Annotated in this window: 53 protein-coding genes and 1 tRNA gene (2 of these 54 only partly in view); 51 read left to right on the top strand and 3 right to left on the bottom strand. The window is 44.7% G+C overall.

What is annotated here, in order from left to right:
* The 11 genes in view from AC5SXE_RS07880 to AC5SXE_RS07830 are tightly spaced (at most 35 nt apart) and all read left to right on the top strand, a layout consistent with a single transcriptional unit that may run on beyond the window.
* Positions 1–978 carry the 3' portion of an MlaD family protein gene (locus tag AC5SXE_RS07880; protein WP_493917107.1) on the top strand. The gene continues 90 nt to the left of window position 1, outside the view, so the window shows 978 of its 1068 coding nt (coding positions 91–1068); its start codon lies beyond the left edge, outside the window; the stop codon is at positions 976–978.
* A 2-nt stretch (positions 979–980) separates the two neighbouring features.
* A complete protein-coding gene (gene tmk / locus AC5SXE_RS07875) occupies positions 981–1595 on the top strand; it encodes a dTMP kinase (RefSeq protein WP_493917106.1) in 615 nt (204 codons plus the stop codon).
* Positions 1585–2022, top strand: a complete 438-nt coding sequence (locus AC5SXE_RS07870) for a DUF327 family protein (RefSeq protein WP_493917105.1) — start codon at positions 1585–1587, stop codon at positions 2020–2022. The genes tmk and AC5SXE_RS07870 overlap by 11 nt, the downstream gene beginning before the upstream one ends.
* Positions 1998–2762 carry a DNA polymerase III delta subunit-related protein gene (locus AC5SXE_RS07865; RefSeq protein ID WP_493917104.1) on the top strand — a complete coding sequence of 255 codons (765 nt, stop codon included), beginning with the start codon at positions 1998–2000 and terminating at the stop codon, positions 2760–2762. The genes AC5SXE_RS07870 and AC5SXE_RS07865 overlap by 25 nt, the downstream gene beginning before the upstream one ends.
* Positions 2737–3810 (top strand): PSP1 domain-containing protein, encoded by a 1074-nt coding sequence (locus AC5SXE_RS07860; RefSeq protein ID WP_493917103.1) that lies wholly within the window; start codon positions 2737–2739, stop codon positions 3808–3810. Before AC5SXE_RS07865 ends, AC5SXE_RS07860 begins: the two co-directional genes overlap by 26 nt.
* An 18-nt stretch (positions 3811–3828) precedes the next feature.
* Positions 3829–4743: a signal recognition particle-docking protein FtsY gene (gene ftsY / locus AC5SXE_RS07855; protein ID WP_323721065.1), complete on the top strand. Its 915-nt coding sequence runs from the start codon at positions 3829–3831 to the stop codon at positions 4741–4743.
* A gap of 25 nt (positions 4744–4768) precedes the next feature.
* Positions 4769–5440 carry a hypothetical protein gene (locus tag AC5SXE_RS07850; protein WP_493917102.1) on the top strand — a complete coding sequence of 224 codons (672 nt, stop codon included), beginning with the start codon at positions 4769–4771 and terminating at the stop codon, positions 5438–5440.
* Positions 5418–5942 (top strand): DUF4416 family protein, encoded by a 525-nt coding sequence (locus AC5SXE_RS07845; protein WP_493917101.1) that lies wholly within the window; start codon positions 5418–5420, stop codon positions 5940–5942. The genes AC5SXE_RS07850 and AC5SXE_RS07845 overlap by 23 nt, the downstream gene beginning before the upstream one ends.
* Entirely contained in the window at positions 5939–7228 is a 1290-nt protein-coding gene (purB, locus tag AC5SXE_RS07840; RefSeq protein ID WP_323721068.1) for an adenylosuccinate lyase, read from the top strand. The genes AC5SXE_RS07845 and purB overlap by 4 nt, the downstream gene beginning before the upstream one ends.
* 15 nt (positions 7229–7243) lie before the next feature.
* Complete coding sequence (glpX, locus tag AC5SXE_RS07835) at positions 7244–8245, top strand: class II fructose-bisphosphatase (protein ID WP_493917100.1); 1002 nt, start codon at positions 7244–7246, stop codon at positions 8243–8245.
* Positions 8246–8280: 35 nt separating this feature from the next.
* Positions 8281–9948, top strand: coding sequence for a formate--tetrahydrofolate ligase (locus AC5SXE_RS07830; RefSeq protein ID WP_493917099.1), 1668 nt, complete (start codon positions 8281–8283; stop codon positions 9946–9948).
* A 122-nt stretch (positions 9949–10070) separates the two neighbouring features.
* Here AC5SXE_RS07830 and AC5SXE_RS07825 read toward each other — a convergent pair whose 3' ends face one another.
* Positions 10071–11036: a TAXI family TRAP transporter solute-binding subunit gene (locus AC5SXE_RS07825; RefSeq protein ID WP_493917098.1), complete on the bottom strand. Its 966-nt coding sequence runs from the start codon at positions 11034–11036 to the stop codon at positions 10071–10073.
* 147 nt (positions 11037–11183) lie between these two features.
* On the opposite strand from AC5SXE_RS07825, the gene AC5SXE_RS07820 reads away from it, so the two are divergent.
* The 21 genes from AC5SXE_RS07820 to galU all read left to right on the top strand — a co-directional run bounded on the left by AC5SXE_RS07820 (position 11184) and on the right by galU (position 33751).
* Positions 11184–11699 carry a HutP family protein gene (locus tag AC5SXE_RS07820; protein WP_323721072.1) on the top strand — a complete coding sequence of 172 codons (516 nt, stop codon included), beginning with the start codon at positions 11184–11186 and terminating at the stop codon, positions 11697–11699.
* A gap of 125 nt (positions 11700–11824) precedes the next feature.
* Positions 11825–12055, top strand: coding sequence for a 50S ribosomal protein L31 (gene rpmE / locus AC5SXE_RS07815; RefSeq protein WP_493917097.1), 231 nt, complete (start codon positions 11825–11827; stop codon positions 12053–12055).
* Positions 12045–12746, top strand: coding sequence for an FAD-dependent thymidylate synthase (gene thyX / locus AC5SXE_RS07810; protein WP_493917096.1), 702 nt, complete (start codon positions 12045–12047; stop codon positions 12744–12746). The genes rpmE and thyX overlap by 11 nt, the downstream gene beginning before the upstream one ends.
* A gap of 37 nt (positions 12747–12783) precedes the next feature.
* Entirely contained in the window at positions 12784–13860 is a 1077-nt protein-coding gene (prfA, locus tag AC5SXE_RS07805) for a peptide chain release factor 1 (protein ID WP_493917095.1), read from the top strand.
* A gap of 6 nt (positions 13861–13866) precedes the next feature.
* The gene (prmC, locus tag AC5SXE_RS07800; RefSeq protein ID WP_493917094.1) at positions 13867–14721 is read left to right on the top strand and encodes a peptide chain release factor N(5)-glutamine methyltransferase; all 855 of its coding nucleotides are present in this window, start codon (positions 13867–13869) and stop codon (positions 14719–14721) included.
* 27 nt (positions 14722–14748) lie between these two features.
* Positions 14749–15924, top strand: coding sequence for a thioredoxin-disulfide reductase (trxB, locus tag AC5SXE_RS07795; RefSeq protein ID WP_493917093.1), 1176 nt, complete (start codon positions 14749–14751; stop codon positions 15922–15924).
* An 82-nt stretch (positions 15925–16006) separates the two neighbouring features.
* Entirely contained in the window at positions 16007–16957 is a 951-nt protein-coding gene (locus AC5SXE_RS07790) for a 1-phosphofructokinase family hexose kinase (protein WP_323721077.1), read from the top strand.
* Positions 16958–17082: 125 nt separating this feature from the next.
* Positions 17083–17643 (top strand): arsenate reductase/protein-tyrosine-phosphatase family protein, encoded by a 561-nt coding sequence (locus AC5SXE_RS07785; RefSeq protein WP_493917092.1) that lies wholly within the window; start codon positions 17083–17085, stop codon positions 17641–17643.
* Positions 17644–17705: 62 nt separating this feature from the next.
* A complete protein-coding gene (fliS, locus tag AC5SXE_RS07780) occupies positions 17706–18158 on the top strand; it encodes a flagellar export chaperone FliS (protein WP_493917091.1) in 453 nt (150 codons plus the stop codon).
* Positions 18115–18591, top strand: coding sequence for a flagellar biosynthesis protein FlgN (locus AC5SXE_RS07775; RefSeq protein ID WP_303883138.1), 477 nt, complete (start codon positions 18115–18117; stop codon positions 18589–18591). Before fliS ends, AC5SXE_RS07775 begins: the two co-directional genes overlap by 44 nt.
* A gap of 61 nt (positions 18592–18652) precedes the next feature.
* Positions 18653–19723, top strand: a complete 1071-nt coding sequence (locus AC5SXE_RS07770) for a M48 family metallopeptidase (RefSeq protein ID WP_493917090.1) — start codon at positions 18653–18655, stop codon at positions 19721–19723.
* A gap of 69 nt (positions 19724–19792) precedes the next feature.
* The gene (gene dnaX / locus AC5SXE_RS07765) at positions 19793–21502 is read left to right on the top strand and encodes a DNA polymerase III subunit gamma/tau (RefSeq protein ID WP_493917089.1); all 1710 of its coding nucleotides are present in this window, start codon (positions 19793–19795) and stop codon (positions 21500–21502) included.
* Entirely contained in the window at positions 21495–24908 is a 3414-nt protein-coding gene (locus tag AC5SXE_RS07760; protein WP_323721082.1) for a DNA polymerase III subunit alpha, read from the top strand. Before dnaX ends, AC5SXE_RS07760 begins: the two co-directional genes overlap by 8 nt.
* A 91-nt stretch (positions 24909–24999) precedes the next feature.
* On the top strand, positions 25000–26751 hold the full coding sequence (gene pyk, locus AC5SXE_RS07755) for a pyruvate kinase (RefSeq protein WP_493917088.1): 1752 nt from the start codon (positions 25000–25002) through the stop codon (positions 26749–26751).
* A gap of 34 nt (positions 26752–26785) precedes the next feature.
* The gene (locus AC5SXE_RS07750) at positions 26786–27475 is read left to right on the top strand and encodes an NUDIX hydrolase (protein ID WP_493917087.1); all 690 of its coding nucleotides are present in this window, start codon (positions 26786–26788) and stop codon (positions 27473–27475) included.
* Positions 27466–28308, top strand: coding sequence for a deoxyribonuclease IV (locus tag AC5SXE_RS07745; protein ID WP_493917086.1), 843 nt, complete (start codon positions 27466–27468; stop codon positions 28306–28308). The genes AC5SXE_RS07750 and AC5SXE_RS07745 overlap by 10 nt, the downstream gene beginning before the upstream one ends.
* Positions 28309–28329: 21 nt before the next feature.
* Positions 28330–29412, top strand: a complete 1083-nt coding sequence (locus tag AC5SXE_RS07740; RefSeq protein ID WP_493917085.1) for an alanine/ornithine racemase family PLP-dependent enzyme — start codon at positions 28330–28332, stop codon at positions 29410–29412.
* Positions 29409–30245 carry a diadenylate cyclase CdaA gene (gene cdaA, locus AC5SXE_RS07735; protein ID WP_323721087.1) on the top strand — a complete coding sequence of 279 codons (837 nt, stop codon included), beginning with the start codon at positions 29409–29411 and terminating at the stop codon, positions 30243–30245. Before AC5SXE_RS07740 ends, cdaA begins: the two co-directional genes overlap by 4 nt.
* Positions 30226–31434, top strand: coding sequence for a CdaR family protein (locus AC5SXE_RS07730; protein ID WP_493917084.1), 1209 nt, complete (start codon positions 30226–30228; stop codon positions 31432–31434). The genes cdaA and AC5SXE_RS07730 overlap by 20 nt, the downstream gene beginning before the upstream one ends.
* Before the next feature lie 52 nt (positions 31435–31486).
* A complete protein-coding gene (glmM, locus tag AC5SXE_RS07725; RefSeq protein ID WP_493917083.1) occupies positions 31487–32866 on the top strand; it encodes a phosphoglucosamine mutase in 1380 nt (459 codons plus the stop codon).
* A 15-nt stretch (positions 32867–32881) separates the two neighbouring features.
* On the top strand, positions 32882–33751 hold the full coding sequence (galU, locus tag AC5SXE_RS07720; protein WP_310850015.1) for a UTP--glucose-1-phosphate uridylyltransferase GalU: 870 nt from the start codon (positions 32882–32884) through the stop codon (positions 33749–33751).
* A 334-nt stretch (positions 33752–34085) separates the two neighbouring features.
* Here galU and AC5SXE_RS07715 read toward each other — a convergent pair whose 3' ends face one another.
* The gene (locus AC5SXE_RS07715; RefSeq protein ID WP_303883121.1) at positions 34086–34502 is read right to left on the bottom strand and encodes a Fur family transcriptional regulator; all 417 of its coding nucleotides are present in this window, start codon (positions 34500–34502) and stop codon (positions 34086–34088) included.
* Between the two features lie 161 nt (positions 34503–34663).
* On the opposite strand from AC5SXE_RS07715, the gene AC5SXE_RS07710 reads away from it, so the two are divergent.
* The 18 genes from AC5SXE_RS07710 (at position 34664) to AC5SXE_RS07625 (ending at position 54825) form a co-directional block, all read left to right on the top strand.
* A tRNA-Gln gene (locus AC5SXE_RS07710) sits at positions 34664–34739 on the top strand.
* Between the two features lie 67 nt (positions 34740–34806).
* Complete coding sequence (gene glmU, locus AC5SXE_RS07705; RefSeq protein WP_493917082.1) at positions 34807–36210, top strand: bifunctional UDP-N-acetylglucosamine diphosphorylase/glucosamine-1-phosphate N-acetyltransferase GlmU; 1404 nt, start codon at positions 34807–34809, stop codon at positions 36208–36210.
* Positions 36210–37178 carry a ribose-phosphate diphosphokinase gene (locus AC5SXE_RS07700; protein WP_303883119.1) on the top strand — a complete coding sequence of 323 codons (969 nt, stop codon included), beginning with the start codon at positions 36210–36212 and terminating at the stop codon, positions 37176–37178. The genes glmU and AC5SXE_RS07700 overlap by 1 nt, the downstream gene beginning before the upstream one ends.
* A 158-nt stretch (positions 37179–37336) precedes the next feature.
* The gene (locus tag AC5SXE_RS07695) at positions 37337–38017 is read left to right on the top strand and encodes a 50S ribosomal protein L25 (RefSeq protein ID WP_303883118.1); all 681 of its coding nucleotides are present in this window, start codon (positions 37337–37339) and stop codon (positions 38015–38017) included.
* Positions 38018–38026: 9 nt separating this feature from the next.
* Positions 38027–38605: an aminoacyl-tRNA hydrolase gene (gene pth / locus AC5SXE_RS07690; protein WP_332636144.1), complete on the top strand. Its 579-nt coding sequence runs from the start codon at positions 38027–38029 to the stop codon at positions 38603–38605.
* A 6-nt stretch (positions 38606–38611) separates the two neighbouring features.
* Positions 38612–41761, top strand: coding sequence for a transcription-repair coupling factor (mfd, locus tag AC5SXE_RS07685; RefSeq protein WP_433912438.1), 3150 nt, complete (start codon positions 38612–38614; stop codon positions 41759–41761).
* A complete protein-coding gene (mazG, locus tag AC5SXE_RS07680) occupies positions 41740–42558 on the top strand; it encodes a nucleoside triphosphate pyrophosphohydrolase (protein WP_303883115.1) in 819 nt (272 codons plus the stop codon). Before mfd ends, mazG begins: the two co-directional genes overlap by 22 nt.
* 6 nt (positions 42559–42564) lie before the next feature.
* Positions 42565–44016 carry a pyruvate carboxylase subunit B gene (locus AC5SXE_RS07675; RefSeq protein WP_303883114.1) on the top strand — a complete coding sequence of 484 codons (1452 nt, stop codon included), beginning with the start codon at positions 42565–42567 and terminating at the stop codon, positions 44014–44016.
* Between the two features lie 34 nt (positions 44017–44050).
* The gene (locus AC5SXE_RS07670) at positions 44051–44293 is read left to right on the top strand and encodes a NifU family protein (protein ID WP_493917081.1); all 243 of its coding nucleotides are present in this window, start codon (positions 44051–44053) and stop codon (positions 44291–44293) included.
* Positions 44294–44319: 26 nt separating this feature from the next.
* Positions 44320–45348 (top strand): PhoH family protein, encoded by a 1029-nt coding sequence (locus tag AC5SXE_RS07665; RefSeq protein WP_493917080.1) that lies wholly within the window; start codon positions 44320–44322, stop codon positions 45346–45348.
* A complete protein-coding gene (locus AC5SXE_RS07660) occupies positions 45311–47335 on the top strand; it encodes an HD family phosphohydrolase (protein WP_493917079.1) in 2025 nt (674 codons plus the stop codon). The genes AC5SXE_RS07665 and AC5SXE_RS07660 overlap by 38 nt, the downstream gene beginning before the upstream one ends.
* Before the next feature lie 22 nt (positions 47336–47357).
* Positions 47358–47855, top strand: coding sequence for an rRNA maturation RNase YbeY (ybeY, locus tag AC5SXE_RS07655; RefSeq protein ID WP_493917078.1), 498 nt, complete (start codon positions 47358–47360; stop codon positions 47853–47855).
* Positions 47856–47860: 5 nt separating this feature from the next.
* Positions 47861–49168, top strand: a complete 1308-nt coding sequence (locus tag AC5SXE_RS07650) for a hemolysin family protein (protein ID WP_323721102.1) — start codon at positions 47861–47863, stop codon at positions 49166–49168.
* A 61-nt stretch (positions 49169–49229) separates the two neighbouring features.
* Positions 49230–49910, top strand: a complete 681-nt coding sequence (recO, locus tag AC5SXE_RS07645) for a DNA repair protein RecO (RefSeq protein ID WP_493917077.1) — start codon at positions 49230–49232, stop codon at positions 49908–49910.
* Positions 49911–49953: 43 nt separating this feature from the next.
* Positions 49954–50835: a glycine--tRNA ligase subunit alpha gene (glyQ, locus tag AC5SXE_RS07640; RefSeq protein WP_323721104.1), complete on the top strand. Its 882-nt coding sequence runs from the start codon at positions 49954–49956 to the stop codon at positions 50833–50835.
* A 28-nt stretch (positions 50836–50863) separates the two neighbouring features.
* Positions 50864–52933 carry a glycine--tRNA ligase subunit beta gene (glyS, locus tag AC5SXE_RS07635; protein WP_493917076.1) on the top strand — a complete coding sequence of 690 codons (2070 nt, stop codon included), beginning with the start codon at positions 50864–50866 and terminating at the stop codon, positions 52931–52933.
* A gap of 14 nt (positions 52934–52947) precedes the next feature.
* Entirely contained in the window at positions 52948–53748 is an 801-nt protein-coding gene (locus AC5SXE_RS07630) for a pyruvate, water dikinase regulatory protein (RefSeq protein WP_310849999.1), read from the top strand.
* Positions 53749–53760: 12 nt separating this feature from the next.
* Positions 53761–54825 (top strand): deoxyguanosinetriphosphate triphosphohydrolase, encoded by a 1065-nt coding sequence (locus tag AC5SXE_RS07625; RefSeq protein ID WP_493917075.1) that lies wholly within the window; start codon positions 53761–53763, stop codon positions 54823–54825.
* Here AC5SXE_RS07625 and AC5SXE_RS07620 read toward each other — a convergent pair.
* Complete coding sequence (locus AC5SXE_RS07620; protein ID WP_493917074.1) at positions 54800–57070, bottom strand: transglycosylase domain-containing protein; 2271 nt, start codon at positions 57068–57070, stop codon at positions 54800–54802. The two genes, AC5SXE_RS07625 and AC5SXE_RS07620, sit on opposite strands and share 26 nt — an antisense overlap.
* A 267-nt stretch (positions 57071–57337) precedes the next feature.
* On the opposite strand from AC5SXE_RS07620, the gene AC5SXE_RS07615 reads away from it, so the two are divergent.
* On the top strand, positions 57338–57671 hold the 5' portion of the coding sequence (locus AC5SXE_RS07615; RefSeq protein ID WP_303883844.1) for a pyruvoyl-dependent arginine decarboxylase. Its footprint extends 152 nt past the window's final position; the window shows 334 of its 486 coding nt (coding positions 1–334); the start codon lies at positions 57338–57340; its stop codon lies off the right edge, out of view.

Here is a 57671-nt window from a genome sequence, read left to right as displayed (position 1 = left end):
GTGTGGAGCGTGCTCGAGGAGGTGGAGCAGAATCTGAGCTCCCTTCGTTCCTTTTTAGATAACATCAGCGGAATCATTGGAGATGAAGAGATCGAAGATCTTAAAGAAGCAATAAAGGAAATCCCTTCCTTTTTAAAAGAGGCAAAGGAAGCTTCCTTTCGCATAGGAAAATTGGCAGATGATGGAAGCGCCTTTTTGACCGATACAGGCAAACGCATGGATGCTTTTTTTAATAATGCTAACGAGCTGATCTTGAACGCGAATGAAATAATGGCAGAAAACAAACAAGACCTCCGGGAAACTGTGGCGTCCACGAAGAACCTCGTCTCTAAATTAAGCGCAATAGTTGAACAGCTTGACGAAGATAGTCCCTTTGCCATGGACATAAAACAGCTAGTAAAAAGCGTTCAGGATGCGGCAGTCTCCGTTGAGCGATTTGTAAATGAGCTTGATGCAACTTTTTTTGGTGAAAACGAGGTTGAAAGTAAAAAGGGAAACCTCCCTGAATTGTTGCAAGATGTGAGGGAAACCCAGGAAGTTGCTAAAAAGGCTTTAAAGACCATGCAGGAAATCGAGATCAAAGGAGATGTCTCTTTAAGGGGGAAGACCTTCGGCAGTGGGGATGATGCCTATATGGACGTTAACGTAGTGGTTGGCATGAAAGATAGGCCTAACTTTTTGCTCTTTGGCGTCGATGACATTGGCGATGGCAGCGATTTTTCCTTAAGTTACGGCTACAGATGGCGTTGGATTTCTCTTTGGGGAGGACTGGTCAGGGATGACCTTGGCGTGGGGTTTAAGTGGGGCGATCCGGAGACCTTTCCCCTGCAATTGATAGGTAAGTGGTGGGATGACGGATCAGGCGCATGGTCTCTGGAAGGACGCCTCGGGCTGGATGATCGATATGGTTTGCTTTTCCGCCATGACGAACTTGATGATGAGAGGCGCGAATCAGTTGGCGTATACTATAATTTCTGAAGGTGATAGGGTTGTTTATTACTTTTGAGGGAATAGATGGCTCCGGAAAGTCTACGCATGCGGTAAAATTATATGAGCATTTTTCACATAAATTTGGCAGAAATGGTGTTCTTTTGACATGGGAGCCCGGGGGGTGGAGCGGGGGCGATTTAATGCGCGAACTTTTGCTTCATCACGAATGGCGCCCGTGGAGCGAATTCTTCCTTTTTATGGCAGACAGGTACGAACACGTTTCCGAAGAGATTCAACCGGCCTTATCGGAAGGTCGAATTGTAATATGTGAGCGTTACACCGATTCTACTTTGGCTTATCAGGGATGGGGCAAGGGGCTGCCCATAGAGGAAATGGAAAGGCTTTTTTCGCTTCTAGCGTTACCTCAGCCAGACTTAACGATATGGTTGGATGTGCCGGTTGAAAAAGCTATGGAGCGAATAAAATCCAGGAAGGTCTTGGATCGTCTCGAAGAGGAAAATTTTCTTTACAAGGTTCGCAATGGATATGAAGAGCTTTTCCTGACAAACCCTGAGAGGATAAATCGTGTTTCTTCCGAGGTCAGCGAGGAAGAAGTTTTCTTGGAAATTTTAAAAGTGGTGGGGGTCTTCATGGATGAAAGTTGAAAGTGGCGATGTTAAGGAAAGACGCTACAGGATAACTCCATCGCTGAATGGCATTACCGCTTTCGATCATAAAGCCGATATCGAAAAAGATAGTTCTTTTAGAGAGTGTTACGACAGAGAAGCAATTAGCACGTTGCTCAGGGAGTTAGATGAAGTTGGCATCGCGTTATCGAGGTACCCTTCAAAGGGATTGATAAATAAATATAAATCTTTGGTTCGTCAAGTCATAGGGATGATCTTGGAAAATATGCGAGTAAAAAAGGAGTTTGCCTTTTCTTTGCACAGCAATAAAATGTATACGATAATCGAAGGGACGGAAAAATCCATTGCAGAGCTCGAGGAAGCTTTGGACAAAGAACGGGAGAAGATTGTAATATTAAATATAGTCGAGGAGATAAAGGGATGTCTGATCTCGTTGCTGCTATAAAGGAAAGCGAAGCCTACGAATGCATTATCGCAGCTTTCGCTTCCTCGCGTGTGCCTCATGCCCTTTTGATCGAAGCTCCTTCTTTGTTTCATGGGTCAATTGCAGTTGAGGTTGCGCGACTTTATCTTTGCGAAAACGGGCTTGGAGACGATGGATGCGCTTCTTGTCGCAGTTGGAAATATGACGAACATCCAGATCTCGTAAGGCCGATTACGTTGGATCAGCCCCCGGGAATAAGCGATTGCCGCAAATTAATGGCGGAATTGTATTTAGCCCCGGTGGTGGCGCCAAGGCGCTTTTTGGTAATACCACAAGCGGGGAGGCTTTCGCTGCCAGCGGCGAATAGTTTGCTGAAAATCACTGAAGAGCCCCCTTCGTGGGCGGCGATTTTACTCCTTTGCGAAGGAAGCGGTGTGCCGCCAACGCTTAAAAGCAGGACATGGAATTTAACTTTTAACCTAAAAGAAGAATTCAGTCCTTTAGCCCTACCTGAAACAAAGGATGAATGGCTGTCGGCCATTGTTCGCGCGTCTAAGATGACATCACAAGAGGCCCTCGCGATGCTTGAAGGATGGATTAACTGGTGTTTAGGTAATGGCGAACTGGGTAAGGCTGCCAAGTTGGAAAAAATTAGATTGATTTCTGAGAAGGGGCATTTACCTGTTTATATGGTTTTTGATCTCCTTTATGGTTTTTTGGAGGAGGATTTGTCCGATGAACTATTTGGTCATTTTCGGTAAGCCCCGTTTTTTGGGATTGCTGACCGATTTAGAACAAGAAATAGATAGGGGCACAAATGTAGTCATCGAAAGTGCCAGAGGGCTTGAAATTGCCGATGTAGTTGGAATTTTAAGCGAAGAGCAGTTGTATAAGTATAAAGAAAGATTTGAGCTTCCAAAAGAAAGTGAAGCTAACGACAACGACCAGTTGAAATCGACTGAACCCCCGTTGCAATACGTCAAATTAATGCGATTTGCCGATGAACTGGATGTGAGTGACGCTAAATGGCAAAGGCAAGAAGAGGATGAAGCTCTTCCGATGGTGCGAAAAATGCTAAAAAACCACTCTCTTCCCATGAAAATAGTGGATATGGAGTATCTTTTGGATCGGAAAAAACTGTATTTTTACTTTACCTCTGAACAAAGGGTTGATTTCAGGTGCTTTGTAAAAGAGTTGGCCAAGGAATTTAAAACCCGGATCGAGCTGCGGCAGATTGGTGCCAGAGATGAGGCGAAAATTTTAGGTGGACTGGCTCCTTGTGGAAATCCCTGCTGCTGCAGTTATTGGATGCTGGAGTTTCTTCCCATATGCATAAGGATGGTTAAGGAGCAAAATTTGGCCTTGAACCCCTCTAAGATATCTGGTCTATGCGGCAGGCTGATGTGTTGTATGAGCTATGAATATGACATGTATAGTGAATTGTGGAAGGACTTGCCAAATCCAGGGACAAAAATAAAGACTTCTTCTGGGAATTATCAAATTGCCGGCGTCGATATAGTTAGCAAATCGGTAAGGATTAAAAGCCCCGAGGGTGTGGAGTTTTTGGTGCCTATAAGTGAGTTCAAGCTTTTTAAGAAAACGGTTGAAGGTGGAGAAAAGTGGAACTTGCATGCTAACTTGGCAGATCAGGCCGAGGCGCATAACCTTTTTGGCAAAGAAGTTTTTGCCCTGAAGGACAGCCGTTCAGAGTTCGATGAATCCCTCGAAAAAGATTGTGACGAATGTAGTGCTCATAGACCTAAGGCAAAAGGCAAGAATTCTAGCAAAGGACGAAGTTTTAGAAAATAAATTAAATGAGGTGAGATAGTGGCATTAATCAATGCTTTCAAGGATAAATTACAAAAAGTTAAAGAACAATGGTTTGGGCTGGGGTCAATTTTTTCTCCAGGCAAGAGGGTAGACGAGTCATTTTGGGATGCGCTTGAGGAGCAACTTCTTTTAGGAGATGTTGGGGTAGATCTTTCAGAGGAATTAATTTCAAAGTTGCGCTATGTAGCCAAAGAGTCCAACATCAGGGATGCTTCAGCTTTGAAGGCGACATTCATTGATTTGATCGTAAGTGAGCTTGAAAAAATTCCGGGCATGGGAAAGCCTATAGAGGTTAAAAATAAGCCAACCTTGGTACTGATAGTGGGTGTAAACGGAAGCGGAAAGACCACAACGGCAGCTAAGCTGGCGTATAGATATAAAGAAGATGGCCAGAAGGTCCTGCTCGCTGCTGCAGATACTTATAGGGCTGCAGCGATTGATCAGCTGAAGGCTTGGGGAGACAAAATAAACGCACGCGTCATAGCGCATGACGTTGGAGGAGATCCTGCAGCTGTCATATACGATGCCATCGAAAGCGCTATTGCTTCTGATACTGACATGGTTATCGTTGATACTGCTGGCCGACTTCACACCAAGCACAACTTGATGGAAGAATTAAAAAAGGTCAAAAGAGTAATAGAGAGGAAATTGCCTGGTGAGCCTTCCGAATCCCTGCTAGTTTTGGATGCCGTAATGGGACAAAATGCCTTTCATCAGGCGGAAGTTTTTAACGAAGCTTTAAACCTGACGGGGGTAATTTTGGCTAAATACGATAATACTGCGAAAGGTGGTATAATTCTCGCGGTTGCCCAAAGGATGTCTCTCCCAATTCGCTATGTAGGTTTAGGCGAGGGAATCGAAGACCTAGAACTTTTTGAGCCTCGCGCATTTGTTGAGGCTTTGTTATCCTAAATGAGACAATGTCAGGGGGATCGCCATGGTAGATGATGCTTCTAGGCTTGTGGTTTTGAGCGGGGAATCCACTGTCAAGGATTCCTTGCGTATTCTTTACCGTACCGCCTTTAAGGTTGCTAAATTGGTCATCGACGAAGAGGCGCGTCTTGTTTCAAAAGATGAATTGGTCGCTGCTTTAGAAAAGGGATTTGGAGATATGCCACTTAGAGAAGTGCTTTGGCCTAAAGGATCGCAATCGATTGGCACTATGTGCGAAGCAACTCTTCCCTTTCCTTTACTTCGGATAGAAGATGGCTTCATACTTGCCAACGAAGCTGCTAGAGAATTGATCGGGCAAAGCTCGATCGAGAAATTGGGATTAAAAGAAGATACATCTGAATGTGCTGTGTTAAATTTAGAAAGTGGCGAGTTTGCCCTGGTAGAACCCTTAGGCTATGGCTTTTTTATCGTTAAAAAGTTAGATAAGAAGGAAGTGGAGGAAATACTAGAAACGGCAAGATGGGCTGCCATAGGCAAAGCTCTTTGGCGTTATCTCGAAGATCGTGGATTGACTATAAAAGTGGAAGAGCAGAGCAAAAAAGGTAATATTCCTTTAAGCTGGAAGGGATTAGAGTTCGGTTTTTTAATGTGCAGAAAGACAAGAAAAAACCAGGGGCGAACAAAAAAGAAAAATGACAATTCCTCCGTTAGTTAAACTGATAGTTGGTTTTTTGTTCCCTAATACTCAGCTTTATCATTGGACTATAAGGAAACTTTCTTCCCTTTGGGGCGGTATAGAAAGAAAAAGTCCCATATATCCTTTCGATCATACCGATTATTATCGTGATATAGCGCCAGTTCTTTATAAGGCTTTCATAAGTTTCAAAGGACTATATCCAGCGGATCAGCTGGTGCGCTGGAAACTCCAAGCTGTTGCACTGGAGTCCGAAAGCGGACCCAAGCGCAGTGTAAACATTGACCCTGGATACCTTGACGGGGCAAGGTTGATTTTAGCCTCAACTAAAGATCACGCCCACAGGATATACATCTCGGATGGCATATTTGCCGAGGTTACCTTGCGATTTATGTTTGGCAAATGGATTTCCTATGATCATACTTTCCCCGATTTTAAGAGCGGTTGCTACGATGATTTTTTGAGCCTGGTTAGAAATGACTGGCTATCTGATAGGAGAAGAAAAAGGAGGACTTCTGCGTGATAGAACGTTATGAGACTGCGGCTATGCGTGACATATGGAGCGAGGAAAATAAGTACCGTACTTGGATGGATGTGGAGTTGGCCGTGTGTCATGCCTGGGCAGAGGAAGGGCTCATTCCGATTGAGGCTTACGAGTCGATCAGAAAAAAGGCTTCCTTTGATATCGACCGGATAAAAGAAGTAGAGTCTAAAGTACACCACGATGTCATAGCCTTCGTTTCCTGTGTCGCTGCAAGCGTAGGCGAATGGGGGAGATTCATTCATTTGGGCTTGACTAGTAGTGATGTCTTAGATACAGCTTCTGCTTTGCTTTTAAGACAATCACTCGGCATTATACTAGAAGAATTGGCCATTTTATACGAAGAGGTCTTAAAAAAAGCTTTTCTCTACAAGCACACCCCCTGCATTGGGCGCACTCATGGAGTGCATGCCGAGCCCATGAGCTTTGGTTTGAAACTACTTAATTGGCATTCGCAGTTAAAACGTTCCGAGGAGCGTCTAATCTTAGCAAAAAATCAGATAAGTTGTGGAAAAATATCGGGAGCTGTTGGGACATATGCTCACTGTCCGCCTTCAATAGAAGAGAAGGCTTGCGCCTTTTTAGGTTTAAAACCAGCTCCCATATCAAACCAAATCCTGCAAAGAGACAGACACGCTTTTCTAATCCTTTCTCTTGCCCTGCTGGGATCCACCTTGGAAAATATTGCCCAAGAAATACGGCATTTGCAGCGAACCGAGGTTTTGGAAGTCATGGAGCCCTTTGCCAGCGGTCAAAAGGGATCGTCTGCCATGCCACATAAGAGAAACCCTATTTTGTGCGAGCGAATATGTGGTATGGCTCGGTTGCTCAGGGGTTACGCCTTGAGCGCTATGGAGAACGTTGCCCTCTGGCACGAGCGCGATATAAGCCACTCTTCCGTAGAACGCATTATATGGCCTGACGTCTTCCACATCCTTCACTATATGATTGCGTTGCTAATCAACATCGTAGGGCATATGGAAGTCAACGCGGAAAAGATGATCAAAAATATCGAGCTTACCAAGGGCTTGATTTTTAGCCAAAGGGTGTTATTGGCTCTAGTTGAAAAGGGCATGGATAGAGATGAAGCTTACGAAGTGGTTCAAAAGTACGCCCTTGAATGTTGGAATGAAAAAGGCACATTCAAGGATATGTTGACTAGTGATCCTATCGTGTCTTCCCTTTTGTCGGCCGAAGAACTGCAAGGTTTTTTTGACGTTAGTTATTATTTGAGGTTTGTTGACGATATATTTGACAGATTTAAATAGCTGGAGGTGTGTGTCTTGAGCGTTCCCGACAGGAACATGGCCTTGGAGCTTGTTAGGGCAACGGAGGCAGCCGCCATGGCTGCAGGGCGTTGGATGGGGCGGGGTGATAAAAACGCTGTAGATAAGGCAGCCGTCAATGCCATGAGGTATATGTTAAATACAGTTTCAATGGACGGCATCGTTGTTATAGGAGAGGGAGAAAAAGACCAAGCTCCCATGTTGTTTAACGGTGAAAAATTGGGCTTAGGCTGCGAACCCAAGGTGGATATAGCCGTAGATCCCGTAGACGGTACCACGCTCACGGCTTTGGGAAGGCCCAATGCCGTGAGCGTGGTAGCTGTAGCTGAAAGTGGTGCACTTTACAGTCCAAAACATATCTTTTACACCAACAAAATAGCAACAGGCCCTGAAGCTGCCGGCGTAATCGATATCGAACTATCAGCCACTGAAAATATAAAACGAGTTGCCAAAGCAAAGAAGAAGGCAGTAGAAGATGTTACAGTAGTTGTCCTTGATAGGCCTCGTCATGAGAAGTTGATTCAGGAAATAAGGGCCATTGGAGCCAGGATAAGACTAATTCCCGACGGGGATGTGGCTGGTGCGTTAATGACATGCAAGGAAGACAGCGGGGTCGATTTGCTATTGGGGATAGGAGGTTCACCTGAAGCCGTCATATCGGCGTGTGCTATTAAATGCATAGGCGGAGATTTTCAATGTAAGCTATGGCCCAGAAATCAAGAAGAGAGAAACCGCTGCCTGGAATTGGGGATGGACGTAGATAGGGTCTTATATACGGATGATTTAGTTAAGGGCGAAAATGTCTTTTTCGCTGCCACGGGCGTCACAGATGGAGAACTTTTAAAAGGGGTTCGATATGGTGGCGAGACCATTTTTACTCATTCTTTGGTAATGAGATCAAAAAGCGGGACTATTCGATATGTGGAGGCCATGCATCGCAGCAGGAAATTATATGAGTTTAGCGATGTAGATTACCTTCCGCGCATGTCGAAAGAGTAAATTTTTAAACCTTAATCTATTTTAGGAGGGATAGCATGTTATCTGATATCGAAATTGCTCGAAACGTCAATCTTAAACACATATCTGAAATAGCAAGGGAGCTTAAGATACCCGACGAATATCTCTTTCCCTACGGCCACTATAAGGCCAAGGTGGACATCAACTTCTTCAAGGAACTTGAAAATCGCCCTGATGGAAAGCTTGTCTTAGTGACTGCCACAACGCCAACTCCTGCGGGGGAAGGCAAGACGACCATAACCGTGGGGTTGACAGAGGCCCTGGTAAAGCTTGGGAAAAAGGCAATGCTTTGCTTGCGCGAGCCCTCGCTTGGGCCTTGTTTTGGTGTAAAGGGCGGCGCAGCTGGAGGCGGTTACTCTCAAGTGCTTCCCATGGAAGAGATAAATCTTCATTTTACCGGAGACATACACGCAGTGGAATCGGCCCACAATTTGCTTGCAGCAATGCTCGATAACCACTTGCATCAAGGAAACGACCTCGGCATTGATCCAAGAGAAGTGACGTGGCGACGTGCCATGGACATGAATGAAAGGGCATTAAGAAACATCGTAGTGGGCTTGGGAGGAAGGACAAACGGAGTGCCAAGGGAAACCGGTTTTGATATAACTGTGGCCTCTGAAATCATGGCAATACTGTGCTTGTCTGAAAATTTGGCAGATTTGAAGGAGAGGTTATCCAAGGTCATTGTGGGTTATACGACCAAAGGAGAGATGGTAAAGGCGGGTGACTTAAAAGCACAGGGAGCTATGGCGGCACTTTTAAAGGAAGCCATTAATCCAAATCTCGTTCAGACTGTAAAGCACGTTCCCGCCTTTGTCCATGGAGGGCCCTTTGCTAACATAGCCCACGGCACTAACTCCATAGTTGCCACCAGGATGGCCTTGAAACTCCGCGATTATGCCATAGTAGAAGCGGGTTTTGCCTCAGACCTGGGAGCTGAGAAGTTCTTCGACATAGTATGCAGGTTATCGGGCCTTTCTCCTTCAGCCGTTGTGCTTGTTACGACTGTTCGATCCTTAAAACACCACGGAGGAGTTAAAAAAGAAGAACTATCTAAGGAAAACTTGGATGCCTTGTCTTCTGGTATAAGCAACCTAGAAGCTCATTTAGACATACTTTCAAACTTTGGCCTTCCAGTCGTTGTTGCCCTTAACAAATTCAAAACTGACACGAAGGAAGAGCTGGACATGGTAATGGAAGCAGCCAAGAAACGCAATGCAAGGATAGCCCTCTCTGAGGTTTGGGAAAAAGGAGGCGAAGGCGGGATTGATCTTGCAAAAGAGGTCCTTGAAGCGATAAGAGAAGGTAAAACCTACAGGACCCTTTACGATTTGGATATGTCATTGAAAGAGAAGATAAAGACCATAGCCACTAGGATCTACGGAGCAGATGATGTTGAATACGTGCCTCAAGCCTTGGCCATGTTAGAGGATTTGGAACAAAGGGGTTTTGGAAGCCTTCCGGTGTGCATGGCAAAAACGCAGCTTTCCTTGTCAGATGATCCCAAAAAGCTTGGAAGGCCCAAGGATTATAGAGTAACAGTCAGGGAAGTAAGACTGTCAGCCGGTGCCGGCTTTGTCGTTGCCATATGCGGCAGCATAATGACCATGCCCGGGCTTCCCAAAAAACCTGCCGCTGAGTCTATAGATATAGATGAAAAGGGAAATATAACTGGTCTTTTTTAAGGGACACAATTTAGATTGCTTTTTAGGCAGGACAATCAATAAAGGGAAAGCGAGCCGCTTTCCCTTTATTGATTGTGATTGTTGAGATTTTGATTGCTAAGAAAAATCGAGCAATTTGACCACTATTTGATTTCAGGGATTTTTAGACCGATTTCCTTGTAGTAACGCGCAGCTCCATCGTGAAGGGGAACGGGTAGTCCGTCGAAGGCTGTTTCCAGAGTAATAAGCTGAGCCTTGGCGTGGGTGCGCTGAATCTCGTCAATATGATCCCACATTGCTTTAGTAAACTGATATACTACTTCTTCTGGGACATCTGCATCGACAACAATCATCGCCATCACTGCGGGGGCAACGACATCGTGATCTATACCCCTGTACGTGCCTGCAGGTACTACGTCTTTTACGAAGAAGGGATACTTTTTCTGAAGTTTGGCGAGGAATTCGTCATCAAAACTCACGAGGTCCACATCGTGAGTGGTAGCAAGATCCATGATTGCTGCGACTGGCCAGCCTGCAACGACGAAACCGGCGTCTAATTGGCCATCTTTCATGCGGTCAACCGTGTTGTTGAAGTCCAGGAAGTCTACTTTCTTCATGTCAGGATAATCCAATCCGGCAATTTCCAGCAAACAGCGCATGTCAGCTTCTGTGCCGGATCCGGGAGCACCTACTGAAATCCTCTTGCCTTTGAGGTCATGAATGGTTTTTATGTTTGCTTTCCTCATTGTGATCAAATGGTTTGTTTCCGGATATAGCGTGGCAACCGCCCTGACGTTTGGATAGGCCTTTTCAAACATTATCTCGCCTTTGGCTGCCCACCAAGCCGTATCGTTTTGTACGAGCGCAAATTCTATGCTGTGAGTTCCAATGAGGTTTAAGTTAGCCACGGACGCATTCCCGGTTTCAGCAGTTGCCTGAACATCCTTGGCATATCGACTTACCACATCGGCAATGCCTCCACCGATCGGATAGTAAGTTCCTCCGGTGCCGCCAGTAGCTATCGACACGAAGGTTTTCGCCTGCGCAACGCCAGCAAATAGGGAGAAACAAACAACCAATGCCAGTACTAAAACCCTTCGAACCCTCATTTTAATCCCTCCGTTTGAAAATATTTATGTCGCCACTTTACGCAAAACCCCTATGTTGTTTTAAAATATAAATGATAATGCGGGATATTTCAAGTAGTAGTTTGCCTAAAGCGGCAAGGGGAAATAATATTAAGGAGTGATAGACTGATGTTAGAGAAGAGAGAGGGAGCCGAAATACTCGATAGCGAACTCGAAGAAATCGAAGAAGAAGATGACGAAATGTTGGGAACGATCGAAGTATCTTTTGATATAAGACAAGAAAGCCAGGTAGGCAGGGTGGCTGTTTTGCTTGCCGCAACCACTAGCAAAACCGAAGAAGAGTATTTAAAAGAACAGATAAAAAAGTTGAGATGGAGAGCTGTTGCTACCGAGGTTGGCGGATTAGTCGGTAATATTTCTGGAAAATTAACCAGAGCTTTGGTGGGGGCAGCATTGAACGGCAATGTGATCAAAAAAACGGGTGCTGAAATGCATGCCCTCATGCATGCGTCAATGGAGGCCATAAACAGTTTTTTGCCACTTTGTTTGCTGGAAGCAAGCGTCGGTGCCAAGCTCGCGATCGTGAGAAGCAAAAGATGGATTGGCGTTGCTATAATTGGAGACAGCGCTTATCACGCTGCTGCTCATCATGATAGATGTGGTTTGGGCGTAATGCATATATAAAAATGTAGGAAAATGCGAGAAACGGATGAGAAACGGATATAGAAAGCTTGCAGGTCGAGGGCGAGTGTGGTAAATTGCTCTTTGCCTTATAATTATGAAGTAACTATAAAGATGGAGGGATTTTCGTGAAGAAAGATATACATCCAAAATACCAAACGTGTCGCGTGACTTGTGCCTGCGGCAATACCTTTGAGACAAGGTCTACTAAACCGGAAATCAGGGTATCGGTTTGCAGCAATTGCCATCCTTTATACACAGGCAAGCGAGGTATATTGGTGACAGAGGCGGGCCAGCTTGAAAAATTCCGCAGGAGGTACGGCGATACGGATTATGGTTATGCAAACGATGAAAAGTAACGTGAGGGTAAAGTTACTAGCCTTTACCCCAGCGCCCGAAAGTGTCGTTGCTGCCGCGGCTAGGCTATGTTATAGTGCCTCATCGGCGGAAGATTTAATCGTTATGCTTCATGACGATAAGGAGCAGAGGGACAAATTCATAAAAAACCTCGCAAGGTCGGGCCATCTTTCTCCTTTTGAACACGTTTCGTTTACCTTTGCCGTTGATGGCATCAGCAGGGCATGTTCGCATCAATTGGTGCGGCATCGTATAGCAAGCTATAGCCAGCAAAGTCAAAGATATGTCTCCATGATTGATGCAAATTATATTGTGCCTGATTCCATCATGGAGAACGAAAAAGCTTTGATGTTATTCAAAGATATGATGCGTCAGTCTCACGAGGCATATAAATCTTTGGCGGAGTGGGGAATCCCGCTGGAAGACGCCAGATATGTTTTGCCTAATGCATGGGAAACCAAGATAGTGGTAACAATGAATGCCAGAGAGCTACATCACTTTTTTAGCCTTAGGCTATGCAAGAGGGCCCAGTGGGAAATACGAAGGCTGGCTAAGTTAATGCTCATTGAAGTTAGAAAAGTTGCTGGGGGTATATTTGACGTTGCTGGTCCCACATGTGTGACGAAAGGTAAATGCGAGGAGGCAAAGCCCTGCGACAAGCCTTATTCATCAATGGAGGAACTGCTAAGTTAAAAAAAGACTCTTCCCCTTGGGGAGGTGATGATTATAGATGGAGAAAATCAACGAAAAATTAGATGAATTGGAAAGGAAATTTAAAGATCTGGAGCTGAAACTCAGCGATCCTGGGGTCATTTCAAACCCCCACGAATTGCAGCGTTTGGCTAAAGAGCACGCGGAATTGTCTAAAATAGTAGAAAAGTACAGGGAGTACAAAGATGTGCTGAGACGATTGGAAGACGCCATGTCACTGTGCGATGAGGATGACGAAGAGCTTAAAGAATTGGCTAAGGAAGAGGTTGCTCAATTAAAGCAAGTTCTTGAAAAGCTAGAGGATGAATTGGCGATTCTTTTATTGCCAAAAGATCCGGATGATGACAAAAGCGTCATCGTCGAAATAAGAGCAGGGGCTGGAGGCGAAGAGGCAGCACTTTTTGCCGCTGACCTTTATAGAATGTACGTACGTTACGCTGAGCGTAAGGGCTGGAAGGTTGAACTCATTACGGCCAACGAAACGGGCATTGGCGGTTATAAAGAAATTGTCTTTCGTGTCGAAGGCCGGGGTGCCTATAGTGTATTGAAGTACGAAAGTGGAGTTCATCGTGTCCAACGTGTTCCAGTAACAGAAGCAGGTGGCCGCATTCATACGTCCACTGCAACTGTCGCCGTATTGCCGGAGCCCGATGAAGTTGACGTTGAAGTGCGTCCCGAAGATCTGAGGATAGACACATATAGAGCCAGCGGAGCAGGTGGCCAGCATGTTAATATGACCGACTCAGCCGTGAGGATTACTCATATACCAACGGGCATAGTAGTGACATGTCAGGATGAAAGATCACAAATTAAAAATAGAGCAAAGGCAATGCAGTTACTAAGGGCTAAATTGTACGATCTCGAGTTGCAGCTTCAGCATGAAGAGATGGCTATGGAACGCAGGGGGCAGATAGGTAGCGGCGATCGATCGGAACGAATTCGAACGTATAATTTTCCACAAAGTCGCGTTACTGACCACAGAATTGGCCTAACATTGTATAACCTCGAGGAGATATTGGACGGCGATTTGGATGAGTTAATTTTCGCTCTGGCCACGGCAGACCAAATGGAAAGGCTTAAATTAATGGGAGCGTAGTCGCCGGTGACCCTCATTGAGGCAAAAGATTATGCAGCGCGTAAATTAAGGGGAGCTGGAGTTTTAGATTACCTTCTGGAAAGCGATCTCATTTTATGCAAAGTTTTGGGATGTGACAGGGCCTGGATGATGGCCCATAAGGAGCGGCCGATATTTGATTATGAGCTGGAATACCTGGAAACTTTGCTCGAGCGTAGATGCAAAAGGGAGCCTTTGGCTTATGTTTTCGGTGAGGCACATTTTTACGGGAGAAGTTTTTTCATCGGAGAGGGTGTTTTGATCCCCAGGCCGGAGACGGAAATTTTGGTTGAAACAGCGTTATCTTTCGTCGAAGAGGGCGTGATATTGGATTGGGGCACGGGCAGTGGTTGTGTGGTGATATCTTTATTGCTGGAAAACCCAAAGTTAAGTGGAGTTGCTCTGGACATTAGCCCAAAAGCGCTTTCTTGGATGTGGCGCAACGTTAAGAAGTTTGATTTATTTGCTCGGATGCTTCTTTGGCATGAAAGTGTGCGCTTGCCCCAAAAGTACGGTAATCACAGCCTCGATATGATAGTAAGCAATCCGCCCTATATTCCAACAAAAGAGATTTCATGCTTGATGCCTGAGGTGAAATGCTATGAGCCATTGCGTGCGCTTGATGGAGGGTATGATGGAATGTGTTGGTATAGATTGCTCTTTGAAAAGGCGCCTCTATGGCTGAAGGAGGGCGGGTGGCTGTTGGTCGAATCAGGCGGCAAAGAGCAAACTGATGCGATCATCTCCATGGCACCTCTTTCTTTTAAGCTTCACGAAGTGAAAAACTTAAATGGCGGTGTGAGCATCGTTATTTGGGAATATAATAAAAACTGTCCGCTGTAATGCATACCTATCGTAGGAGGTGTTATTGTGGAAAAACACGAGCTTGTAATAATTGGAGCCGGACCGGCAGGGTTAACTGCTGCTATATACGGCAGGAGAGCGGGGCTTGATGTCTTGGTCCTAGAAAAGGGCATTCCTGGAGGACAAATTACCTCCACGGCCGAGATCGAAAATTGGCCAGGCATACCTATGATAAGCGGAGAGGAGCTGGCTCGTGCTTTTAGGGAACATGCTGAAAAGTTCTCACCTAAGTTTATGGAAGCCGATGTCAAAGAAATTTCCATCGAAGCGGGGAAAAAATTGATAATCACCGATAAAGGTAGCATAGAAGCAGAAGCTGTCATCGTAGCTACCGGGGCCAGCTTTAGGAAACTTGGCTGTCCAGGCGAAGCCGAGTTTACGGGACGAGGCGTTAGTTACTGTGCTGTATGTGATGGAGCCTTTTTTGAAGATCAGGTTATTGCTGTTGTTGGCGGTGGCAACACTGCTGTCGAAGAGGCAGATTACCTTACAAGATTTGCTTCTAAGGTGTACATTATTCATCGACGTGATTCTTTGCGTGCAGATAGGGCTGTTGTGGAAAAGGCGATGTCTAATCCCAAGATAGAACCTGTTTGGAACTCAATCGTTGAGAAGATAGATGGCGAAGATATGGTCGAGAAGGTCGTAATAAAAAACGTGAAGACGGGTGAAATTAGCGAATTGCCTGTGGCTGGAGTTTTTGTTTTCGTTGGTATGGATCCGAATAGCGAGTTTGTGAAAGATTTGGTAGAAACAAAAGACGGCGGATGGATAGTAACTGACGAGAAGCTCGAGACTTCTGTTGAGGGAATCTTTGCTGCGGGTGATGTACGGGATAAATTTTTAAGACAGGTAGTGACGGCTGCCGGAGATGGCGCTACTGCTGCCATGTCGGCATATGCTTATATCTCTGAACAACTGCATTTGCAAAAGGTGCTTTTTGAACCAGAAAAGGTGGTCTCTCTCTTTTATTCCAGCATAGAACCGCAACAGATTAAATTGGCCACCGAAATTGAGAAAAAATATCCTAAAAAAATACTACTCATTGACGGCTACAAAAATAAAAGGATGTGCGAGAAGCTAGGCATATGCGAGCTTCCGCAAGCCGTGGTTTTAAACAAGGGTTCCTTAATTTGCTCGAAGAAGATTTCAAGCGTTCAGGAAATAGAGGAGTTGGTATAATTTCCTTAATCGAGTGTACCGGGGCCTATCTTTGAAGGTGGGCCCATTTATTTTAGCTTGCTTTCAAGAAGGGGTGAGCATATTGGACAAAACGGTTATGACCGTTACCATGAACCCCGCCATAGACATTCAATATGTCGTTCCCGACTTTAGTCCCGGCAGGTGGTTTCAGGCTTCAGAAGTCGACAGGTCCGCTGGCGGCAAGGGAGTAAATGTGTCCATAATTTTACAGCAGTTGGGGTATGAAAGTGCGGCTATGGGATTTCTAGCCGGTTTTTGCGGAGAGTATGTGCGCGATACATTGAGGCGTCTCAAACTAACGACCAATTTTGTAAATGTCATAGGTGAATCTAGGACGAATGTCTACATTGTGGATGAGGTTGGACGCATCGAAACAGGTGTAACAGAACCGGGCCCTTACATTTCCGATGAGTCGTTGGGCAGATTTATGAAAAATTACGAGCGAATGTTGAGCCGTGCGCGGTTGGTTTACCTAGGAGGGTCTCTACCCCCCGGAGTGCCGCAAGATGCCTATAAAGATTTAATACTGCATTGTGAAGAGGCGAAAGTTCCGGTATTCATAGATGCTTCAGGCCCTGCGTTGACCGCCGCATTAGAAGCGCGTCCCATGGTTGTAAAATTCAATCACCGCTTTTTACTTTCCACCCTTGGCTACCCCATGGGCTCTCTTGATGATATCCTAAACTTTGTATCCAAAATTCATGACAACGGAATAGAATGGTCTGTGACCACCTATGGAACGGTGGGCAACATATTTTATACACCTCAAGGGATTTATCTTGCGGATATTGGCAGAGAGGAAAAAAAGCAAATGGTATCGCTTCTTGCCATCGATGACGCGCTAATGGCGGGATTGGCGGTGGCATTGCTCGAAGAAATGGATGTGGAACTAGCCGTTCGTTTTGCTCAGGCTTGCGCTTTAGAGGATACACTTCACGTTAGAAAGGGGATTCGTGGCAGAAGCATGGTTGAATCGCTGGTACCAAAAATCATGGTAGAAAAGTTGACCTAAAGGGGTGTTTTGATGATAATTGGATATCTTATGGATAGAGACCTGACATTGCTCGGTGAAGACGGATTCTGCGTTAGCATAGCGAATAAAGCAGGTATAATAGAATATATGATGGATGGATAATAATGCCTAAGATACTTTTCGTTTGTGCCGGCAATACCTGTAGAAGTCCGATGGCAGAAGCGCTAATGAAGAAAGCTTTGAAATTAAAGGGGATTGAAGGTTGGTCCGTTTCTTCAGCAGGACTTATGGCTATACCTGGCATTCCAGCTAGTGAAAACGCGAAAAAGGTGTTATTAGAGGAATACGGTTTGGATATTGAAGATCATTCTTCCAAAGCCATTGAACTTAATTTGGTGGCAGAGCATGATTACGTAATTGCTATGACCTTAAGACATGCTCAATGGCTGGCATCGAGATTTAACCAATATAAAAATAAGATTTATTTCATTGGAGAGTTAACCTCAGAAGAGGTAAAAGGTGCCATAGAGGAATACTTAAACGCACAAGACACCTACTCCACCTATTATATGAGGTTGTATGAGGAAAAGATAAAGCCTTACGAAATTGAAGACCCCTATGGTAGCGATATAGATGAATATAGAAAGGCTGCTCGGAAACTATGGCAATATTGCTGTCGCATCGCAGATCTCATAAAAGACGGCAATTTCCCCCCAAAGTCTTAGCCGTTCGAAGCTAACATTTTCCGCTAAACAGCCGATTACAAACTGTAGGGGGTGTTGTAGAAATGCTGATAAGCGGAAACGAAGCGCAAATGACCTATAAAGTAAACCAAATTCGAACAGCCAGCAAAGACCAGTTGCTTCTTATGATCTACGATATAGGCATAAGTGCTACAAAAATAGCTAAGAATGCTATCAAGGATGAAAATAACGAGATGGCCAATAAGGAACTACAGAGGGCGCAGGCAGCACTGCGAGAATTGATGAACGCCCTTGACGTAAGCGCTGGGGAGTGGGCAAATACATTGATGTCTTTGTACGAGTTTATGCATGAACAACTGGTCAAGGCCAATGTCAGCAAAGACCCGGATTTGATCGAAAGTGTTAAATTGATGCTCGAGGAATTGCGTGCAGTTTGGCAGGAGGCAATCGAAAAAAGTCGCGTAGAGAGCTTCGCCCAAGAGGAAATGGATCATGGCGAAGTTAGGCCGCAGGGGGGTTTTGATTTTGCAGGTTAATGTTGACAATATCAAGGGTCTTGCCGAAAAGGAACAAAAGTTATACCGTGATTTAATATCTTTGGTAGATGAGGAAATGGAGCATGCTCGTGCCGGCAATACTATGGCTTTAATGGATGTTTTAAAAAGAAAACAAGCCGTAATTTCTTGCCAAGAAGCCCTGCAGGATAAATGGCTAGAATTTGCAGCTTCAATGGGCATCAGTTCTTCCCGGGAGACCGTAGAATTTTGGGATGCCCTTGCAGCTAGATTGGGCAAAGAAGGCTCTAAGGACGTTATTGAAAAGATAATCGAGATTAGAAAAATGGCTGCGGAGATATTGGAGAAGGAATATGAGGTCCAAAAAGAACTTGAAAGTCACCTAGCGAAACTGCGATCAAATTTATTGAAGCTGAACGATGGCATGCGAGCATTTAAAGCCTATATGAGTTAAAATGCTACGCAGGTTAGAGAATAGGATAAATAAAACAGGAAGTGATTGAGATCTGAGGCGAGTGGTTTCGTTTTTATGCATAATAATGCTTATCTTATACACCCCCATAACGACATATGCCCAAGAGGACGACTCTAAAGAGATTGCTTTAGGTCGCAAGGTTGCCGAGCAGGTAGAAAGGACCTGGGAAAGGGTTACAGATCCGACGATAACGGCCAGGCTAAATATGATCTTGACCCACTTTAGGCCCCATTTAGATCGTGACCTACCCTATGAGGTTAGAGTGATAAAGGATGACGAGATTCCTAATGCCTTTTCTCTTCCGGGTGGAATAGTTTACTTTACTACTGGCATGATTCAGCTTGCCGAAAGCGATTCGGAATTGGCAGGGGTCATGGCCCATGAGCTTGCCCATACCGAAAAAAAACATGTAATGATACAGGTAGCCAGAAATCAGAGGCTTTCGCTTTTGAGCCTGGGAATCATAGTGGCCACTGGAGGACAAGCTGCTGCCGTTCTTTTGACAAATGTTGCGCAGGTAGCGGTAATGAATTCTTACAGTCGCGATCTGGAGGAAGAAGCCGATATGGTGGGGTTGGACCTCCTAATAAAGGCTGGTTATCCGCCATCGGCGATGATCACATTACTGGAGCGTCTTGCGGAAGAGGAACTTAAAAGGCCGTACTTTGAGCCCGGAATTTACCAGAGCCACCCTAAATTGAAGGATAGAATAGCTTATCTAAAAAGCACAATAATGGCAAAGGGATTGGCCCTAAATCGTAAGGAAGTGCTGGGCCTGCTAAGAGTTGAGGTTACCGAGGAGGACAATTTTTGCCTTCTTGCTATAGACGAGGAAGTTATATTGAAGTTAAAGAGCAACCCAGATACGGTTGCTGTATTAACCAATATGGCGGCAGGACTCAATAAGGCTTTAAAGTTGGAACTTGAGCCTTATGAGGTAAAGATAATAAACGTTGGAGAAGAATCCTTTTTCTGCGTTGGACCTGATAGGATCATTACTCAAAAAGATTTACCCGCAGGAGCTCCCTCCCTTGAGGAAATTCGAGATAAAATATTATTGGCCCTCGAAAAGGCGAGGCAGAAACATACCTTTACGAATTTTATCCGCTGAGGTAAGTTGTAAAAAAAATTTTGATGTAGAATGAAATAAGGTTTGAGGATTTCTTAAGGAGGCCTCTAAATGTACATATCCTTGTATAGAAAATACCGACCGGGTCGTTTTGGCGATGTGGTTGGGCAAGATGGTATTGTGAGGATCTTGAGGAACTCCTTGAGGTTGGGGAAAGTGGGACATGCCCTTTTGTTTTCCGGTCCCAGGGGTTGCGGCAAGACGACCGTGGCCAGGATATTTGCGAAAGCGTTAAACTGCCCGAATTCAGCAGATGGAGAACCTTGCGATAACTGTGACGTATGTGATTCCATCTCTTTGGGAGAATGTCTTGATGTGATAGAGATTGACGGAGCTTCCAACAGAGGCATAGAGGAAATAAGAAACCTTAAGGCCCAGGTTGGACTAGCCTCCTTCTCTCTCCCCTACAAAGTATACATCATCGATGAAGTTCACATGCTTACTGATGCGGCTTTCAATGCTCTTTTGAAGACATTGGAAGAGCCGCCCAACCGAGTCGTCTTCATATTAGCTACTACCGAACCGGATAAGGTTCCACTCACCATTAGATCTCGCTGCCTTCGTTTTTATTTCAATAAGTTATCCGGCTTCGATATCGCAAAAAGGTTGCGTCATGTAGCCGAAATGGAGGGTTTCGATTTCGAGGAAGAAGCTCTTTGGGAGTTGGCAAGACAGGCAGACGGGTCGCTGCGTGATGCTTTGACCCTGACTGAGCAGGCTTTAGCCCTACAAGATGGCAAGCTTTCTTTGGACTCGGTGGCGTTTCTTTTAGGCGGCAGCAGGAGCGAAATGGAGGACGTAATACAACTCATGATAAGGGACCCCTCGCAAGGCTTTCTGCGAATGAAAAACATTTTAACGAAGGGGTTAGCGATAGAGAGGCTTCTTGAAATTTCCTTTTCCATCTTTCGAGACATGTGGATGTACAAGACCTTTGGAATAGATTTGATCGAAGAACTCGAGTTGTCAGAAAGGGAAATCGGATTTTTAAAAAGGGAAGCTCCCCTTTGGGACGGTTCGGTTTTATTTTCAGCTATGAAATTGTGCGCTGAACTAAGCCTTCAGGCAAGGTTGGGCGTTAAAGAAGATATCCTTTCCAGCTTGTTTTTCGTGCATGTAGGAAAAACAAAGGACCTATCCGTGATTGAAGCAGGCAAAACCCCGGATCTAGTTAGTGTAAGTGTAAGCACTAAGGGAGCCGAAGTTGTTGTCCAGAGCGGGAGCAAAGATCAAGTGCGGGAAGACATATCTGAACCGTGGCAGGAAGTTATGAAAAAGACGGCGGAGGAAATGTTGCCCCTTTACTGCGCTCTAATACCTTCAAGGGTCGAATACGACGAAAATACGGTGTTGATCGAAATTTCGATGGAACGAAAGTTCGATTTTAATCTGTTGAAGTTGCCAAGAAACTTGGCCTATCTATACGATTCAATAAAACAAAATATTACAGATACTGATGAACTAGTGATAAAAAGTGGCGATGAGGAAGCAAAATATCCTACAGACCTGGTATCAGAACAAATGGAGCCAGAAGGGGAGGAATTTTTACAAGAGGAATTGCCGCATCCATCGGAAGACGAAGAAAGACAAATTCTAGAAAGCTCAAATGCTGTAGTCACATCTGCCGAGGATCGTAAGGCAAGAGAAAATGACGAGGCCCTCCAAAGGATTGCCATGTATCTTAATGGAGATGTTTTGATGTATAAAAAGTGGGACGAAGAAGAAAGTGCAGAAGAAGACGGAGGCGTTGAGATTGAATGATCGATTTGTTCATTTACATGTTCATACGGAGTACAGCCTCTTAGACGGTGCAATAAGGATCAAGGACTTGGTCTCCAGAACAAAGGAATGGGGCATGGACGCTGTAGCGATAACGGACCACGGGGTGATGTTCGGAGCCATCGAGTTTTATTATGAATGCGAAAAAGAGGGCATTAAACCCTTAATTGGTTGTGAAGTATATGTTGACCCCAAGGGGCATACCAGGCGTGAAGGTCAGGGAGGCAACTACCACCTCTTACTTTTGGCGCAAGACAATGATGGTTACAAAAATTTGGTGAAATTGGTCTCAGTGGCTAATATAGAAGGCTTTTACTACAGACCCCGAGTGGACTACGATTTGCTTGCCAGATACTCCAAGGGGTTAATTGCCTCGTCAGCCTGTCTGGCCGGTGAAATTCCTTCGCTTATTTTGGAAAATAGATATGATGAGGCGAAGGAGAAAGCCTTGATTTATCGCGATATATTTGGCGAAGACAATTTCTACCTTGAAATAATGTCCAATGGCATGCGGGAACAGGCCACAGTTAACAAATCCTTGATCGAGCTTTCCCGAAAAACAAACATACCACTGCTTGCTACTAACGATGCTCACTATTTGGAAAGCTCTGATGCCGAATGGCATGAAATATTACTTTGCGTGCAAACCAACTCTACTATTAATTCGAAGAACAGGTTCCAGTTTGGTTCCAAAGAATTCTACCTTCGCTCGCCTCAAGAAATGTGGCAAATATTTGGCAGCGAGTTGCCCGATGCCTTAAAAAATTCGATTGATATAGCAGAAAGATGTAATGTTAAAATCGAGTTCGGACATTATATGTTACCCGAGTATAAGGTCCCTGAGGGAGAGACGCTAGAAAGTTATTTGGCCTTAAAGGCCAGGGAGGGTTTGATTAGACGTTTCAATGGCAGGAGTGTTCCCTTAGAGTATGAAAAACGGATGGAATATGAACTCAACGTAATAACTCAGATGGGGTTTGCCGGATACTTCTTGATAGTCCAAGATTTCATCAATGCTGCTAAGTCCAAGGGGATACCTGTAGGGCCGGGCAGAGGTTCCGCGGCAGGATCTTTGGTGGCCTATGCTTTAAGGATAACGGAAATCGACCCAATCAAATATAATCTTTTGTTCGAGCGTTTTTTAAACCCTGAACGGATTAGCATGCCTGATATAGATACGGATATATCCGATAAGCGTCGCGACGAAGTGATCGATTATGTAGTTGAAAAATATGGTCGGGACAGGGTAGCTCAGATAATAACATTCGATAGAATGAAAAGCAGAGCTGCCGTTAGAGACGTGGGTAGAGCCTTGGACATGCCTTACCCAGAGGTCGACAAGGTGGCAAAATTGATCCCTTTTAATGTTTCTTCGATAGAGGAAGCTTTGGAATTATCACACGAATTGCGGGCAATTTATGACGGGGACAGCGAGGTTAAGCGGTTATTGAATTTTGCCAGTCATATCGAGGGAATTGCCCGCCACTGTTCGCAACACGCTGCAGGTGTTGTAATATCACCTGAACCCTTAGTAAATATAGTACCTCTCAAGGCGATTAACGGATCGCAAATAGTGACGCAATACTCCATGGATCCGTTGGAAAAACTTGGACTCGTCAAGATGGATTTTTTGGGCTTAAGGACCTTGTCCATGATGGAAGAGACTTTGAGCAATATCTCTAGAAACGACAAAAAGACGCCCGATCTTACCGGGTTGCCCATGGATGACAAGCTCACCTTTGAGATGCTTAAAAAGGGCGATACCATGGGGGTATTCCAACTTGAATCTTCTGGCATGAGACAGCTTTTGAAGAAGTTAAGCCCTGACTCTTTCCAAGACATAATAGCTGTTTTGGCACTTTATAGGCCTGGCCCCCTGGGTAGCGGTATGGTGGACCAATACATAGAAAGAAAGCGTGGAAGGTCCCCTGTAACATATCCTCATCCTGCATTGGAAGACGTGCTCAAAGAGACCTATGGCATTATTCTCTATCAAGAACAGGTCATGCAAATTGCGGCAGAATTAGCAGGCTACAGCTTAGGGCAAGCAGACATCCTTCGCAGGGCAATGGGAAAGAAAAAGGTTGAGGAGATGGAAGAACAAAGGAAAGTCTTCTTAAAGGGGTGTCTGGCAAATAGGGTGAGCGCGGAGAAAGCTAACGAGATATTTGATCTAATTGAATATTTTGCTGGTTATGGCTTCAATAAATCGCACAGTGCCGCGTATGCTATGATAAGCTATCAAACAGCATATCTCAAAGCACATTACCCAGTAGAATTTTTGGCTGCTTTTCTGTCAAGCCACATAGGCGCAAAAAAGGAGATTCTTGCCCGATACGTAAGAAACGTCAGGGCTGCCGGAATTAAAGTCCTTCCGCCTGATGTAAACGAGTCCGAGGCCGGCTTTACAGCTGTTGGAAGCGTCATAAGATTCGGCTTAACTGCCGTTGCTAAGGCGGGTTCCGGTGCCGTAGAGGCTATTTTGAAAGCAAGAGAAGAAGGGGGACCTTTCAAATCCCTATGGGATTTTGTATCTAGGATAGATTTGAGGGCCGTAAATAGATCAGTCATTGAAAGCCTAATAGGAGTCGGAGCCTTCGATGGCTTGCATAACAACCGACGTCAAATTTTAGAGTCTCTCCCCATTTTGTTGGATATGCGTGCTCGTCAAGAAGAGGACAAATATCAACAAAGGTTATTTAGTCTTGAAGCAGATGGATTCTTTAGCGAAGAGCCGGCGTTAGTCGAAGTGGAAGATTTCGAATTTCGCCAAAAGCTTGAATTGGAAAAGGCGGCAGTCGGGTTGTACATATCGGGTCATCCTTTCGAGGCCTACGAGACGAGAGTGCGTAAATACGCTTTTTGCACCCCCTCTGAGCTCGTATACTGGTGTTCTAAAAAGTCACCTTTAATAGGTGGCATTGTTACCGAAGTAACTGAAAGATATACCAAAAAAGGTGACCTTATGGGAATCGTTGAGATAGAAGACTTGGAAGCTAAATTGGAAATCGTTTGTTTTCCCAGGATTTGGAGCAAGGTCAAAGCATTTTGTCAAATGGGCAATGTCATCCTGGTAACGGGTCGTTTGGAGGAAAGAGGAGGTTTGACCATGATTGCTGAAGACATTGTTTCCTTGGAGGTCGCCGAAAGTGAGAACCACCAGATCTTTAGGTTGCGTATTCCCTTTCATCTCTGCGACGAAACGGTTTTGAGGGATTTGCTCAGGACTTGCAAAAGCTATCCAGGAAAGGACCAGGTTCTCGTAGAAGTGTATAATGATAAATTTTCAGCATTCATTTTGTTAAACGGTACTTTGGTGAACACGAGCGACGAGTTGATCGAGAAGATTGAGGATAGGATCGGAAGTTTTCTTGAAATCGCGGTTTAGGCTTGAACCTCACTTTTGAGGCATAGCTTCGCCGTAGATTTTAAGTTTCACGGAGATCATGTGCTAAGTTTGATTTTTTGGAGTGATGGATATGAGAAGAGCTAAGATAGTATGTACGTTAGGTCCTGCCTGTAGCGATCGCATGATCCTTAAACTACTGGCTCAAGAAGGCATGGATGTTGCCAGATTAAATTTCAGCCATGGCACATATGACCAACACGGTAAAAACTTAAATTCTGTTAGGGATATAGAAAGCAAATTGGGACGACCCATAGCTACCATGTTAGATACCAAAGGTCCCGAGATAAGAACAGGTTCCCTCGCAGATCACGAACCAGTGATGCTTCACGAGGGCGAGGCTCTTATCTTAACCCCAGAACCCATCGAGGGTGATAAAACTAAGATTTCAATAAGCTACGAGGAGCTACACAAGGATGTTTGGCCAGGGGTAAACATATATGTTGACGATGGTGCTATAGCCCTCGTGGTTGAGGAAGTAAGAGGTCAGGATATAGTATGTAGAGTAGTTGTTGGGGGAGAACTGGGTGAGCATAAGGGAATTAACGTGCCCGATGTAAATCTTTCCGTTCCTCCCTTGACTCAGAAGGATATCGAGGACATCAAGTGGGGTCTTGATCATGAGATGGAATATGTTGCCGTTTCCTTCGTGCGCACCAAAGATGAGATCATCAGTGTAAGACGAATTATAGAGGAACTGAACGGCGATATTAAAATAATTGCCAAAATCGAAACTAAGCAAGCTGTGATAAATTTGGATGAAATCATTTCTATTGTAGATGGAATGATGGTGGCGAGGGGAGACTTAGGAGTGGAGATGCCAATCGAAGAGGTCCCCTTAGCACAAAAAAGAATGATAGATCTTTGCAGGTATCACGGGAAGCCAGTAATAGTAGCTACGCAGATGCTCGAATCGATGATTAGAAATCCAAGACCTACAAGGGCGGAGGCAAGCGATGTTGCCAATGCGGTTTTGGACGGTGCCGATGCCGTCATGCTATCTGGCGAGACGGCAATAGGGAAATATCCCGTGCTGGCTGTTCGAACCATGAGAGCTATCGTGGAGCGCGTCGAACGAGAATTTCGTACCTGGCAGAGGCCTGCTACAATTCCCATTAGAGCAAAAGGTGTTCCAGATGCGGTGAGCCATGCGGCAGTTTCGATAGCAGAGGAGATGAATGCTGGAGCTATCCTTTCTCTTACTAGCAGCGGAAGTACGGCGAGAATGGTGAGCAAATACAGGCCTTTATCACCCATAATCGCGGCCACAACAAAGATCAAGACCTATCGAGAGCTGGCCTTGGTTTGGGGCGTGACTCCGATGCTTCAGCCTGAGATCCCAGTAACTGACGAAGCGGTAGATAAGGCCTTGTCATCAGTCAGAGAAAGGGGTCTCCTACAAGAAGGCGAATTGGCAGTTATAACTGCAGGCGTGCCGATGGGAATTCCAGGTACAACTAATATGATAGAAGTTCATCCTGTCAGCAAGATATTGGTTCGAGGGTTGTCCTTGATTAAAAAAGAAGCCTCGGGCGTTGTTTGTAAGGCCTTAGATTCCGATACGGCCATTGCTACCATGAAGGATGGTTATATATTGGTGGTACGACAGACCGATAAGTCTTACTTGCCCGCGATGAGAAAGGCTCAAGCCATCATTGCAGAAGAAGGCGGTCTTACCAGTCATGCGGCCATAGTAGCCTTAGAATTAGGTATTCCCTGTATCGTAAGTGCCGAAGGAGCAACAAGCGTTTTGGAAAACGGCATGGTGGTAACCGTTGATGGTGCAAGGGGCGTTGTATATCAAGGAAACGTAAAGCTCCGCTAATGGCGGTTTTGTTATTTAAAGGAGAAGCAATGAAGTGAATGCGGAATTTGCCTATGACAAAAAAAGCGGTATAATTTCTCGCGATTGTGATTTTTGTCTTCGCGAACCTTTAGTCTCTTGTGATTGGCAACGGATAGACGAGGACATAATGAGGCTGTTTGGCAAAAGCACTGATGTTTCCTCTTTGTTGCGTAGTGCTGTGATCGTCCCATTGTTGCAGATATCGGACAAACCGGCTGTCTTGCTAGTTGAAAAGAGGAAGGGCCTTCCCAAACACGGTGGACAGGTTGCCTTTCCGGGAGGAAGGAAAGAACCTTACGATGTGGGACCAGTGGATACGGCGTTGAGGGAGTTTGCCGAAGAAACTGGATTGCCTTCCGATGTGGTTTGTATAGTGGGCATGTTGGAGCCTGAAGTGACTTATACCACCGGTTACGTTATTGTTCCCATAGTAGGCTTCATAAAGAATGCCGACATATTAAAACAAGTCAGAGTCGATACTAACGAGATAACAAGAATTATCCTTTTCTTTCTGGATGAAGCAAACAAGCAGGACTTCAAAGTAGAAACGCATACATTAAGTAGCGGGATATCGTTGTTGTACCCGGAATACGAACTGAAAGGCGGGCTTAGGATATGGGGAGTAACGGCTCGCATTTTACTAAAGATACTTGCTTACGCGGAGGATTTTTTCCAAGGAGCACTAGGGAGTAAATGGCCTTGATAGGGGCACATGTGTCGATTCGCGGAGGGCTTCATCGGGCGATTGAAAGAGGAGAAAGCTTATCCTGTGAAGCGATACAGATATTTACTAAAAATCAGTTACAGTGGAAGTCGCCACCGCTTAAATTAGAGCATAGCATCATGTTTTACAAAAAATGGCAAGAAAGCTACGTGAAAGATATAGTAGCGCATGCTTCCTATCTAATTAATCTAGCCTCGAAGGGCGACATAAGATTGAAAAGCATATCGGCTGCAGTTGATGAGGTATCAAGGTGTAGAGAATTGGGAATAGGTTGTCTCGTCTTGCATCCCGGCTCTCATGGTGGAGCTGGCCTTGAAAAGGGATTAATGCGCATGGCTGACGCATTGAAGGAAATACTGGCGAGAACAGATGATGCAAAAACTAAAATATTACTCGAAACTACAGCTGGTGAGGGATTCTCTTTAGGAGGAGATTTATCTCATTTTGGAGCTTTGCTCGAGCTGTTGGATGGCAATTCAAGGATTGGCGTTTGCCTTGATACTTGTCATTTGTTTGCGAGCGGATATGAGCTGGCACCTCGTGAAAGCTACGAGCGTTTTGTTTCAATAGTTGATAAATACGTAGGTATTGATAGGGTTGGATGTTGGCATCTAAACGATAGTCATTATGATAGGGGGAGCAGAAAAGACAGACATGCCCATATAGGAGAGGGTTGTATCGGCATCGATGCCTTTGCCCACATACTTACGGATGAACGATGGAAGCATGTGCCGTGCGTTTTAGAAACGCCTAAAGACGGACATGGCGACGAGGGCAATTTGTCCATATTAAGAAAACTCAGAGGTTATTGACAAGACCGAAGGGAGACAGAAATGGGGCGTAATCCCAAACTGAGGATACGATTAAGTAAGGTTCAAGACAATGCTTCAAAGGTTGTCGATCTATGTAAGGGCTCAAAAATAGAGGTCGGCGGGGTGGCAAAGGGGGTATGCGGAAACGTCAGCGTTGCAAGGGCGATGGTGGATGGTGGATGTTCCTTTTTGGCAGATAGTCGAATACAAAACATCATAAACCTCAAAAAAGAGAATCTTGATAGCCCTTTTATGCTCCTTCGTTTACCTATGCCAAGCGAGATTGACGAAATCGTTTCTTTGGTCAACTTTAGTTTGGTTTCTATGACCGAAGTGGTCAAGTTGATTGACGAAGCCTGTCGGATCCAAAATTTATACCATGACGTGATCGTCATGGTCGATGTAGGAGATTTACGCGAGGGCATATGGCCTTCTGAATCAGAGATTGAAAATATGGCAAGGACCTTAAGGGGTTGTCAAAGAGTTCGTTGCATTGGTGTAGGGACCAATGTCGGATGTTTCGGTGGAGTTTTGCCGTCGCCGAAAAATTTGGATAAATTGGTAAAAGTCGGGCACGAGTTCGAAGAATTTCTAGGTTATAAGTTGAAAATATACTCAGGAGGGTCTACCTCGTCGCTTGCCTTAGTTGAAAAGGGCATCATGCCTTCAGAAATTAATCAATTAAGGGTTGGAGAGGCAATTTTGCTTGGAAGCGATGTAACGGGAAGAAGATCGATTCCCTACTTAAATCAAGATACCATGATATTAGAGGCGGAGGTCATAGAACTGAGGCGAAAACCGAGCGTTCCTATCGGAAGAGTCGGTGCAGATGCCTTTGGTAACGTTCCAGCATTTGCGGATAAGGGAGTGAGGCTCCGGGGTATTTTGGCCATTGGCAAGCAGGATGTTAGGCTCGACGGGATATCACCTCTGCAGGAAGGCGTTTATGTGCTTGGCGCGTCAAGCGATCACTTAATCGTAGATATCGAAGAACTGGCTGGTGAAATTACGATAGGCAGCATCATTAGCTTTAAGGTCGATTATGGGGCAATGCTTGCTGCCACTACGTCGCCTTATGTAAGAGTGGTGATAGAGGAGCGATGATTAAGTTCCTTTCAGTACGCGATCTCTTGGATATACTGATCATAGCTTTTTTGATCTATAGGATATTGTTGCTATTGATGGATACAAGGGCAATGCAGCTGGTCAAGGGGCTGCTCCTTATAGGTTTGGTGAGCGTGTTAGCACGAGCGCTTCGCTTTGAAGTTTTGTCGTGGATGTTGGGCAAGTTCCTGGGTGTTTTGTTCATAGCCATTCCAATAGTTTTTCAACCTGAATTGCGGCGTATGCTGGAAGAAATTGGCAAGGGAAGCATATGGCGGCGAACGATTTCTCGGGAGAAGGCTCAATCGTTGGCAGATGAGGTTTTAAGGGCGCTCATGTATCTTCAGTCACAAAAGATAGGGGCTTTGCTGGTCCTGCAAAGAAGCACGGGCCTCAAGGATATATGGCAATCAGCGGTAAAGCTTGACGCCGAGATTTCCCAAGAAGCCCTGGTATCCATATTTTGGCCGGGGAACCCGTTGCACGATGGAGCAGCTATTTTGGACAAGGAACGTATTATAGCTGCATCGTGTTTTTTGCCCTTGAGCGATAACCCGGACATCTCTAGGTGGCTTGGCACGAGACATAGAGCTGCACTTGGCATAACAGAAGTTTCAGACGCCATATCTTTAGTCGTTTCGGAGGAGAGGGGAGAGGTCTCCTTCGCCATTCGCGGACATTTGTCCAGGGGGCTTAAGGAAACTCAACTGCGTCAGCTGCTTTTGCATTACTTTCTTTCCGAAGATGAACCGAAGACATTGTGGGAGAGGATTAGGATGGCCCTTATTTCATTTCGCTCTGGAGGTGTAGACGATGATGAAACGATTCGATGAGCTATTTTCCTCCAGAGCGTTTTTGAAGGTTGTTTCCCTCGTTTTGGCGTTTTTGCTATGGTTTTACGTTACAGGAGGAAGCGATACGGATATAGTTAGGTCTTACAGATTGGCATTACAGCTTCGCAATGTTCCGAGCGGGGTGGTAATCCAGCGCGTTCCAAGGGATATAGAAGTTCAAGTGGCGGCAAATAGATTTTTGGCTTCGAATATAATCCCTGAAAAAGATATCGTCTGTTACGTAGATCTTCAGGGGTTTGAGCCAGGGCGTCATACGCTTCCTGTCAAAGTTTCCTTGTCCGCGGGCTTGAAGTTGATATCGCTAAATCCCTCAATGGTCGAGCTACGATTGGACAGGACCGTGGAAAAATCCATCTCAGTAGTGCCAGAGTTGCCTCAAATAATGGACGGTTATGTGGTCCGAAGTATCGCCCTTTTTCCTTCCGAAGTGATAGTGCGTGGGTCCGAAAGTGATATAGAAAAGATAACTAAAGCTGTTGTAACACCTACACTCGCCGATTTGCTTTCAAAGGAAAAAAGAAGTTTTGACGTCATACTGGAGCCTCGGGGACACGATTGGTCCAGTGTTACTGTGTTACCTGACAAGATCAATTTGGAAGCAGAAGTTGATATTGTTAAAATAAAAAAGGAAATTCCTGTTATTGTACCCATCGAAGGCGAGCCCCATCCCGATTATCTTGTGACCTCTATAGTCACTACTCCTGGCACAGTGATACTAGAAGGCCCAAAATTAACACTTGATGAAATTAAAGCCATTACCACAAAACCCTTGGATATCAAAGGAATAACCAATAACATAGAAGTACAACTTCCCATTTCGGTTCCTAAGAACGTCACTTTGTTGGGAGAGACCAATCTGACGGTTAGGGTTAGCTTAAAGCAAAAAATTGCTACCATGAAGTACGAAAATTTAAGGATAGAAGTAAGGGGCAGAGGTATTTACAAAGAATGGGAAATATCACCCAGCCAGGCCAACGTCGTTATCACAGGTCCTCCTTCGCTCATTGCCTCGCTTGAAGGAAAGGATCCCGCGGTCGCTGTTTATGTCGATATCACAAACATAGTTTCTAGAAGGTTGTCCATACCTGTTAATGTGGAAATTAAGGTTAAAGGCATTGAAGTGATGTCTATAGATCCCGAAAGAGTTACTTTTACTGTTGTAGAATAAATAATAAACATAGTAAAATAGCGAAATTTAACAAAATAGGAGTGAACTTCCGATGGACAGAAAGATTCGCTGTTTATTTGGAACAGATGGAGTGAGAGATGTAGCCAATAAGGGAGTCATGATTCCAGAGATGGTTTTGCGTTTGGCGAGAGCATATGCTCTTTTCTTGGCAGAAAGAGGAATGCCGAGACCTAAAATTGCGATAGGGATGGACACGAGGCTTTCTTGCCAAATGTTACAATCCGCTCTTGAGGCGGGTTTCATGTCTGCCGGAACTGATGTCTTGATTTTAGGAGTTATTCCCACTGCGGGAGTTAGCTTTGCAGTACGACATTATAACACGGCAGGGGGTGTGGTAATAAGCGCGTCTCATAATCCAGCCGAGTATAACGGAATTAAATTTTTTGATCGCAATGGAGTTAAGTTGAGCGATGACGATGAAGCATCCATTGAAGAGTATCTGGGAGACTCCATGTTGGATGAATGGAGACCCACCGGTGCATCTATAGGGCATGTCGTTGAAGTAAGTGACGCGGTGGATAGTTATGCAAAGCACATGCTTACCACAGCTAGTTCATTGTCTTTATCTCGATATAAAGTGGTTGTTGATTGTGCTAATGGCGCTGTAATTGAGCCGGCACGTTTGGTTTTTTCGGCCCTAAAACCTAAGGAACTATTTTTTTTGGGAGATGAACCAAATGGTCTAAACATCAACGAAGGCGTCGGAGTAATGTGCATCGATACGGCAAGGGAAGCTGTCTTGAGGCAGGAGGCAGATTTCGGCGTTGTCTTTGACGGAGATGGCGATAGAGTTTTGTTCGTAGATGGCAAAGGTCGCGTTATAGATGGAGATATGATAATTTGGGTTTTGGCGAGATGGCTTCGCAAAAGGGGAGCCCTGGGAGATGGGGTCGTCGTAACTGTCATGAGCAACATGGCTTTGGAAGAGCATCTAAAAGAGGAGGGCATAGCCGTTCATCGTTGCTCCGTGGGTGATCGCTATGTTTACGAAACGATGCAAAAAACGAATTCCTTGCTTGGAGGAGAGCAATCGGGTCACATAATAATCAAAAATCACGTACAGACGGGCGATGGCCTGTGTACCGCGTTGATGTTTCTCATGGCTTGCGATGAACTCGGGTTAAAAATGGACGAACTCTTCGATGAATTTTCTCCCTATCCTCAATTTTTACAAAACGTTAAAGTCCGTAACAAGGAAAAAATCCTATCACATCCTGGCTTTTTAAAATGTCTTAAAAAGTGCGAGGAAAGGATAAGAGAAAATGGGCGCATCTTTGTCAGACCCTCGGGGACGGAGCCATTGGTGAGAATTTTACTTGAGGCTAAAGATATGGATTTGAAATCGATAGCTCGAGAATTGGCTTTGCAAATTCAGATAATAGATGAAGAGCTCAAAAATACAATTACATGAGGGAGGCATCTTTTCATGTCCGAGGTTCGTAAATGTCTATTTCCTGTAGCCGGCCTTGGAACTCGCTTTTTGCCAGTTACTAAGGAGATACCAAAAGAAATGCTGCCGCTAATTGATAAACCTGTGATTCATTACGGGGTCGAAGAAGCTGTAGCCTCCGGATGCAGGCAAATAATATTCATAACAGGAAGAGGCAAAAGGGCCCTGGAAGATTATTTCGATAGGTCGTACGAGTTAGAGCAGTTCTTGAAGGAGCGCAACAAGGAAGATCTCTACAATTTAATTTTGTCAATAAGTTCTTTGGCTGACTTTGCTTATGTTAGACAACCGGAACCCCTGGGATTGGGACATGCCATACTTTGCGCGGAACCTTTTTGCAGCGAGCCCTTCGCCGTTATATTGACTGACGATGTTATTATATCCTCAAAACCCGCCCTAAGGCAGCTCCTAGATGTCCGCGAGAAACTGGGGGGCTCAGTGATAGCTTTGGAAAGGGTTCCCCATGAAGAAACTGAAAGATATGGCATTGTCGATGCTCGTTTGTATTCGGACAATGTGTATCAAATTAACGATTTAGTAGAAAAGCCAAGCAAAGATAAGGCACCTAGCGATTTGGCCATTATTGGAAGATACATCCTGTCTCCCACCATCTTTGCTCATATTAGAAACATCGATAGAGGAGAGGGAGGGGAATATCAACTTACAGATGCATTAAGAAGTTTAGCGAGAGAAGAACCACTGTGGGGAGTAGTGTATGACGGAGATCGCCTGGATTGCGGTACTAAAATGGGATGGTTTAAATCGATTATAAAGAGGGGGCTTCAAGACCCGGAATTGAAAGAAGTGGTTCTTGAAGTTTTGCGGGAAGAAGAATATAAAGAATAAATGAGTTTTTTGTAGCCTAGTTTACGGCTTCTTAATATAATATTTTTAAAAGTGTAAGATATTAAAGCAATTTTCCTATCATCTTCCTTGGTGATTGTTGCGAAAACGGCTGGTCATTAAAACATAAATGTACATGGCGACAGGTATCAAAGGAGCTATGGCTATGTAAAAGGGGGCGAAGACCAGCAGGACCAAAAAACTTAAAACCATCATTAAGAAGAATAGAACCCAAAAGATGCTTCTTAAGAATTTTGCTTCTTTCTTCTGCGCAAATATGGCGATGACCGACGAAGCGAGTGTTAGTATTATAATAATGTAACAAAAAAGCTTTACATTACTTTTTATCGCACTCATGGCATAATCCATAGAGGTAAACCTGCATGCTCCGCGCTCTGTATTTACTCAGGCGTTTTAATGTGTCTCTTTCTTCTTGCGACATATCAATGTCTTCAAGCAATCCGCACCTTTGGCAAAAAAAGTGGGCATGTGTCTCCGGAGTGGGATCAAAGTGGGTTTTTTTATCGTCTATCGTGAGTATCTGTAAGAAGCCCATCTCTGCTAGCAATTGCACTGTGCTATAAATAGTAGCAAAAGATATGGCGGGGTGACTTTTTTGTAGCTCGCTATAAAGTTGTTCTGCCGTAGGGTGATCCTTTCGCCCACACAACTTTTCTATAATAGCCTTTCGTTGGCCAGTCAATTTATATCCCCTTGATTTAAGTTTTTCTAAGACTTCATCAATACTCCACATTTTCCATACCCCCCCAGCTTGTTACTTAATTTATAACTATTTAAAGGTAATTTTGCAAGAGAAATATTTCCCTTCGGTCGAACAGAAAAATGAGATCGCATTCTTGGATTTGATCTGGACAAGATGTCAATATTTCATGTATAATTCAACTTGCCTTACGATGGGGTGTAGCCAAGCTGGCAAGGCAGCGGACTTTGGATCCGCGATTCGCAGGTTCGAATCCTGCCACCCCAGCCATATATGTGGTATATAAATGGGGGGAGGAATGGCTCCCCCCACTTTATTGCATTGGGAGGATTAAAAAATGAAATCTGAATGGGGAGCATTGATTCTTGCCGCTGGTAAGGGCACGAGGATGAAAAGCGCTACTGCAAAGGTGATGCAACCCATTTTATGCGAGCCGATGCTTTTTTATCCTTTGAGGACTTTAAGTGAGTGTGAAGGTGTTTCTATAGGGGTGGTGGTGGGTTACGGCAAGCAGGAAGTTAGCGATTATTTGACGAAGGAATGGCCCCAAGTTGCGATAATTGAGCAAAAGGAACAAAAGGGCACGGGAGATGCAGTTAAAGCGGGTTTTCACTTTTGGAAAGACTACAAATATATGTTAGTCCTTCCTGGAGATGTCCCTCTCATTACGAGCGAGTCGATCAAGCAACTAATGAGAATCCATCTTTTGTCCGATTCATCATTGAGTTTCATTAGTTTTAAAGTTGCAGATCCTGCCGGATATGGCAGAGTCATCAGGTCCGATTGCGGGATTCGAATAGTCGAAGAAAAGGACGCGACCGAGGATCAATTGGCAATCAACGAGGTGAACAGCGGAATTTATGCCTTTTCGACAGCTGCATTAGAAAGATATATTAATGAGCTAAGATGTAAAAATGTACAGGGAGAGTATTACCTTACGGATTTAGTTGAACTTTTTCAGCAGGACAAAGAGCGAGTTGAGGTTTTATCCATGGACGGTGAAGATGAATTTTTAGGGGTCAATGACCCTTTGCAATTGGCCTACGCGACCAACCTGTTGAGAGACTTGCTCGTAAAACGCTGGATGGAAAAGGGAGTCAAATGTGCCGATCCTGAGACGGTGCGGATAGGTCCCCGGGTAGACTTCGAAGGTGAAGCCTATCTTGCTCCTTATGTGCAAATCTTTGGCGAGACTAGCGTTGGTGATCGCTGCAGTATTGGCAGTTTTTCTATATTAAAAGATAGCAAGCTCGAAAGCGGCGTTTCTGTTCATCCCCATGTCGTTATTGAAAGTTCTGTAGTTCGACAGAACGCCATCGTAGGGCCTTTCGCGTATTTGCGGGATGAGACGGAAATCGGCCCTAAGTCCTTTGCTGGAAAGTTCGTTGAAATTAAACACTCCAAAATTGGAAGCGGAAGTAAGGTTCCCCATTTATCCTACATAGGCGATGCCACGATTGGCGAGGACACCAACATAGGCGCTGGTACTATTACTTGTAATTACGATGGAAAGAGAAAGCATCCAACGAAAATAGGCAACCGCTGTTTCATTGGAAGCGATACAATGTTAGTAGCACCTGTCGAGCTCGATGACGATGCCACGACAGGGGCAGGTTCTGTAATTACTCAAAACGTTCCAATGGGAGCGCTTGCTTTGGCCAGGGCGCGGCAGCGAAACATTTTAGGATGGAAAAAGAGAAGGGAAAATATCAACAACAACGATAATGGGGGTCGGTCTTGATGATTGTTGAAGATAGAGAACTGAAAATTTTTTCAGGGCAGTCTCACCCGGAATTTGCGCAGAAAGTGTGCGAAAGCCTTTACATACCATTGGCAGCATCGAAGATCTATAGATTTTCCGATGGTGAAATAGGGATTTCTATAGAAGAAAGTGTTCGAGGTGCCGACGTATATGTTATACAATCGACATGTTATCCGGCTAATGAAAACCTCGTGGAGCTTTTAATATTTTTGGACGCCCTTAGGAGGGCTTCTGCTTATCAGATCAACGTAGTGATACCATATTTTGGATACGCCAGACAAGACAGGAAGACACGGGGTAGGGAACCCATAACGGCAAAGCTGGTAGCGAATTTGCTTGAAAAAGCTGGGGCTGACAGAGTTGTGTCAGCGGATCTTCACGCTGGGCAAATTCAAGGGTTTTTCGATATCCCTGTGGATCATCTCACGGCAGTTCCCTTGCTCGCCTCTTACTTTCAGGAAAAATTAAAGGACGAGATAGAAGCCAACAACTTAGTAGTCGTCTCACCGGATATAGGTGGAGTGGTGAGGGCGAGGAGGTTTGCCGAACCAATGCACACGGAATTAGCCATTGTAGATAAAAGAAGATCTTATGATATTGCAAATCATTGTGATGTCATGGAAATAATAGGACACGTCGAGGGGAAAGTAGTGATACTTATAGATGACATAATAGATACAGCCGGTACAGTTGTCAAAGCCGCTGAGGCGTTGTTTGAAAGGGGAGCGAAAAAGATTTATGCAGCCGCGACGCACGCAGTTTTATCTGGTCCGGCTATCGAAAGGTTAAAAAACTCTCCCATAGAAGAAGTGGTCTTGACCGACACTATCCCATTGCCCGAAGAGAAAATGTTGGATAAAATCACCTTGTTATCCATAGCTCCTCTCTTTGCTGAGGCCATAAGCAGAATTCATTCTAACGACTCTGTTAGCATATTGTTCCGATGAATAACTATCTACATTAATGTATCTACATTAATGAATGTAGAATTTGAGTTTCAATTACTATTATGATTTTGAGATGGTCCTTATTTTTATTGATTAAGATCGCTGTGCCGATGGCATATCAATTGGGTCATAATTTTAATGTTTAGGGGGAATTTGATATGGCAGCTAGAAGCATTGAAATCAAATTAGAGCTTAGGAAAGAGACGGGGAAAAATAAGGCAAAGAAGTTGCGTAAAGAAGGATATTTACCGGCTATTTTTTACGGGCCGGGTTATAAGGAATCTATTCCCGTCATGGTTCGTATCGACGATGTATTGCCCTATTTACAATCCTCGCATTGGGGAACTTACGCCTTTAATGTTACCCTGCCTGATGGCAGGACGGAAACGGCCTTGATAAGAGATCTCCAAGTAGATCCCTTGAGCAGGGAAATTCTTCACGTGGATTTCTATCAACTTTTGAAGGGTCATAAGGTGCTTGTAGCAGTACCCGTAGTTTTGGAGAACAGAGATGACTGTATAGGGGTTAAAAAAGGCGGGGTTTTGGTTCAACCACTGTACGAGATTGAGATGGAAGTGTTACCTGGCGAGATACCCGATGGGATACATGTGGATGTCGCTGCGCTTGATATAGGCGATAGCGTTCGGATGTCCGATATTGAGCTACCTGAAAGTGCAGTTATCTCAATTGACCCTGAAGAGACTATAGTTCAGGTCGTTGAGCCAATCATTGAAGAGATCGAGGAAGCCGTTGAAGAAGAGGTTGAAGAAGAAATGGAAGTAGAGGTTATTGGCAAGAAGGGTGTCGTTGAAGAAGAGGAGGAAGAAGAGGAGGAATAGGAATTTAGAGTGGGCGTGCGACTTTGCGTTGGTCTTGGTAATCCCGGTGTAGAATATGCTATAACGAGGCACAATATCGGTTGGCTAGTCGTAGATTCCTTGCTAGAGAAATTAAAAAGCGGCGCTAGCTATGAATATCGCTATAGAGGCATGATTTGGGGGCCTTTCGACGTAGAGGATGAGAAGGTGTACTTGTTGAAGCCCTTGACATTTATGAATTTGAGTGGTCGTTCTGTTGCTCAGGCGGCAAGGGAGCTGGAGGTGGGCATTTCAGATATATTGATCATTTATGACGATGTAGACTTGCCCTTTGGCAAACTCCGACTTCGAGCCAAGGGAAGCGCCGGCGGACACAAAGGGATGGCTTCTGTAATCGCTGCCTTGGGCACCCTGGAGGTGCCGAGGCTTAGAGTTGGAATCGGGAAAGAAACGCCCGCCCAGGATTTGGTCGCCTTTGTTCTGTCTTCTTTCGATGAGGACGAAATGGAGTCTTTGCCCGAGATTCTTGAAAGAGCTGCCAAGGCGGTTCTTGCTTGGATTGTCTTGGATATCGAACGTGCCATTTCATATGTAAATAGTGGCCTTTAGGATGGGATGTTAACAGTGCAGGCATACATTGATAAAGTTTGGGATGTTGATCTCAAAAATTGGACAAGGGGTGATGCTCTCTACCTTCAGGCAAAGGGAGCGGCTAGAGCTTGGGTATGCAGGGATTGTACTGTTAAAAGCATAGTTGTATTTCCTGATAATGGGCAAGCCCTTGACTTTTACTTCGATTGGAAGGCCTTGTTTGGCGAAGAGGAGATCATTTATTTGCAAGAGTTGCCTTTATCGTCGGATAAGGTTGGACATTCTGCTTTGTGGGTAAACAGAGGAGAATCTTTTAGAAAATGGCGCGATGGTGATATAAAAAAGCTTTTGATCACGACTCCCGGTTCACTGATGACGCCCCTTTCTTTTGCCGAAGATAGCTTTAGCATAATGGTTGGAGAAACCATTGGCAGAGACAATCTGGCTCGATGGCTTCAAAACAGCGGCTACGAGGCTGTAGATTTGGTTTGGATCCCTGGTCATTTTTCGGTCAGGGGGAGTTTGGTGGACTTATTTGATCCGCTCTACAAATATCCAATAAGGGTGGAATTCTTTGACGATGAGGTAGCAAGCATTAGGGCTTTTGACACAGAAACCCAAAAAAGCGTGGCCCATCATCAAGAAATAGAGATACACCGCATTTTTGGGAGCAAGCCGGCATTTCCATTCGATATGCTCCCAGAGGATTGCAGGATAATCCTTTTTGAACCCAAAGAATTAGAATCGCAGGCGGATATATATTGCTGGCTTTGGTGCAAACTGTGCGATAACGATCGTTCATTGCCACCTATACCCCGATGGCAGGAAGTTTACAAGGCAATAGCGTCATTGCCTCGTATAAGGATCACCTCTCTCCTTCAAGGTGCTACATTTCGTTTTAATATATTAAAAGAACCTTTTTTCAGAGGAAAACTGGAAGAGGCCAATGCCTATTTGAGCAAATGGAAGGCTAAGGGTTATAAGGTTTGTTTGTACGCAAATATGGATCATCTAGGGAAATGGGCAGATAAAACTGGCGTAGAATTCATTCCTCAGTCAATAAGCGGCGGGTTCATGGATATAAGTGGCAAATATATGGTCTTGTCGCAGTCAGCACTTGCAGGTATTGAACAGCCTTTCGCATCGGATTACACCTACCGACCACCCTTGGATTGGCAAGAGTCCCTAGAGGTTGGGCAATACGTCGTACACGAAGATTATGGCGTAGCAATTTTTAGGGGAGTCAGTTATGTCGATACCCAAGAGGGCAAATCGGAGTATTTGATTTTGGAATATGGTGATAAAAAGCGACTTTTAGTCCCTGTATATCAACTTTATAAGATAGCGCCTTATGAGGGTATTTATGGAGTAGAACGTCAGTTAGATCGTTTAGACAAACGATCTTGGAAAAGAACTCTGCAAAAAGCTAAAGAAAAGGCTCAAAAAATAGCGGAAGACCTCGTTTCACTCTATGCATTAAGAGAGATGAAAAGAGGCCATTCATTTCTAAAGGATGGGGAGATGGCCAAATATTTTGAAGGGACCTTTCCTCACGAAGAGACGGCAGACCAGTTGAAGGCTATAGAAGAGATAAAAAGTGACATGGAAAAACCTGTCCCAATGGACAGAGTGTTAGTCGGAGACGTTGGTTTTGGGAAAACCGAAGTTGCTTTGAGGGCTGCGATAAAGGCTGTAGAGGGAGGGAAACAAGTCGCAGTGTTAATCCCGACGACCTTGCTTGCGGAACAGCACTTTGAAAACTTCATTTCCAGGTTAGGCGATATACCCATAAGGGTCGAGCGATTATCTCGTTTTGAAACGCAGGCCAAGCAGCGCAAGATACTAAAAGATACCATGGAAGGCCGGGTTGATATCTTGATCGGAACGCATCGCTTATTGCAGGGTGACGTTCGCTTTAAGGATTTGGGGTTGGTAATAATAGATGAAGAGCATAGGTTCGGCGTAAGGCAAAAAGAGTTTTTAAAGAAAATGCGAACGGAGGTCGATGTCCTGTCCATATCCGCTACGCCTATACCGAGAACGCTTTATATGGCCCTATCTGGCATAAGGGATATTTCCCTTCTGAGCACACCGCCAAAGGACAGACAACCTGTCATTACCGTAGTAGGGCCTTGGAAGGACAGTTTGGTGAGAGAAGCGATCCTCAAGGAGATATCCCGCGATGGTCGAGTTTTTTTCGTGCATGATCGCATTAAAGGTATTATGAAGCGTGCCCGAAGTCTGCAAATGCTTGTCCCTGAGGCTAAAATCGGCGTAGTTCACGGACAACTTCCCAAAAGTAAGCTGGAGAAGACCATGATGAAGTTTTTAAAAGGCGAGATTAACGTTCTTGTTTGCACAACGATCATCGAAAGTGGCCTGGATGTAGCGAAAGCCAATACCTTGATTGTAGATAATGCCCATATGTTTGGTTTATCCCAACTTCATCAGCTTCGCGGTAGAGTTGGCAGAAGGAGCAGGCAAGCCTTTGCGTACATGCTATATCCGGCAGATAAGCCTTTGACTAGCGAAGCAATGCAAAGGCTTGAAGCTATAGCCGAATGTAATCAACTTGGCGGAGGATATAAGTTGGCTTTAAGAGATCTCGAAATTCGAGGAGGAGGAAATTTGCTCGGTGTAGAGCAACATGGCCAGGTGGAAAAAATCGGGTTTCAACTTTATTATAAATTGATCGAAAATGCCATGAGAAGCTTAAAGGGGGAAGATATCGAAGGCCTTTACGTGGACGTAAGAATACCCGTGGGTATTCCTGAGTACTACATACCGCAAGGTTCCTTGAGGGTAGCCTTGTACAGAAGACTGCTCAGGGATTTAAGCTTTGAAGATATCGATGACCTGGAAGGCGAACTAGTAGACAGGTTTGGACCCTTGCCTGAGGAAGTTAAATTACTGCTGAACGTTGCAAAATTGAGGGCGGGATTACCCCATTTTCGGGTAAACGAAATAATGATTGATTCAAAAGAAATCGTCTTGCAAGGAAAAGATGGGGGATTGTTTCAGTTGGTCGGTGGCAGGCCCTGCTGGATAATTAGCAAAAGCCGCGCCAGCGGACCAGGCGGCGCCAGTGGGCTAAAACGCCTTGTGGGGTATATGATCGCTGCATTTGAGTGCGGTAAGGGGATGGTCGAAGAATGGAATCGAAGCGCAATATAGGAGCGAGTTTTGAAGAACTTGTAGATATAATGGTTCGGCTGCGAGCTCCGGACGGTTGCCCCTGGGATAGGAAGCAAACTTTGAGCACGCTTAAAGAGTACATACTTGAAGAAGCCTATGAACTGATCGATGCAATAGAGGCCGAAGATGCAAGAAACATATGCGAAGAGTGTGGCGACTTGCTTTTGCAGGTCCTTTTTGTCGCTCAGATTGCCTCGGAGAATCAATGGTTTCATATTGGAGATGTTATAAATACTTTGTGCGATAAGTTGAGGCGAAGACATCCTCACGTTTTTGGCGATACCTTCGTGCTAGATAGCGAAGAAGTCAGACGCAATTGGGATATGATAAAACTGAAAGAGCGAAAAAAGGAGGACCAGTCCCGATTAGCCGGCATTCCTCGAACTATGCCGGCATTACTTAAAGCTTACGCTATTCAAGAAAGAGCTGCAAAAGCAGGCTTTGATTGGCAATCTGGTAATCTCGAGCCTTTATGGGATAAAATAGAAGAAGAGATTAGTGAGCTTCGTGAGGCCTTAAAAGAGGGCGACATGAAAAGCGTTGAGGAAGAGATTGGTGATTTATTCTTTGCTGTAGCTAACTTGTCAAGACATGTGGGAGTTAACCCAGAAGAGGCTTTACAAGGGGCTAACGAAAAATTTTCAGAGAGGTTTCGTTTTATCGAGGAAAGCGTAGAGGAAAGTGGACGCGGCTGGGGTGATTACACACTTGACGAGCTGGAGGTTCTTTGGCAATCTGCAAAAGAAAGGCTCAATGAAGAATCGCGAGGAGGTTAAATTTGGATGATTAGCGCTGATGGCTTGGACATATTTGCTGAGCAAATTAAAGGCAATGGAGGAAAAAGAAAGAAAATATTGGTTACAGAAACTGTGCTAAGGGATGCACATCAATCGTTGATGGCTACCAGAATGAGGACGAAGGACATGTTGTCCATTGCAGCTAGGATGGATGAGGTGGGATATTACTCATTTGAAATGTGGGGAGGCGCCACTTTCGATGCAGCCATGCGATTCTTAGATGAGGACCCTTGGGACCGCCTGAGGGCATTGAGGCGTGTAGTCAAAAAAACGAAACTTCAGATGTTGCTACGTGGCCAAAATCTAGTTGGCTATAAACACTATCCCGATGATGTCGTTCGAGAATTCGTGAAAAGAGCCGTTGGAAACGGCCTCGATATAATTCGTGTTTTTGACGCCTTAAATGACTTGAGAAATATGGAAGTAGCTGCCGACCAGGTGAAGAAAGAAGGAGCTCATTTACAGCTTTCCATTTGTTACACTATTTCCCCCGTACATACTCTAGAATCTTTTGCGAACCTTGCCCTTGAAATGAAGGATATGGGGGCTGATTCAATATGCATCAAGGATATGGCGGGATTGCTCTCTCCCGTTGTCGCTTACCGGCTGGTTAGAGCTATTAAGGAAAAGTGCGACTTGCCCGTGCACGTTCACACTCATTACACGAGCGGAATGGGCTCGATGGCCTATTTAGCAGCTGTTTTAGCTGGAGCTGATATAATTGACTGTGCAATTTCACCCTTCGCCATGGGAACCAGCCAACCGCCTACAGAATCGATGGTAGCAGCTCTAAAAGATTCCATATACGATACTGAGATCGAATTACAAGATCTGGTTCCGATAGCCAACCACTTTAAAGAAGTTAGAGAGAAAAACAAAGACCTAATAGTAGGCCTTACGGGAGTTGATATTAACGTCCTGATATATCAGATTCCTGGTGGAATGTATTCCAATCTGGTAAGCCAATTAAAAGAACAAAACGCCCTTGACAAGCTTGAGGAAGTCCTTAGGGAAGTGCCTAAGGTCCGTCGCGAGATGGGATATCCTCCTTTGGTAACTCCAACTAGCCAACTTGTTGGTACTCAAGCTACTTTAAATGTCCTCGTGGGTAAAAGGTGGCATATAGTGCCCAATGAAGTTAAAATGTACTTTCTGGGTTATTATGGCAGGCCTCCGGCACAAGTCGATCCGGAAATAGCCGTGAAGGTAGTTGGAGACGAAGAGCCAATTACCTGCAGGCCCGGTGAAATTTTGGAGCCTGGTTTAGAGGAAGCTCGCGAGGCGATAAAGCCTTGGATTTTGCAGCCTGAAGATGTTTTAACTTACGCACTATTTCCCAACGTTGCTAGGGATTTCCTTGTGAGAAAATTCGCAAGGACGTTAAAGAGGGATGTAGGTTTTGAAGAACCCGTTGAAGGGGTAGCTTATCCGGTGTAGATCAGGTTATTAACGATAAAGGAGGTAATGAATTGTGCTACAAGTGCAAAAAAGCATAACTGAAATTATAGAAAAGGATATAAAGCCTGCTTTGATGTCTCATGGTGGGGGCATAGAGTTCGTTAGCTATGATGAGAAAGAGAAAAAGGTCCTTGTTCGTTTGACTGGCGCCTGTGGAGGGTGCCCTTTTGCCAGGGAGACGTTGCGATTTCAGGTGGAAAATGTCTTGAAGGGACGCTTTCCTGACGCAGTGAAGTCCGTGGAAAGCGTTGACTAACCTTAAGGGAGGGAATTTTTTTATCCTTGACGGGTTCATTTAATTCTAAAGGTGGAGTACAAAGTCGTGAAGATTCCTCGCCCGAAATTCTGGTCGTGGCAGATGAGAAAGTATTAGAAAAAATCTTAGGCCAAAGGGACGAGAACATTCGTGCCGTAGAAGAAAGATTTCCTGTTCGGATAACGGTTAGAGGAGACGAAATACAGGTTCACGGTCCCGATATCGAAGTGGTTAAGCTAGTTGCCAAATTTCTTGGACAATTGGCAGAGGTAGCTGAAAAGGGCTATAGACTTACGCCCGCCGAAGTAAAATACGGAATGAATATACTGGGCGAGGGCGGCAAGGTCGATTTACTTTCTCTTTATGAAGAGGTCATATACATCACTTCGAGGGGAAAACCGGTGAGGCCTAGAACGGCCGGACAAAAAAAATATATTGAAGCAATTAGACGCAACGAAGTGGTTTTTGCAATAGGCCCAGCCGGTACGGGTAAAACTTATTTGGCCGTAGCCATGGCAGTTGCGGCTTTAAAGGCATCCGTTGTAAGCAGGATTGTTTTAGTAAGGCCTGTTGTGGAGGCAGGGGAGCGGCTTGGTTTTTTGCCAGGTGACGTAAAAGAGAAGGTTGAACCTTACTTGAGACCTTTATACGATGCTTTCTTCGAGTTATTATCCCCGGAAAGATTCATGAGGCATCTTGAAAAAAATGTCATAGAACTGGCGCCGTTAGCCTATATGCGGGGAAGGACGTTAAACGACAGCTTCATAATATTGGACGAAGCTCAAAATACGACACCGGAACAAATGAAGATGTTTTTGACCAGAATGGGATTTGGTTCCAAAGTGGTTGTGACAGGAGACATAACGCAAATTGACTTACCCCCTGGGAAAGAGTCAGGCCTTAAAGTAATTCAAGGTGTCTTGGAAGGTATCCCGGGCATTGAATTCGTGTTTTTAACCAACTATGATGTGGTGCGACACGAGATGGTGCAGAGGATAGTTGAGGCCTATGAAATTTATGAAAAAAAGAAGAGGGACGACCAGAAGCTACCCTAAGAGAGTAGCTATCGCCTTATCTCAGAGTTCTTTGCGCTTAGAGTGGCTTTTGCGTTTCTTTATTTTGACAGTTGTAGGAATTTTATTCTTTTGGGGATGGAGGTTGGACGTGGCTAACAAAGGGTTTGAAGTTGGCCTTCCATCCCCAAGAGATTATTATGTATTGTCGAATATTATTTATTTGGATGAGAAAGCAACTGAACAATTGAAAGAAAATTTAGCATCTAGAGTAATGGGCGTTGTGGTTCGTGACATTTCACTCACTCCCATAGTCAGGGCATTGCTCGAGGATATCGATAATCCATCATCTTGGCTTTATTTGCCGGGTGGATTAGCGAATATATTGAGCACGTTACCCTCCCCTAAAAGAGAGCGTGTCTTAAACGTGACACGTGATGTCGGATTGCACCTCTTAAGTTCGGATAACTATGGTGTCGATAAGGTCGATCTTAAATTAGATCTTTGGAGATATCTTGCCGAGGCAGATTTGCCGATCGCCGATCAAAATGTTGCATACCAAATATTGAGCTATCTTTTTGCCATCGTTGTCGATACTGATGATGAAGCAACTTCTTTAATCAGGGAGTTTTACAAATCAAGTGTCGAGCCCATAGAAAGAATCCTTCAACCGGGCACATTGTTGGTGGAAAAAGGTGATATAGTTACGCCCGAGATAGCCGAAATCCTTAAGTCGCAAGGCTATTTCGAAAAGCGCTTTCCCTGGATGCAAGCAGCTATGCTGCTTTCTATGGTGTTTCTTTGGTCCTTTTTGCACCGATATACCGAACTGCAGGAGTGGAAAGAAGCCCCTAAAGTTAAGATACTGTATTTTGCCTCTTTACTGGTTTTTGGTTGGCTGATTCAATTTAGTGTAGCTAGATTAAATCCCCTATATAGCGGAATCGGTATTTTGCCAATAGTGGGTTGGGGTTATTTGACATTGCCCAATATAAGCGCCTTTTATTTGGGGTTAAGCGGAGGATTGCTAGGGGTTATGATAAGCTATGTTAATTCCTTCGCCTATTTGTATTCCATGCTGCTTGTCGTGCTGATAACGGTATTGGCACACGCGATCTTCAAGGAAAGACCCACTACACGTGCTAAAGCTTTTTTAAAAGTGCAAGCCATTGGATTTGGGGCCGTAGCGTTGTGGTATGTGTTCAGCTGGGTTTTTTATCACGCGCCGACAATTCCCGATGTACTGTTCCTATTAATGTTATTACTAATCCTTGGAGGGGCATTTGTATTGTTGCTTCCTATGCTTGAAATGACATTTGACGTGGTATCTCCTATTAAGTTGATGGAGCTTACTCATCCAAGCAACGTGTTGCTAAAACGTTTGCAAGTTGAAGCTCCGGGTACCTATCACCACTCTATGATGGTGAGTACATTGGCTGAAGCTGCAGCTGAGCAAATTCGTGCCAATTCCCTTTTAGTTCGAGGTGGTGCTTATTATCACGATATCGGTAAACTTAAAAGGCCGCAGTACTTCATAGAAAATCAGATAGAAGGAGAAAATATACATGACACGCTTTCTCCGCCTCTATCTGCTCTTGTGATATTGTCTCATGTTCAAGAGGGCATAAACCTTGCAAAGGAATATGGACTTCCCGGTGTAATGATAGACTTTATTAGCGAGCATCACGGTACGACCTGCTTATCTTACTTTTATAATAAGGCAAAAGAAAGCGGGGATGAAGTTGATAAGACACAGTATTGCTATCCTGGTCCTAAACCGCGCTCGAGGGAGACAGCCTTGTTGATGCTTGCCGATTCGGTTGAAGCAGCGGTGCGCGCCCTAGGGCTATCGGTTTTAAGTGTGGCAGCCCTTGGCGACACCGTAAGACAAGTTATAGAAGCAAAAAAACGGGAAGGCCAGCTGGATGAAGTTGACTTGACGATGAAGGATCTTAAGGAGATACAAGAGGCCTTCGTTGCGACGTTGATGTCCATGTATCATACTAGGCAGATAAAGGAGAAAATATGACCATGAAGGAGAAGGTGGTATATTGGAAGTAAGGCTGGATATTAAGGGCGAGGAACTTCTCGAGCGTGTGATTGGGAAGCCCGTCTTCTTGCAGGAACTGGAAAAATTAACAGCTAAAGTCCTCGAGGAGGAGTTGGAGGAAAAACACGACATAAAGTCAATAGAGGTATCTTTGACCTTCGTGGAACCCGATGAGATGTTAGAATTGAACGAGCAATACCGAGGTATCGATGAACCAACCGATGTTCTTTCCTTTCCCTTATGGGAAGAAGAGGATGGTAGATTTTTGCTGCCTTCAAAGGACTGGGATGAAGTGGCTTTGGGCGATATTGTAATCTGTCCCAGAGTTGTGATCGACTTTGCTCGAGCTTCAGAGAAAGAGCCCGAAGAAGAGATCGTGTTGATTTACATTCACGGGCTACTTCATTTGCTGGGGTATGACCATACTACCGAGGAACAAGAAGCAATCATGTGGAAAAAACAAGAGGAATATCAAAATTATATAAAGGGAGGGCGATAATAAAGGTGGATACCGATCTGCCCAGTAGTATCTATTTGCTACTTTTTTGTCTGATACTGTCGGGGTTTTTTTCCGCCTCGGAAACCTCAATAACGGCGACGGGAAAAGGCAAGCTACTTGCAATCAAGGAAAAGAAGCCGTCAAACAAAGCCAAATCTATAACTTGGCTGGTCGAGGATATTCATCGGGCTTTAACCGTTACGCTGATTGGAAACAATTTGGTCAACATCGCTGCTAGTGCTGTAGCTACATCAGTTGCTGTGTATCTTTTTGGGGATAAGGGATTGCCAGTTGCAATCCTTGTAATGACATTTCTGATCTTAATATTTGGCGAGATTCTTCCTAAGACCCTCGCTATTTCTCATGCTGAAAAAGTAGTATCACTCTTTTTGCCCTTTCTTAGGTTAGTTTGGTTGATCCTTTCTCCGCTAGTGTGGATCGTTACTTTGATAACCAAAATTTTGGGGAAAGTAATCCACGTCGATTTGTCCTTACAACGTGCCTTTATGACTAGAGAGGACATCGAAGAGATGCTCAAGATAGGAGAAGCCACTGGGGCAATAGAAGATGATGAAAGGCGCATGATTAAGGGCATAATATCCTTTGAAGACACCAGAGCCTATCAGGTCATGGTGCCGAGGATGGACATGGTGGCAATTCCCAGCACCACTACCATAGGAGAATCCATAGAAATCTTTAGTCAGCACGGACATTCCAGGGTACCCGTATATGAAGGGGATATCGATCATATAAAGGGTATTTTATACGTAAAGGACATCATAGTTCCGCTTTATAAAGGAAATTATGATGACCCCGTTGCCAAATACGTGAGAGAGGCCATGTTTGTTCCCGAGAGCATAAAGATAAGTGATCTCTTCGATGCCATGAGGGCCAAGCGGGTTCACATGGCTATACTTGTCGATGAATACGGGGGAACCGCAGGATTGATCACCATGGAAGATTTACTTGAAGAGATAGTCGGAGAAATACAGGACGAATATGATGCCGAAATGCCATCCATATACGAAGAATCGGAGGGAGTTTACATCGTAGATGGACTTGTAAACCTTGAAGATTTGAGCGAATATCTCGACTATCCCTTTGAATGCGAGGATGCTGATACTGCCGGCGGGTTTGTCCTGAGTCATTTCGGAAGATTTCCGCTTCCCAGCGAATCCTTTACCTATGGAGAGTGGGTTATAAAGGTTTTGGAGGTCAATCAGCGTAGGGTAAAAAAACTTAAATTGAGCAAGATTCCAGAAGCAGACAACGAGACTGAGAAAAGTAACGGGAAGGAGCCCGTTGAATCTTGAGCCAGACATTTGAAAGATTAGGAAATTTGGCGACCTATCTATGAGACAGGGATACTGTAAGTTGACAGGGGTAGTCTTGCGAAGGTATGAAACGAACGAAGGAGACATAAGATTATACGTGTTCTTTCGAGATTGCGGCCCTTTGTGGGTTGTTGCTCCAGGAGCAGCTCGTGGCAGGAGGAGATTTGGCGGGGCTACGGAACCCTTGATATGGGGATACTTTGGTTGTTACAGGAGTCCAAATCAATTATACTTGCGCGAGGTTGAGGTAAAAGAGGATCATTGGGGAATAAGAACAAAACCCAACAAGCTTGAAAGGGCCATGATTTGGGCTCGCCTCCTGGTCAAATATTTGCTACCCGCGCATCCTTGCAACGATGTATTGGTCATTTTCTACGATTCCCTATACCTACTTGAAAGGGATGTGGAAGAGGGTCTCGTTGAGTGGCGTTTTCTTTACAGATGGACAAAAAGGTGGGGATTGGCTCCCGACATCTCTAGGTGCGCTTCGTGCGGCAAAAAACTTGTAAAAGCCTGCTGGGATGAAGATGTTCTCCTTTGCGAGCGTTGTCATCCCAAAAATGGTGAAGCAATTTCGTGCGAAATATTGAGAGAGCTAATTACTGTAGTCATGCTTTCTCGAAAAAATTTAGTTGAATGGACTCAAAAGAAAAAGTCAAAAGCAAACTATGCACTTTATAATGAAAAGTTAAAGAACATCTTGGAACGAAGCTTAACTTAAAAATATAAATTAGCGAACATTAAGCAGGATAGGGGGAATTTTCGTGAACCTCCAAGAGGTCATTTTCAGGTTAGAACGCTTTTGGGCGACACAGGGCTGTTTGATTCAACAGCCCTATGACATCGAAGTGGGAGCAGGCACCATGAATCCTGCGACCACATTGAGGGTTTTAGGTCCAGAACCGTGGAGGGTCGCTTATGTGGAGCCTTGCAGGCGTCCAACGGATGGACGTTACGGCGAGAACCCTAACAGATTGCAACATTATTATCAATACCAGGTGATAATTAAGCCGGCTCCGGACGATGTACAGGATATATACCTTAAAAGCCTAGAAGCTTTAGGCATCGATCCCGCGGATCACGACATCAGGTTTGTGGAGGATGACTGGGAGTCTCCGACCATTGGAGCGTGGGGATTGGGTTGGGAAGTTTGGCTTGATGGGATGGAAATAACACAATTTACTTATTTTCAACAAGTAGGCGGTATCGACATGGATGTCGTCCCGGTGGAGTTAACATACGGAATAGAGCGCATAGCCATGTTTGTACAAAAAGTTGACAGTTTGTTCGATTTACGTTGGGTTGGAGATATCACCTACGGTGATATACATTACAGAGGAGAAGTGGAACATTCTACGTATAACTTTGATGAAGCCAATGTTGATATGCTCTTTGAACTGTTCAATATGTACGAAGCAGAAGCGAAGCGTCTTGCAGAAAAAGGTTTAGTTTTACCAGCTTATGATTACGTATTGAAGTGTTCTCACACCTTTAACTTGCTCGATGCAAGGAATGCCATTAGCGTCACCCAAAGGACAGGCTTTATAAGCAGAGTTAGGGCCGTTGCGTCCATGTGTTGTGAGAAATATCTGGGTCAACGCGAAGCGGCAGGTTATCCTTTTATGGAAAAATTCCAACATTGCTAAGTTTTAGCCAGTCAGGAGGATCGCTATCATGGGAACAAGAGATTTACTGTTTGAGATTGGCACTGAAGAGATACCCGCTCGATTTATGCCGTGGGCTTTGGAGAAGATCAAGGAATTGGCTGCGGAAGAATTTCAAAAGGAGCGCTTGGGCTATAATGTCATAGAAAGCTTTGGAACTCCAAGGCGCATTGTCATTCATGTAAAAGGATTGCAGGAGAAACAGGAAGATCTCGTAGAAGAGATAAAAGGACCTCTATGGAACCAGGCTTTCGACGTTTATAACAACCCAACCAGGGCTGCCTTGGGCTTCGCAAAAAGTCGTGGCGTTCCGGTAGAATCGCTGAAAAAAGAAGAAGTCAATGGTCAATTTTATGCCTTTGCCGTGATCAGGCAAGAGGGCAAAGATACGACTTCAATATTACCCGATTTATTAGGTAGCTTGGTAAGACGTTTAGTTTTTCCTAAAAATATGTATTGGAGAGAACCCAGCCTCAGGTTCGTGAGGCCTATACGCTGGCTTTTATGTCTTTACGGCAACGAAGTAGTACCCATGGAATTGGGGAATCTAAGGGGAGACAAGGTGACGCGCGGTCATAGATTCATGGGTTCAAGCAGGGTTGAGATAAACTCGTCGAACGAATATTTTGAGAAGTTATACGACAATTATGTAATTGTCGATCAAGCAAAGAGAAAAGAAAAAATCTTATCGGGGATTGCCTCAATTGAAAGGGAGCACCACGTTAAAGCTATGCTGCCCCACGAACTGGTAGACGAAAACGTTTTTTTAGTGGAATATCCAGTTCCCTTTATTGGCACATTCGATGAAGGCTTCTTATCGCTTCCTGAAGAAGTCTTAATAATGGTCATGATCCATCATCAAAAGTATTTTCCCCTAAAAGATGACGGAGGGAAATTGAAGCCGGCCTTTGTTGGCATCAGCAACAACAGGGCTACCGATATGGAAGTTGTTAAAGAGGGTAATGAAAGGGTTCTTAGGGCCAGATTATCAGACGCGGTCTTTTTCTATAATGAAGATTTAAAGAAACCTTTAGCCGCGAGAGTAAACGAACTACAAAACATCGTCTACCAAGAATCGTTAGGAACTTTGTATGATAAAGTAGCCAGGATCAAAGAGCTGGCCCTGCATTTGTGCGAGCATCTGGGTTATGACAAAGAAACAGCAGATTTGGTAGAAAGAGCTGCATATCTTTCCAAAGCAGACCTGGTGACCAATATGGTTTATGAATTTCCAGAACTTCGAGGCGTGATGGGAAGGGAGTACGCCAAGGCCAACGGCGAACACGAACGAGTCTCTCAAGCCTTGTATGAGCAATACCTTCCTGCCTTCGTTGGCGACGTTTTGCCAAAGGATATTATTGGTGCCATCGTTGGCATAGCCGATAGAATTGATGACATTGCGTCTTGTGGCAAGATGGATTTACTTCCGACCGGTTCGCAGGATCCTTACGCCCTTAGGAGGACCGCAAGGTGTTTAAACGAGTTGATCCTGGGGCTTGGGATCGATGTCGATCTGAGTCATCTTGTGAGCCTGTCGGCTAAAAGTTTAGATTGCGAGTCAGAGGTAACAATGCGTGTAATTGAGTTTTTAAAGCAAAGATTGTATGTTCAGTTAAGGGAAAAAGGATTCTCCCATGATGTTGTTTCGCTTGCATTGGCAGTAATAGGCGAGAGGCCCTTGCAGGTCGTAAGATTGGCAGAAGAATTGGAATCCGTCAGAAACGAAGAATGGTTTCAGCGCTTAGCTACTGCTGCTGTCAGGGTCAGAAACATCTTGGCCAAAGCCCCAAACTTCGTGCCGACTGCAATTAACGAAACTTTCTTTCAGAATGACTTAGAAAGGGAACTATATCATAAAATCCAGGAGATAACGCCAAAGCTAAGTGGTGCGCTCAAGAGCTATCGATGGAAAGAGATTATCAGCTTGTTGTTGGATCTTGAACCGATAATATCCGAATTCTTTGATCAGGTGCTTGTAATGGCAGAAGATCCGGAGATCAGGCAAAATAGGCTCTCCCTTTTATATGAGTGCAATAAGTTATTTCATTTGGTGGGAGACCTTGGAGCCATCAGAGACTAGACCAGGTGGGAAAAATGAGTGTGAGGATTTTTATTGTGTCAGACTTCACGGGCGAAACGGCCGAGCACGTTGCAAAGGCCGCCACCAGCCAGTTTAGTAGCAAGGCAAGCGAGTTAGTGCGCTTTAGGTACGTCAATGACCAAGATCGACTGATGGAAGTGCTACGGCGAGCCCAAGATGAAGATGCTCTTATCATCGCCACCTTAGTAGATCATCAATTGCGCAATTTACTCGCAAAAGAAGCAAGCCGTAGGAATATCGATTTCATAGACATACTTGGTCCCATACTCGGAACCTTGGAGAAAAGAATCGGATCTCCACCACGCGAGACGCCTGGACTCATGAGGAGGATGGATGAGGAATACTTTAGAAGGGTCAAGGCGATAGAGTTTGCCATTAAATGTGATGACGGTAAAAGTCCGGAGCTGTTAAGGGAAGCTGATATAGTGCTAATAGGGGTTTCAAGAAGCGGTAAAACTCCTTTAGCAATGTACCTGGCCCATAAGGGTTTGATGGTTGCCAATATGCCGTTGGTTCCAGAGAGCCCGGTGCCAATGGAATTGTTCGAAGTTCCAAATAACAAGATCATAGGGTTGATGATAGATCCAGCCAAATTAGCACGAATTCGCCGAGAGCGGTTGAGGGTTTTGGGGCTTGATCCGGGAGTCTCGATGTATGCCAGGCAGGAGCGTATAGAAGAAGAGCTAAGATATGCTAAGCAGATTATGGAAGTGCTGAAGGCCGAGATCTTCGACGTTACGAACAAGGCCGTTGAGGAGACGGCACAAGAGATAATGGATTATTTGAATATATGAGGTGTTGGATGATTGACCCCAAGAATAATGTGGGAGACAGTAGAGAGGCAGCTACTGGCGGATTTTGCCTCTAAGAGCGCCGACTCGAAAGGAAGAAGGACTGATGAACCTCCTTGTCCAATAAGGACTTGCTATCAGCGGGATAGGGACAGGATTATCCATTGCAAGGCCTTTCGAAGGCTAAAGTATAAAACGCAGGTATTGCCGTTGCCTGAAGGAGATCACTACAGGACAAGGTTGACACATACGCTCGAAGTATCCCAGATAGCGCGAACCATAGCTAGAGCCTTGCGTTTAAACGAGGATTTAACGGAAGCAATAGCATTGGGCCATGATTTAGGTCATACTCCCTTTGGACACATGGGGGAAGAGGTTTTGGACGAGTTGGCCAAGGAGAACGGTTTAAATGGTTTTCACCATGCAGAACAAAGCCTTAGAATAGTGGACTCTTTAGAAGGGGATGGCAAAGGTCTCAACCTTACATGGGAGGTTCGAGAAGGAATACTACAGCATAGTAAAGGGCAAGTAGACGTCCACGAAGGGTTAAAATTATTCGAACCCTCGACTTATGAGGCTTGGGTTGTAAGGGTAAGTGATTCCATAGCTTACCTGAATCACGATTTAGACGATGCAATAAGGGCTCGTTTGGTCTCAATACATGAAGTTCCCGAAGAGGTGATCGGTCTTTTGGGAGATACCCACAGCAAGCGAATTGGTACTTTGGTAACGGATGTGGTAAATAGTAGCGGACAAGGGGGTATTTACCTTAGCGACGCGGCTCTGGGATCTATGGAATTGTTGAGATCTTTCCTTTATGAGCGTGTTTATTTGGGCCCTCAAGCGAGAAAAGAAAGACCAAAGGTAAAACACGTTTTGAGCACGATTTTTCATTACCTCTTGTCAAACCCTCATGTTTTTGATTCCCTCGAGTTTACAGATGTGGAGGCCAACGCTATAACGAGAGTAATCGATTTCATCTCAGGAATGACCGATAGATATGCCATGGCCTTTTTTGGTGACATTGCCGTGCCTACGCCTTGGCCGCTTGACATCAGTCTGTCAGACCGTACTCCTTGAGCAATTGTTGATATCTTTTCTCAATTTCATCGGGAGAAGGTTCGTGATAGACCTTCTTTGACGGTTCAGCAGGAGGTTCCCCCTTGGGTTTCATGATTTGCGGTTCGGGTATATTGGTAGTCGGTGCACTGTCAAAGTCGAGTGGCGGCTTCGTAGGATCTGGGTAGCTTGCGTAGGTCGGCAATCTCATTCCATAACTTGCGAGGAGCAAATCATCTCCAGTGATCAAGTAGAGTTTAGGCTCGTTGAAGTCATAGGCCTCAGCGAAGGCGCTATAGGAATCGCCATGATAGGGACAGGTTCTTTCGGGAACGTAATCCAGAGGTAACAAGATGGCCGTTTTCTTCGGACAGTTGAAACTGGCAGGATATCCCGTTTCACGACAAATTTCTACTCTCAGAACCTTTTCTCCTATGACCCCGGCAAGGGAGAAATTTTCATTCAGGTGAGCGATTTTTACGGCTTTACTCATGAAATCCTTCCACACAGGAGCGGCTACACGACCTCCTGTATTGCCATGACCTAAAGATTTGTGATCATCATGTCCTGCATAGACAACACACACCAAACCTGGAACGCCTCCCACAAACCAAGCGTCACTCCAATCATTGGTAGTTCCCGTCTTGCCAAAAACCTCGTAATTTTGGATCTTTGCCGGTCTTCCGGTTCCGTGATTTACAACATCTATTAACATCGAACGTAGAGTTACTGCAATAGCTGGATCGATGGCTTCTGTCAGCGTTGGGCCATTTGATTCAAGGATTTTTCCCCTAAAATCGATAATTTTTTTAATTGCGAAGGGTTCTACACGGTATCCGTCATTGGCGAACACGCTGTAAGCAATTGCCATCTCAATTGGCGTTAAGCTTGCTGAACCCAACGCTATTGATAGATCGTGGGGGAGATAAGGGCTTTTGATGCCCATCTTTCTTGCTGTTTCTATTATTGCCTCTACACCTGTCAGTTGAGCGATGCGAACAGCAACGGTGTTGTAAGAATCCGTCAGGGCTTCTAACAAAGTGCTTTCTCCGTGATACTTGTCCCCGTAATTAGTTGGTTGCCACCCGTTTGGAAAGGAGAGGGGAGCATCTAAAGCCCTGTCAATGGGTCTTATGCCTTTGTCAAGAGCTGCCGTATACACTATAGGCTTAAATGCTGAGCCAGGTTCTCTGTATGCTTGCACAGCCCTGTTGAATTTGCTTATGTTGAAATCTTTTCCTCCCACCATTGCGAGTATTTCGCCCGTATCTGGATCCACTGCTACAAGTGCGCCTTCGCTTTTAAGTTTAGAAGTTGCATTCTCGGCTGCGTTTTGAAGCCCCAGGTCCAGAGTGGTGTATATTTTTAAACCACCTTGATAGACAATTTCCGGCCCATATTTGGGCAACAAATGATTAAAAAGTATGTAGGAGACAAAGTAAGGCGCCGGGTTATCACTTAGAGTAGGTTGTTTCTTTTTAGAAAAGGCGAGTTCGGTATCCAAGGCTTTCCGAGCTTCATCTTGGGTGATCCATCCCAATTCTTCCATTCGCCCCAAGACGTAGGACTGTCTCAATTTAGCTCTATCCGGATGGCGCAAAGGAGTAAAGTACTCGGGTGCGGCCAACAATCCAGCCAACATGGAGGCCTCAGGTAGCGTTAGCGCCAAAGGCTCCTTGCCAAAATAGTTATAAGAAGCAGCATATATTCCGTACCCACCATGGCCCCAATATACGGTGTTTAGATACATTTCCAAAATCTGGTCCTTGGAATATAACCTTTCCAATCTGAAGGCCAAGATGACTTCCTTAATCTTTCTTTCCAACGTCTTTTCTCTAGTAAGAAACAAGTTCCTAGCGAGCTGCTGTGTGATTGTGCTTCCGCCTTGCAAAGTGTCCCTCTTCGTGAAATTTACGATGGCCGCCCTTGTGATGCCCTTAATGTCGATACCACGATGTTTATAAAAATCATCGTCTTCCGCGGCCAGGACGGCCTTCGCAACCCAAGGGGAAATCTTTTCTAACGGTATCCATGTTCGGTTTTCCTTAAACAACCTCGCTATTTCTGCGCCGTTTCTATCGTAGATCACAGTTGAAAGGTTAGGATTAAAGGCTATGAGCTCATCATAAGATGGCAGCTCCGTGGATAGCTTAAAAACGAACCCTGCGCAAAGGACAAAGGCGATTGCAAAAAATAATAAAAAAGTATAAATTAATGCAAATTTAAAACGTCCTCCATTTGAGTTCTTGCTTTCGTGATTTCGCATGCCGAGACCTCCTGAACACTTCTTGCCCCTGACATTTGAGATTATAACACGTTTATTTTTTCAAGTTAAAAGAGCGTTTCCTGAAGGGCATATCGAGTACATTTTTGATTTGATGGACCTCATTCGTATGGATGGGGTACCAAGGGTAAAAAAAATTTAAAAAAATACATATTTTCGATTGACACACCCCCCTTGGACGTTATAATGTAATCCGCTCTTTATCAAGAGGAAAGCTAGAGAAGACCTTATGTGAGGAGGGTATGCCCAATGATACCAATTCCAACGAAATTCAGTTTGGTTGTTGGCCATGGAGAAGGCGATAAAAAATTAACTGCCTTTGACGCCGCTTTGCTTGATGCGGGCATAGGGAATATGAATTTGCTCAGGGTTAGCAGCGTTTTGCCGCCCGGGTGTATTTTTGAGGGTGTTTTTCAGTTGCCAGCTGGATCGTTGCTTCCAATTGCCTATGGATCTTTAACGAGCGATGTTCCGGGCGAAATAATATCAGCCGCGATTGGCGTTGGAATTCCAGAAGATCCTTCTTCTTTTGGGATGATAATGGAGTTTTCAGGTTTTTGCAAGGCTAACGAGGCAGCCCTGA

The sequence above is a fragment of the Acetomicrobium sp. genome (genome assembly GCF_059026225.1).
Note: the sequence above shows the minus strand (reverse complement) of the source record. Positions and strands in the feature narration are given on the sequence as shown.

Bases quoted from the DNA above. Each gene is read 5' to 3' on its own strand.
- AC5SXE_RS07870 (WP_493917105.1), top strand. From the start codon at position 1,585: ATGAAAGTTGAAAGTGGCGATGTTAAGGAAAGACGCTACAGGATAACT.
- AC5SXE_RS07865 (WP_493917104.1), top strand. From the start codon at position 1,998: ATGTCTGATCTCGTTGCTGCTATAAAGGAAAGCGAAGCCTACGAATGC.
- AC5SXE_RS07860 (WP_493917103.1), top strand. From the start codon at position 2,737: ATGAACTATTTGGTCATTTTCGGTAAGCCCCGTTTTTTGGGATTGCTG.
- AC5SXE_RS07850 (WP_493917102.1), top strand. From the start codon at position 4,769: ATGGTAGATGATGCTTCTAGGCTTGTGGTTTTGAGCGGGGAATCCACT.
- AC5SXE_RS07845 (WP_493917101.1), top strand. From the start codon at position 5,418: ATGACAATTCCTCCGTTAGTTAAACTGATAGTTGGTTTTTTGTTCCCT.
- AC5SXE_RS07830 (WP_493917099.1), top strand. From the start codon at position 8,281: ATGTTATCTGATATCGAAATTGCTCGAAACGTCAATCTTAAACACATA.
- AC5SXE_RS07825 (WP_493917098.1), bottom strand. From the start codon at position 11,036: ATGAGGGTTCGAAGGGTTTTAGTACTGGCATTGGTTGTTTGTTTCTCC.
- AC5SXE_RS07820 (WP_323721072.1), top strand. From the start codon at position 11,184: ATGTTAGAGAAGAGAGAGGGAGCCGAAATACTCGATAGCGAACTCGAA.
- thyX (WP_493917096.1), top strand. From the start codon at position 12,045: ATGAAAAGTAACGTGAGGGTAAAGTTACTAGCCTTTACCCCAGCGCCC.
- prfA (WP_493917095.1), top strand. From the start codon at position 12,784: ATGGAGAAAATCAACGAAAAATTAGATGAATTGGAAAGGAAATTTAAA.
- AC5SXE_RS07785 (WP_493917092.1), top strand. From the start codon at position 17,083: ATGCCTAAGATACTTTTCGTTTGTGCCGGCAATACCTGTAGAAGTCCG.
- fliS (WP_493917091.1), top strand. From the start codon at position 17,706: ATGCTGATAAGCGGAAACGAAGCGCAAATGACCTATAAAGTAAACCAA.
- AC5SXE_RS07775 (WP_303883138.1), top strand. From the start codon at position 18,115: ATGGCGAAGTTAGGCCGCAGGGGGGTTTTGATTTTGCAGGTTAATGTT.
- dnaX (WP_493917089.1), top strand. From the start codon at position 19,793: ATGTACATATCCTTGTATAGAAAATACCGACCGGGTCGTTTTGGCGAT.
- pyk (WP_493917088.1), top strand. From the start codon at position 25,000: ATGAGAAGAGCTAAGATAGTATGTACGTTAGGTCCTGCCTGTAGCGAT.
- AC5SXE_RS07745 (WP_493917086.1), top strand. From the start codon at position 27,466: ATGGCCTTGATAGGGGCACATGTGTCGATTCGCGGAGGGCTTCATCGG.
- AC5SXE_RS07740 (WP_493917085.1), top strand. From the start codon at position 28,330: ATGGGGCGTAATCCCAAACTGAGGATACGATTAAGTAAGGTTCAAGAC.
- cdaA (WP_323721087.1), top strand. From the start codon at position 29,409: ATGATTAAGTTCCTTTCAGTACGCGATCTCTTGGATATACTGATCATA.
- AC5SXE_RS07730 (WP_493917084.1), top strand. From the start codon at position 30,226: ATGATGAAACGATTCGATGAGCTATTTTCCTCCAGAGCGTTTTTGAAG.
- glmM (WP_493917083.1), top strand. From the start codon at position 31,487: ATGGACAGAAAGATTCGCTGTTTATTTGGAACAGATGGAGTGAGAGAT.
- galU (WP_310850015.1), top strand. From the start codon at position 32,882: ATGTCCGAGGTTCGTAAATGTCTATTTCCTGTAGCCGGCCTTGGAACT.
- AC5SXE_RS07715 (WP_303883121.1), bottom strand. From the start codon at position 34,502: ATGTGGAGTATTGATGAAGTCTTAGAAAAACTTAAATCAAGGGGATAT.
- glmU (WP_493917082.1), top strand. From the start codon at position 34,807: ATGAAATCTGAATGGGGAGCATTGATTCTTGCCGCTGGTAAGGGCACG.
- AC5SXE_RS07700 (WP_303883119.1), top strand. From the start codon at position 36,210: ATGATTGTTGAAGATAGAGAACTGAAAATTTTTTCAGGGCAGTCTCAC.
- AC5SXE_RS07695 (WP_303883118.1), top strand. From the start codon at position 37,337: ATGGCAGCTAGAAGCATTGAAATCAAATTAGAGCTTAGGAAAGAGACG.
- mfd (WP_433912438.1), top strand. From the start codon at position 38,612: ATGTTAACAGTGCAGGCATACATTGATAAAGTTTGGGATGTTGATCTC.
- mazG (WP_303883115.1), top strand. From the start codon at position 41,740: ATGGAATCGAAGCGCAATATAGGAGCGAGTTTTGAAGAACTTGTAGAT.
- AC5SXE_RS07675 (WP_303883114.1), top strand. From the start codon at position 42,565: ATGATTAGCGCTGATGGCTTGGACATATTTGCTGAGCAAATTAAAGGC.
- AC5SXE_RS07660 (WP_493917079.1), top strand. From the start codon at position 45,311: ATGAAAAAAAGAAGAGGGACGACCAGAAGCTACCCTAAGAGAGTAGCT.
- glyS (WP_493917076.1), top strand. From the start codon at position 50,864: ATGGGAACAAGAGATTTACTGTTTGAGATTGGCACTGAAGAGATACCC.
- AC5SXE_RS07630 (WP_310849999.1), top strand. From the start codon at position 52,948: ATGAGTGTGAGGATTTTTATTGTGTCAGACTTCACGGGCGAAACGGCC.
- AC5SXE_RS07620 (WP_493917074.1), bottom strand. From the start codon at position 57,070: ATGCGAAATCACGAAAGCAAGAACTCAAATGGAGGACGTTTTAAATTT.